At 65.5% G+C, this 55442-nt stretch carries 48 protein-coding genes and 8 pseudogenes (1 of these 56 cut by a window edge); 26 read left to right on the forward strand and 30 right to left on the reverse strand.

All coding sequences use genetic code 11. From position 1 onward, the window contains the following. Window positions 1-845 carry the final stretch of a DNA mismatch repair endonuclease MutL gene (mutL, locus tag ACVWW1_RS23905; protein ID WP_456657636.1) on the forward strand. 973 nt of this gene lie to the left of the window's left edge, so only the last 845 of its 1818 coding nucleotides appear in the window; its start codon lies off the left edge, out of view; the stop codon is at window positions 843-845. A 50-nt stretch (window positions 846-895) separates the two neighbouring features. Here the strand turns inward: mutL and ACVWW1_RS23910 are convergent, their stop codons facing one another. The 4 genes from ACVWW1_RS23910 to ACVWW1_RS23925 form a co-directional block, all read right to left on the reverse strand. Then, window positions 896-1837: an IS110 family RNA-guided transposase gene (locus ACVWW1_RS23910; protein WP_456657637.1), complete on the reverse strand. Its 942-nt coding sequence runs from the start codon at window positions 1835-1837 to the stop codon at window positions 896-898. Window positions 1838-2134: 297 nt separating this feature from the next. Next, window positions 2135-2752 carry a hypothetical protein gene (locus ACVWW1_RS23915; protein ID WP_456657638.1) on the reverse strand — a complete coding sequence of 206 codons (618 nt, stop codon included), beginning with the start codon at window positions 2750-2752 and terminating at the stop codon, window positions 2135-2137. Window positions 2753-2845: 93 nt separating this feature from the next. Then, window positions 2846-3403, reverse strand: coding sequence for a 16S rRNA (guanine(966)-N(2))-methyltransferase RsmD (gene rsmD / locus ACVWW1_RS23920; RefSeq protein ID WP_456657639.1), 558 nt, complete (start codon window positions 3401-3403; stop codon window positions 2846-2848). A gap of 200 nt (window positions 3404-3603) precedes the next feature. Continuing rightward, window positions 3604-5772 (reverse strand): pseudouridine synthase, encoded by a 2169-nt coding sequence (locus ACVWW1_RS23925; protein ID WP_456657640.1) that lies wholly within the window; start codon window positions 5770-5772, stop codon window positions 3604-3606. A 129-nt stretch (window positions 5773-5901) separates the two neighbouring features. On the opposite strand from ACVWW1_RS23925, the gene ACVWW1_RS23930 reads away from it, so the two are divergent. Beyond that, the gene (locus tag ACVWW1_RS23930; protein WP_173638554.1) at window positions 5902-6360 is read left to right on the forward strand and encodes a nucleoside deaminase; all 459 of its coding nucleotides are present in this window, start codon (window positions 5902-5904) and stop codon (window positions 6358-6360) included. Window positions 6361-6497: 137 nt separating this feature from the next. Here ACVWW1_RS23930 and ACVWW1_RS23935 read toward each other — a convergent pair whose 3' ends face one another. Beyond that, on the reverse strand, window positions 6498-7403 hold the full coding sequence (locus ACVWW1_RS23935; protein ID WP_456657641.1) for an alpha/beta fold hydrolase: 906 nt from the start codon (window positions 7401-7403) through the stop codon (window positions 6498-6500). A 118-nt stretch (window positions 7404-7521) separates the two neighbouring features. On the opposite strand from ACVWW1_RS23935, the gene ACVWW1_RS23940 reads away from it, so the two are divergent. After that, a complete protein-coding gene (locus ACVWW1_RS23940; protein WP_097671618.1) occupies window positions 7522-8754 on the forward strand; it encodes an acyl-CoA dehydrogenase family protein in 1233 nt (410 codons plus the stop codon). Window positions 8755-8888: 134 nt separating this feature from the next. Here ACVWW1_RS23940 and purD read toward each other — a convergent pair whose 3' ends face one another. Further along, window positions 8889-10172 carry a phosphoribosylamine--glycine ligase gene (gene purD, locus ACVWW1_RS23945; protein ID WP_456657642.1) on the reverse strand — a complete coding sequence of 428 codons (1284 nt, stop codon included), beginning with the start codon at window positions 10170-10172 and terminating at the stop codon, window positions 8889-8891. Window positions 10173-10337: 165 nt separating this feature from the next. Between purD and xseA the strand changes: the two are divergent. Both xseA and ACVWW1_RS23955 read left to right on the forward strand, forming a co-directional pair. Next, window positions 10338-11961: pseudogene (gene xseA / locus ACVWW1_RS23950) on the forward strand (exodeoxyribonuclease VII large subunit). Between the two features lie 86 nt (window positions 11962-12047). Continuing rightward, a protein-coding gene (locus ACVWW1_RS23955; protein WP_456655323.1) for an IS630 family transposase occupies window positions 12048-12990 on the forward strand; the annotation gives its coding sequence in 2 pieces (ribosomal slippage) (window positions 12048-12383 and window positions 12385-12990; 942 coding nt in all). A gap of 17 nt (window positions 12991-13007) precedes the next feature. On the opposite strand, the gene ACVWW1_RS23960 is transcribed toward ACVWW1_RS23955, so the two are convergent. Continuing rightward, the gene (locus ACVWW1_RS23960; RefSeq protein ID WP_456657643.1) at window positions 13008-13841 is read right to left on the reverse strand and encodes a dienelactone hydrolase family protein; all 834 of its coding nucleotides are present in this window, start codon (window positions 13839-13841) and stop codon (window positions 13008-13010) included. Between the two features lie 186 nt (window positions 13842-14027). Between ACVWW1_RS23960 and ACVWW1_RS23965 the strand changes: the two genes are divergently transcribed. Next, complete coding sequence (locus ACVWW1_RS23965) at window positions 14028-14255, forward strand: DUF2093 domain-containing protein (RefSeq protein ID WP_016848019.1); 228 nt, start codon at window positions 14028-14030, stop codon at window positions 14253-14255. A gap of 14 nt (window positions 14256-14269) precedes the next feature. On the opposite strand, the gene lpxK is transcribed toward ACVWW1_RS23965, so the two are convergent. The 6 genes from lpxK to ACVWW1_RS23995 form a co-directional block, all read right to left on the reverse strand. After that, complete coding sequence (gene lpxK, locus ACVWW1_RS23970) at window positions 14270-15292, reverse strand: tetraacyldisaccharide 4'-kinase (RefSeq protein WP_456657644.1); 1023 nt, start codon at window positions 15290-15292, stop codon at window positions 14270-14272. After that, on the reverse strand, window positions 15285-16619 hold the full coding sequence (locus tag ACVWW1_RS23975; RefSeq protein WP_456657645.1) for a 3-deoxy-D-manno-octulosonic acid transferase: 1335 nt from the start codon (window positions 16617-16619) through the stop codon (window positions 15285-15287). The genes lpxK and ACVWW1_RS23975 overlap by 8 nt, the downstream gene beginning before the upstream one ends. Beyond that, complete coding sequence (locus ACVWW1_RS23980; RefSeq protein ID WP_176529255.1) at window positions 16582-17295, reverse strand: lysophospholipid acyltransferase family protein; 714 nt, start codon at window positions 17293-17295, stop codon at window positions 16582-16584. Before ACVWW1_RS23980 ends, ACVWW1_RS23975 begins: the two co-directional genes overlap by 38 nt. After that, window positions 17292-17540 (reverse strand): DUF4170 domain-containing protein, encoded by a 249-nt coding sequence (locus ACVWW1_RS23985; RefSeq protein ID WP_456657646.1) that lies wholly within the window; start codon window positions 17538-17540, stop codon window positions 17292-17294. Before ACVWW1_RS23985 ends, ACVWW1_RS23980 begins: the two co-directional genes overlap by 4 nt. A gap of 142 nt (window positions 17541-17682) precedes the next feature. After that, window positions 17683-18492: an inositol monophosphatase family protein gene (locus tag ACVWW1_RS23990; protein WP_456657647.1), complete on the reverse strand. Its 810-nt coding sequence runs from the start codon at window positions 18490-18492 to the stop codon at window positions 17683-17685. Beyond that, a complete protein-coding gene (locus ACVWW1_RS23995; protein ID WP_212313537.1) occupies window positions 18479-19867 on the reverse strand; it encodes a TldD/PmbA family protein in 1389 nt (462 codons plus the stop codon). Before ACVWW1_RS23995 ends, ACVWW1_RS23990 begins: the two co-directional genes overlap by 14 nt. A gap of 276 nt (window positions 19868-20143) precedes the next feature. Between ACVWW1_RS23995 and ACVWW1_RS24000 the strand changes: the two genes are divergently transcribed. Then, window positions 20144-20668 (forward strand): DUF6101 family protein, encoded by a 525-nt coding sequence (locus ACVWW1_RS24000; RefSeq protein ID WP_456657648.1) that lies wholly within the window; start codon window positions 20144-20146, stop codon window positions 20666-20668. Between the two features lie 349 nt (window positions 20669-21017). On the opposite strand, the gene ubiA is transcribed toward ACVWW1_RS24000, so the two are convergent. Then, window positions 21018-21950 carry a 4-hydroxybenzoate octaprenyltransferase gene (gene ubiA, locus ACVWW1_RS24005; protein ID WP_456657649.1) on the reverse strand — a complete coding sequence of 311 codons (933 nt, stop codon included), beginning with the start codon at window positions 21948-21950 and terminating at the stop codon, window positions 21018-21020. Between the two features lie 25 nt (window positions 21951-21975). Beyond that, window positions 21976-22710, reverse strand: coding sequence for a hypothetical protein (locus tag ACVWW1_RS24010; protein ID WP_456657650.1), 735 nt, complete (start codon window positions 22708-22710; stop codon window positions 21976-21978). A gap of 557 nt (window positions 22711-23267) precedes the next feature. Between ACVWW1_RS24010 and ACVWW1_RS24015 the strand changes: the two genes are divergently transcribed. From ACVWW1_RS24015 to ACVWW1_RS24040, 6 genes and pseudogenes are all read left to right on the forward strand, one after another. Then, window positions 23268-24068 (forward strand): 16S rRNA (uracil(1498)-N(3))-methyltransferase, encoded by an 801-nt coding sequence (locus ACVWW1_RS24015; protein ID WP_456657651.1) that lies wholly within the window; start codon window positions 23268-23270, stop codon window positions 24066-24068. A 196-nt stretch (window positions 24069-24264) separates the two neighbouring features. Further along, on the forward strand, window positions 24265-25443 hold the full coding sequence (locus ACVWW1_RS24020) for an ATP phosphoribosyltransferase regulatory subunit (RefSeq protein ID WP_456657652.1): 1179 nt from the start codon (window positions 24265-24267) through the stop codon (window positions 25441-25443). Further along, window positions 25440-26418 (forward strand): annotated as a pseudogene (hisG, locus tag ACVWW1_RS24025) (ATP phosphoribosyltransferase). Before ACVWW1_RS24020 ends, hisG begins: the two are co-directional and overlap by 4 nt. A 140-nt stretch (window positions 26419-26558) precedes the next feature. Then, window positions 26559-27609, forward strand: a pseudogene (locus ACVWW1_RS24030) (glycosyltransferase family 2 protein). After that, window positions 27606-28450 (forward strand): annotated as a pseudogene (locus ACVWW1_RS24035) (ChbG/HpnK family deacetylase). The pseudogenes ACVWW1_RS24030 and ACVWW1_RS24035 overlap by 4 nt, the downstream one beginning before the upstream one ends. A 211-nt stretch (window positions 28451-28661) precedes the next feature. After that, a complete protein-coding gene (locus tag ACVWW1_RS24040) occupies window positions 28662-29495 on the forward strand; it encodes a DUF2076 domain-containing protein (protein WP_207832776.1) in 834 nt (277 codons plus the stop codon). Between the two features lie 112 nt (window positions 29496-29607). Here the strand turns inward: ACVWW1_RS24040 and ACVWW1_RS24045 are convergent. Then, window positions 29608-30418 (reverse strand): annotated as a pseudogene (locus ACVWW1_RS24045) (L,D-transpeptidase family protein). On the opposite strand from ACVWW1_RS24045, the gene ACVWW1_RS24050 reads away from it, so the two are divergent. The 4 genes from ACVWW1_RS24050 (at window position 30402) to ACVWW1_RS24065 (ending at window position 32988) form a co-directional block, all read left to right on the forward strand. Further along, complete coding sequence (locus ACVWW1_RS24050) at window positions 30402-30668, forward strand: hypothetical protein (protein ID WP_456660847.1); 267 nt, start codon at window positions 30402-30404, stop codon at window positions 30666-30668. The pseudogene ACVWW1_RS24045 and the gene ACVWW1_RS24050 sit on opposite strands and share 17 nt — an antisense overlap. A gap of 60 nt (window positions 30669-30728) precedes the next feature. Then, window positions 30729-31505: a protein phosphatase CheZ gene (locus ACVWW1_RS24055; protein ID WP_456657653.1), complete on the forward strand. Its 777-nt coding sequence runs from the start codon at window positions 30729-30731 to the stop codon at window positions 31503-31505. Window positions 31506-32048: 543 nt separating this feature from the next. Beyond that, window positions 32049-32528, forward strand: coding sequence for a hypothetical protein (locus ACVWW1_RS24060; RefSeq protein ID WP_456657654.1), 480 nt, complete (start codon window positions 32049-32051; stop codon window positions 32526-32528). 196 nt (window positions 32529-32724) lie between these two features. Beyond that, window positions 32725-32988 carry a hypothetical protein gene (locus ACVWW1_RS24065; protein ID WP_224924897.1) on the forward strand — a complete coding sequence of 88 codons (264 nt, stop codon included), beginning with the start codon at window positions 32725-32727 and terminating at the stop codon, window positions 32986-32988. 199 nt (window positions 32989-33187) lie between these two features. Here the strand turns inward: ACVWW1_RS24065 and ACVWW1_RS24070 are convergent, their stop codons facing one another. Next, window positions 33188-33706: a hypothetical protein gene (locus ACVWW1_RS24070; RefSeq protein ID WP_173638579.1), complete on the reverse strand. Its 519-nt coding sequence runs from the start codon at window positions 33704-33706 to the stop codon at window positions 33188-33190. A gap of 319 nt (window positions 33707-34025) precedes the next feature. On the opposite strand from ACVWW1_RS24070, the gene ACVWW1_RS24075 reads away from it, so the two are divergent. The 3 genes and pseudogenes from ACVWW1_RS24075 (at window position 34026) to ACVWW1_RS24085 (ending at window position 36555) form a co-directional block, all read left to right on the forward strand. Then, window positions 34026-34322, forward strand: a complete 297-nt coding sequence (locus tag ACVWW1_RS24075) for a co-chaperone GroES (protein WP_018269780.1) — start codon at window positions 34026-34028, stop codon at window positions 34320-34322. A gap of 205 nt (window positions 34323-34527) precedes the next feature. Then, a pseudogene (groL, locus tag ACVWW1_RS24080) lies at window positions 34528-36172 on the forward strand (chaperonin GroEL). 95 nt (window positions 36173-36267) lie between these two features. Beyond that, complete coding sequence (locus tag ACVWW1_RS24085) at window positions 36268-36555, forward strand: hypothetical protein (protein ID WP_456657655.1); 288 nt, start codon at window positions 36268-36270, stop codon at window positions 36553-36555. A 188-nt stretch (window positions 36556-36743) separates the two neighbouring features. Here the strand turns inward: ACVWW1_RS24085 and ACVWW1_RS24090 are convergent, their stop codons facing one another. Further along, window positions 36744-37112, reverse strand: a complete 369-nt coding sequence (locus ACVWW1_RS24090; RefSeq protein WP_456657656.1) for an antibiotic biosynthesis monooxygenase family protein — start codon at window positions 37110-37112, stop codon at window positions 36744-36746. A 96-nt stretch (window positions 37113-37208) separates the two neighbouring features. Here ACVWW1_RS24090 and ACVWW1_RS24095 point away from each other — a divergent pair, with 96 nt between their 5' ends. Continuing rightward, window positions 37209-37685, forward strand: a complete 477-nt coding sequence (locus tag ACVWW1_RS24095; RefSeq protein ID WP_456657657.1) for a MarR family winged helix-turn-helix transcriptional regulator — start codon at window positions 37209-37211, stop codon at window positions 37683-37685. A gap of 106 nt (window positions 37686-37791) precedes the next feature. Next, window positions 37792-38991, forward strand: a complete 1200-nt coding sequence (locus tag ACVWW1_RS24100) for a hypothetical protein (protein ID WP_456657658.1) — start codon at window positions 37792-37794, stop codon at window positions 38989-38991. 18 nt (window positions 38992-39009) lie between these two features. Here the strand turns inward: ACVWW1_RS24100 and ACVWW1_RS24105 are convergent, their stop codons facing one another. Further along, on the reverse strand, window positions 39010-39207 hold the full coding sequence (locus tag ACVWW1_RS24105) for a hypothetical protein (protein WP_456657659.1): 198 nt from the start codon (window positions 39205-39207) through the stop codon (window positions 39010-39012). 368 nt (window positions 39208-39575) lie between these two features. Here ACVWW1_RS24105 and ACVWW1_RS24110 point away from each other — a divergent pair, with 368 nt between their 5' ends. Next, the gene (locus ACVWW1_RS24110) at window positions 39576-39923 is read left to right on the forward strand and encodes an ester cyclase (RefSeq protein WP_456657660.1); all 348 of its coding nucleotides are present in this window, start codon (window positions 39576-39578) and stop codon (window positions 39921-39923) included. Between the two features lie 165 nt (window positions 39924-40088). Here the strand turns inward: ACVWW1_RS24110 and ACVWW1_RS24115 are convergent, their stop codons facing one another. The 3 genes from ACVWW1_RS24115 to ACVWW1_RS24125 form a co-directional block, all read right to left on the reverse strand. Continuing rightward, entirely contained in the window at window positions 40089-40556 is a 468-nt protein-coding gene (locus ACVWW1_RS24115) for a PaaI family thioesterase (RefSeq protein ID WP_456657661.1), read from the reverse strand. A 12-nt stretch (window positions 40557-40568) separates the two neighbouring features. Next, window positions 40569-41147, reverse strand: coding sequence for a bifunctional transcriptional activator/DNA repair enzyme AdaA (locus ACVWW1_RS24120; RefSeq protein ID WP_456660662.1), 579 nt, complete (start codon window positions 41145-41147; stop codon window positions 40569-40571). Between the two features lie 76 nt (window positions 41148-41223). Continuing rightward, window positions 41224-41688, reverse strand: a complete 465-nt coding sequence (locus tag ACVWW1_RS24125; RefSeq protein ID WP_456657662.1) for a GNAT family N-acetyltransferase — start codon at window positions 41686-41688, stop codon at window positions 41224-41226. Between the two features lie 219 nt (window positions 41689-41907). Here ACVWW1_RS24125 and ACVWW1_RS24130 point away from each other — a divergent pair, with 219 nt between their 5' ends. Continuing rightward, window positions 41908-42540, forward strand: coding sequence for a hypothetical protein (locus tag ACVWW1_RS24130; protein WP_456657663.1), 633 nt, complete (start codon window positions 41908-41910; stop codon window positions 42538-42540). Between the two features lie 95 nt (window positions 42541-42635). On the opposite strand, the gene ACVWW1_RS24135 is transcribed toward ACVWW1_RS24130, so the two are convergent. Both ACVWW1_RS24135 and ACVWW1_RS24140 read right to left on the reverse strand, forming a co-directional pair. Then, on the reverse strand, window positions 42636-43019 hold the full coding sequence (locus ACVWW1_RS24135; protein ID WP_456660663.1) for an META domain-containing protein: 384 nt from the start codon (window positions 43017-43019) through the stop codon (window positions 42636-42638). Between the two features lie 179 nt (window positions 43020-43198). Then, window positions 43199-44869: an L-lactate permease gene (locus tag ACVWW1_RS24140; protein WP_176529229.1), complete on the reverse strand. Its 1671-nt coding sequence runs from the start codon at window positions 44867-44869 to the stop codon at window positions 43199-43201. Between the two features lie 309 nt (window positions 44870-45178). Between ACVWW1_RS24140 and ACVWW1_RS24145 the strand changes: the two are divergent. Further along, window positions 45179-46922 (forward strand): annotated as a pseudogene (locus tag ACVWW1_RS24145) (ABC transporter ATP-binding protein/permease). 152 nt (window positions 46923-47074) lie between these two features. On the opposite strand, the gene ACVWW1_RS24150 reads toward ACVWW1_RS24145, so the two are convergent. The 4 genes and pseudogenes from ACVWW1_RS24150 to ACVWW1_RS24165 all read right to left on the reverse strand — a co-directional run bounded on the left by ACVWW1_RS24150 (window position 47075) and on the right by ACVWW1_RS24165 (window position 51615). Further along, window positions 47075-48064 carry a TorF family putative porin gene (locus ACVWW1_RS24150; RefSeq protein ID WP_456657664.1) on the reverse strand — a complete coding sequence of 330 codons (990 nt, stop codon included), beginning with the start codon at window positions 48062-48064 and terminating at the stop codon, window positions 47075-47077. Between the two features lie 382 nt (window positions 48065-48446). Further along, complete coding sequence (locus ACVWW1_RS24155; protein WP_456657665.1) at window positions 48447-48848, reverse strand: histone; 402 nt, start codon at window positions 48846-48848, stop codon at window positions 48447-48449. A gap of 213 nt (window positions 48849-49061) precedes the next feature. Further along, a pseudogene (glcF, locus tag ACVWW1_RS24160) lies at window positions 49062-50380 on the reverse strand (glycolate oxidase subunit GlcF). Continuing rightward, the gene (locus tag ACVWW1_RS24165; RefSeq protein WP_456657666.1) at window positions 50377-51615 is read right to left on the reverse strand and encodes an FAD-binding protein; all 1239 of its coding nucleotides are present in this window, start codon (window positions 51613-51615) and stop codon (window positions 50377-50379) included. Before ACVWW1_RS24165 ends, glcF begins: the two are co-directional and overlap by 4 nt. Window positions 51616-51929: 314 nt before the next feature. On the opposite strand from ACVWW1_RS24165, the gene ACVWW1_RS24170 reads away from it, so the two are divergent. Continuing rightward, window positions 51930-52415, forward strand: coding sequence for a putative quinol monooxygenase (locus ACVWW1_RS24170; RefSeq protein WP_224924592.1), 486 nt, complete (start codon window positions 51930-51932; stop codon window positions 52413-52415). A 46-nt stretch (window positions 52416-52461) separates the two neighbouring features. Here the strand turns inward: ACVWW1_RS24170 and ACVWW1_RS24175 are convergent, their stop codons facing one another. After that, window positions 52462-53607, reverse strand: a complete 1146-nt coding sequence (locus ACVWW1_RS24175; protein WP_456657667.1) for an acyltransferase family protein — start codon at window positions 53605-53607, stop codon at window positions 52462-52464. A gap of 289 nt (window positions 53608-53896) precedes the next feature. Then, complete coding sequence (locus tag ACVWW1_RS24180) at window positions 53897-55390, reverse strand: FAD-linked oxidase C-terminal domain-containing protein (protein WP_176529223.1); 1494 nt, start codon at window positions 55388-55390, stop codon at window positions 53897-53899. Window positions 55391-55442 lie beyond the last annotated feature (52 nt).

Consider the following 55442-nt stretch of genomic DNA (forward strand, 5'->3'; position numbering starts at 1 on the left):
AGGATGGCCTTGCGCGCGAGGGCAAGCGCACCGCGGCCAACACCGCCGATGGCGCCGCGCTCTCGGCGTTCCGACCCGCCTTCACGCCGGCGCGCCCAAGCAATTGGGACTGGCGCAGCTCGCCGTCCTATCCGGTCAATCCGCTGCGCGCGTTCGAAGGCGCGGCGGCGCCGGCCTTCGCCGAGCCCGGGCAGGCCGCCTTCGACGTCGGCACGCCGACCGCCGATGTCCGCTTCGAGGCGGCGGCCGCGCCCGATCTGCTCGACCGGCCGCTCGGCGCTGCGCGCACCCAGATCCACGAGACCTACATCGTCTCGCAGACCCGCGACGGCCTGATCGTGGTGGACCAGCACGCGGCGCATGAGCGCATCGTCTACGAGAGACTGAAGGCCTCGCTGGCGAAGAACGGCGTGCAGCGGCAGATCCTCTTGATCCCGGAGATCGTCGAGCTCGATGAGGCGACTGTCGAAAAGCTGCTCGATCGCGCCGAGGAACTGGCATCGTTCGGGCTCGCGATCGAGTCCTTCGGTCCCGGTGCGGTCGCCGTGCGCGAGACGCCCTCTCTGCTCGGCAAGGCCAATGCGGCCGGGCTGCTGCGCGACCTCGCAGAACATATGGCCGAGTGGGACGAGGCGCTGCCGCTGGAGCGCCGGCTGATGCATGTCGCCGCCACCATGGCCTGCCACGGCTCGGTCCGCGCCGGGAGACGCCTCAAGCCGGAAGAAATGAACGCGCTGCTCCGCGAGATGGAAGACACGCCGAACTCCGGCCAGTGCAACCACGGCCGCCCGACCTATGTCGAATTGAAGCTGAGCGATATCGAGAAGCTGTTCGGGCGGAGATAACCGCCGCACATTCCGTCGTCCCGGGCAAGCGAAGCGCGACCCGGCAACTGTTATGTTGATGGAGCGATCTTGTAGGGTTTTCGGTCGCGCATCATGGCATTGAGGATGGTCAGCAGCTTCCTGGCGACAGCAATGAGGGCGAGCTTGGCCGGTTTGCCGGCCTGGCGCAGCCGGTCGTAAAAGACCTTGAAGCGACCAGCGCGGCGAACGGCGTTGAGGGCGGCCATGTAGAGGGCGTCACGGACGCGCTTTCGTCCGCCGCCGATCCTGCGCTTGCCACGATAAGCCCCGCTATCAACGTTGAAGGGAGCTAGGCCCGCAAGAGCGGCCACCTCCTTTGGCCCGACATGTCCGAGTTCCGGCATCTGGGTGATGAGTTGCATGCAGGCGACGGGTCCCACACCGGGCAGGGAGCGCATCAGCTGTGCATCGTCCGCGAGCTCCGGCTCGGCTTTGACGAGCGCGCTGATCTCGGCTTCGATCTCGACGATCTCATCATTGAGGACCTCGATGAGGCGGCCGATGCGTTCGGCCATGGCGAGGTCCTCGGCCTCGCTGCGGCGGTTCTTTTCCTGGGCTCGCATGGCGACCAGTTGGTCCCGCCGTTTTGCGAGCCTCGCCAATGCGTTGCGGGCGGCCGTCGCGGCCTGCTCGGTGGCAGGCTGCATGGCACGCCCAAAGGCCGCCAGCATTCGCGCGTCAATCGGATCGGTCTTGGCGAGCTGGCCGCCGGCACGGGCAAAGTCGCGGGCACGAGCCGGATTGATCCGGGCAAAGCAGATGCCGGCCTGACGCAGCGCCTCGCGAAGCGCGAGGTCGTAGACACCCGTGGCCTCAAAGACCACCAGCGCATCGCATCGCCAACGCGCCACCAGCTGTGTGATGGCCTGTGTCGCGTTGGCGATGCGCTCCGGCACGCCTACGGCTTCATCAAAAATATCGAGATGGTGTTTGGAGACGTCGATTCCGACGCAACGAAGAGCTAGGATCACGGTGCCTGTCCCTGTGATGCGAGGTCTGTTGGCGCAGCCTCGTGCAACTGTTCAGGTTGATAGATGGAACGGGCGGGGGACCGAGCCGCGGCTCACGGCGTCAAGCGCCAAGGACCCAACGGCTTCCCGCCCACCGCCATCATGGCAGACTTTCCAGACACAGGGACCCATAAGCTCCGATGTCTGGGTCGAGAGAAGTTGGGGCCACAACGCGCTTCCAAAATGCACATTTGTGGTTATGGGTCCCTGCTCCCGTGCGCAATTGCGCACTAGGCAGGGACGACAGATCAGGGCATCCTACGAAACCGATCGCGCGAACACCTCCAGCGCGGTGCGCAACTGCGCGATCCATTCATCGCCGTCCTCGAACCCGCCTGCCGCGATCCGCTTATACACCTGATCGAGATCGTCACCATCGGCTGCGTGCTTGCCGACCTGCCGCGCAATCGCAGCATAGCCCTCCGTCAGCAGCACCAGACCCGGCGCATTCGCGGCAACATATTGCTCGTGCGCCTCGCGGAAGAGCTGCGAGGCCTCGTCGTATCGGCCGAGCGCCAGATCGAACGCCCCCACCATCCAGACGCCCGTTGCCTCGCGCAGAGGTCCGAGCTCCAGGGTCCGCACCAGCCCGAGCGAGCGTTCTGCAAGCTCGCGCGCGGCCAGCAGATTGTCGGGGCTGATCGGCTTGTCGGAAACGCTCCAGCCCGGCCAGCAATCGGCAGCCGCGTTGAACGTCCACCGCTGAACCATCATGAGCGCTTCACGCGCGTCACCATGCTGCGCGCCGCGATGGCGCTCGATCTGGTCGGCGGCGTCGCGTGCGGCTGCGAGCAGCGCTGCGTCATCACCCGTACCGCGCAACGCCTTGACCTGCGTCTCCAGCTGATCGGCCAGCCCGGCAAGAGTGTCGGCCATGGTGCGCGCTCCGCAAGCGATGTTGAATCAGTCTCGGGGTGAAGAAGGCGCAACCAGCATAAAGTCAGCGGATGACGCTGACACCAACGGGCTCTACACTTTTTCGCGAAGGAACACGAACTCGGTGTCGTCATACGCACGCCGCTCGAGCTCCTCGAACCCCGCGGGCGCCGCGAACGCCGCGGCCTTCGCCTCCTCCACCACGAGCAGCGCGCCCGGCGTCAGCCAGCCGCCGTCGCGCAGCGAGGCGAGCGCCTTGTCGGCGAGCCCCTTGCCATAGGGCGGATCGAGAAACACCAGCGAGAACGGTTCGACCGGATGCGCCGGTCCGAGATCGGTGGCATCGCGGCGATAGACTTTGGTCGTCCCGCCAAGGCCGAGCGACTCGACATTGTTGCGCAGCAGCGCCCGCGCCTCGGCGCCATTGTCGACGAACAGCGTGAACTTGGCGCCGCGCGAGGACGCCTCGATGCCGAGCGCACCGGTGCCGGCAAACAGGTCGAGCACGCGCGCATCCTCAATCGGATTGTCGTAGGCGTGGATCAGGATGTTGAACACGGACTCGCGCAGGCGGTCCGCGGTCGGACGGATCTCGCGGCCCGACGGCGACGCGAGATTGCGGCCCTTCAGCCTGCCCCCGACGACGCGCATCAGAATGCCCTCACTGCTTCGGCACGGGTAGTCGGCTCCCCTCCCCCTTGTGGGGAGGGGTTGGGGAAGGGGGTGCCCCACGGGCAGACTGCCCGTGTGGCACCCCCTCCCTGCCCCTCCCCCACAAGGGGGGAGGGAACGGAGAGAGCGTTGATCGCGTCGTAGCGAACGAACACGACTTATCCATCGTCGCGACGCCCCTACTCATCCTTCGGCGTGAGATCGCGCTTGCCGTGATAGCCGCGCTTGGGGCGGCGCGGCGGGCCGTAGCCGTTGGCCTCGTCCTCGTTGCGGGCGCGGGCTTCCTCGCTGCCGGTGCGCTGCACCAGCACGCGGCGGCCCTTGCGGTCATTGATCGTTTCGCGCTTGCTGGGCTTCGGCTTCCTGGCGGGCGCATCGTCGCCGTCGGCGGCGTCACGCTGCTCCGGCCGCGTGAAGTCCGCACCTGCGACCTTGGCGATCTTCTCGCCGAGCTGCTCGCGCAGCACCCGCGTCTTGACCTCCTCGACCTTGCCCTCCTCGAGCTCGCCGAGCTGGAACGGGCCGTAGGAGATCCGGATCAGCCGGTTCACCTCGAGCCCGAGATGCGCCATCACGTTGCGCACCTCGCGGTTCTTGCCCTCGCGGATCGCGAACACCACCCAGACGTTGGCGCTCTGGTCGCGCTCCAGCGTCGCGTCGATCGGTCCGTATTTGACGCCGTCGACCTCGACGCCGTCCTTGAGCTGGTCGAGCTGGCCCTGCGTCACCTCGCCATGCGCGCGCACGCGGTAGCGCCGCAGCCATCCGGTGTCGGGATGCTCCAGCGTCCGCGCCAGGCCGCCGTCATTGGTGAGCAGCAGCAGGCCCTCGGTGTTGAAATCGAGCCGGCCGATCGAGATCAGCCGCGGCAGGCCCTCGGGCAGATTGTCGAACACGGTCGGCCGTCCCTCGGGGTCGGCATGCGTCGTCATCAGCCCGCGCGGCTTGTGATACATGAACAGCCGCGTCCGCTCGCGCGGCGGCAGCGGCTTGCCGTCGACCGCCACGACATCGTTCTCGGTGATGTCGAGCGCCGGCGAGTTGATCACGCGTCCGTTGACGGTGACGCGGCCCTGGGTGACGATCTCCTCGGCATCACGGCGCGAGGCGAGGCCGGCGCGCGCCAGCACCTTGGCAATGCGTTCGCCCGCCTTCTTCGGCTTCGGCTCGGGACGCTCGCGGCGGTCATCAAAGGCACGTTCGCGATAGGCACCGCGGCCACCGAACGCCGGGCGCTTGGCAAAGACCTTGCTGTCGTCCTCATTCTCGCGGCGCGGCCGATCTCCGAAACGGCCTTCGCTGCGCGGATGCTCCTGCCAGTCGGTACGGCCTTCGGGGCGCTCGCGGTGGCGATCGCCGGCTTCGTCGTCACGACCCCAGCGCGGCCGGCTGAACTTCGGCCGATCATGGCGATCGCCCTGCTCGCGATCGTCGCGGGAGCGCGAGAACCGCGGCCGCTCGCCGCCGCCGCGATCGTCGCGCGGCCTGTCGTAGCGCGGCTTGTCGAAATTGCGCGGGCCGTCGCGGAACGGACGCGAACCACGCTCCGGACGATCGGAGCCGCCCTCGCGCTTCTGCCACGGCTTGGATTCGCCGCGCGGCGGCCGGTCGCCAAAGTCCTTGCGCGGGCCCCGATCGCCGCGATCCCCCGCACCGCGCTTGAACTTGCTGTCGCCACCGAATTTCCGTGCGGGCCGGTCGCCATCGCGCGAAGGACGGTCGCCGAACGATCGCTCGCCACGCGGCGTATAGGGCCGCTTCTCGCCGTCACGTTCGCGCGGCGCGTAAGGCTTCCTGTCGCCGAACTTCCGATCGGAAGACCGCCCCGCCGGGCGCGCATCATCGCGATCGCGCCGCGGCGGGCGATCGTCGCGATTGAAGTTCGGACGGTCGCCGCGGGGCGTGTAGGACCGCTTTTCGCCCCCGCGGTCTTCGCGCGGCTTGAACGAACGCTTTTCGCCATCCCCGCCGCGATCAAATCTCGGCCGGTCGCCGCGCGGCTTGAACGTGCGCTTCTCGCCATCGCCGTCTCGGGCCGGACGATCGCGGAATGGCCGATCGCCACGGGCATCATCGCGATTGAACCTCGGCTTGTCGCCGAACTCGCGGCGCGGCGGACGGTCCTCGCGATCGCCGCGATAGGGCCGCTTCTCGCCATCGGCCTTGCCGGCAAACTTCTTGTCGTCAAAGCCGCGCTTGGCGAATTTCTTGTCCGGTCCACGGGCGGCGCCGGAGCGGCCCTTGCCACCGCCGGCGCGGCCTTTTCCGTCGCCGGCGCGGCCCTGGCCACCGCCGGGCCGATCACGCCGGCCGCGGGAATCGTTGTTTTTGTCGCTGTCGCGGGGCATGAATAATCTCGCTGGACGTTCAATTGGGGTGCAAGGGCAGCCGGGCGTACGCGCCCTGTTGGCAGCGCATTTGACGCAAAACCGGCATCCACTTTTGCTGAAGGCGAAGCTACTAGCAGGTTTCTTCCGATGATACGAGGCATGTCAGCCCCTTCTTTCATGGATTTGGCGCTGAAAACGGCCGAAAATGCCGGAAAAGCCGGCGAAGTTCCGATCGGATGCGTGATTGTCCGGGGTTACGAGATCATCGCCACCGCCAGCAATCGCACCCTCACCGATCGCGATCCGACCGCCCATGCCGAAGTCCTGGCGATCCGGCAGGCCGCCGAGGCCATCGGCACCGAGCGGCTGGTCGATTGCGACCTCTACGTGACGCTGGAGCCCTGCACCATGTGCGCCGGCGCGATATCCTTGGCCCGCATCCGCCGGCTGTATTACGGCGCCGCCGACCCCAAGGGCGGCGCCGTCGAGTCAGGCGTGCGGTTCTTCGCACAGCCGACCTGCCACCACGTCCCGGAGGTCTACGGCGCCGTCGGCGAGACCGAGTCCGCGCGCCTCCTGCGCGAGTTTTTCCGGGAGCGGCGGTAGACATCCTGCGAATGTAGATCCGTCATCCTGAGGAGCGCGGAACGCGCGCCTCGAAGGATGAATCGGCCCGGCCGGTGGCCGTCGATCCTTCGAGACGCGCGTTCCGCGCTCCTCAGGATGACGGGACAAAAACTACATCACCCCGCCAGGAAAAACTCCCGCAGCAACTTCGCCGTCGCGTCCGGCGCCTCCTCGGGCAGGAAATGCCCCGACGCCACCGGCGCGCCGCTGACATTGGTCGCCCAGTTCTTCCAGGTGTCGAGCGGCGTGGTTGCCGCGCTGGCAACGCCGGCATCGCCCCACAATGCCAGCATCGGGATCGTGATCTTCCTGCCGGCATCGACGTCGGCCTTGTCGATCTCGTAGTCGGCATAGGCGCCGGCGCGGTAGTCCTCGCACATCGCATGAATGCGGGCGGGATCGCGGAACGGCGCAAGGTAATGCGCGAGCGCGCGCGGATCGATCGCCTCCAGCGTCTTGGTCCTGGTCTGGCTCGCCATCTTCTCCTTGAGGAAGAATTCGCCATTGTTGGAGATCAGCGTCTCCGGCAGCGGATAGGGCTGCGCCAGGAACGCCCAGTGGTAGATCTTGAGCGCCGAAAGCCGATTGAGCTTCTGCCAGTAGTCATAGGTCGGCGCGATATCGAGCACGGCGAGCTTCGACAGCCGGCCGGGATGATCGAGCGCGAGCCGGTATGAGACGCGGCCGCCGCGGTCATGACCGGCGAGTGCGAAATGCACATGGCCGAGCTGCTCCATCGCCTCGACCATGGTCTTCGCCCAGGCCCGCTTGGTGTACGGCGTATGGTCCTTGTCGCTGTCGGGCATGTCGGACCAGCCGTAGCCCGGCAGGTCGGCGATGATCAGCGTGAATGTGTCGTCAAGCTTCGGCGCGACCGTGTGCCACATCACATGCGTCGAGGAAAACCCGTGCAGCAACAGCAGCGGCGGCCCCTTGCCGCCGACGCGGGCGAAGATGCGGCCCTGCGAGGTGTTGATCCATTTGGATTCATAGCCGGGAAAAAGATCAGCGAGATCAGGCATCGGTGGCTCCCCCGGTCGCGTGCGCCGTGCTTCAAACTTTGTTCGGCGTTGCCGCTGGCAGGCGAGGTTTATGCCATCCTCGAGCCCAACCAACAACAACACGAAACGAGGAAGTGCCATGTCGATCGATTTCGAGATTCCCGCTGAAGCCAAGGCGATCCGCGAGAAGGTCCGCAAATTCGTGCACGACGAGTGCATTCCGGCAGAAAAGGAACTCGACACCAAGCCGCTTGCCGAGGTGCTGGCGCCGCTGCGCAAGAAGGCCCGCGCGCAGGGCCTGTGGTGCCCCTTCGTGCCGAAGGAGTATGGCGGTATGGGCCTCGGCCCGCTCGCGAATGCGCTGGTGCAAATGGAGCTCGGTGAGAGCATGCTCGGCGCGCTCTCGATGAACACGCAGGGGCCGGACGACGCCTCGATGATGACGATCCTGGCGCACGGCACCGAGTACCAGAAGGAGAAATTCCTCAAGCCCCTGCTGAACGGCGAGAAGCGGATCTGCTTCTCGATGACCGAGAAGGCCGCCGGCGCCGACGCCACCGGCATGCAGACCACGGCCGTCAAGGACGGCAACGAGAACTACATCCTCAACGGCGAGAAATGGTTCTCCTCGTCGGCCAGCGTCGCCGACATGGCGCTTGTCATGGCGAAGACCGATCCGAACGCGCCGCGCCACAAGCAGTATTCGACCTTCATCGTCGAGCTGCCCAACCCCGGCTACCGCATCAAGCGCAACGTCGCCAACATGGCGATCGAGGGCCCGCACGATGACGTGATCCACGGCGGCCACTCCGAGATCGAGATCAAGGATCTGAAGGTGCCGGCCGACAATTTGCTCGGCGGCGAGGGCAACGGCTTCAACATGGGCCAGCACCGCCTCGCCTACGGCCGGCTGCGCCACGGCATGCACAACGTCGCCAAGGCACAGCGCGCGCTCGACATGGCGGCCGCTCACGTCACCAAGCGCTCGACCTTCGGCCAGTTGCTGGCCGACCGCCAGGCGGTGCAGTTCATGCTCGCCGATTGCGCGAGCGAGCTCTATATCGGCCGGCTGATGCTGCTGCACATCGCCTACAAGGCGGAGAAGGGCCTCGACATCCGCCAGGAGAACTCGATCGCCAAGATCTTCCACGCCCACATGGTGCACAAGGTGATCGACACCGCGATCCAGCTCCATGGCGCGCTCGGCTTCAGCCAGGATACGCCGCTGGCGAAATGGTACACCCAGGTGCGCTCGCAGCGGCTGGTCGATGGTCCCGACGAAGTGCACAAATGGAAGATCGGCAAGAACGTCATCAAGGCGTTCCGCGAGCACGGCACCACCGCGAGCGCGGCGGGTGGGGATTTGCTGTAGTCGGCAGCGGCGTCCCACACACCCATCGTCATTGCCGGGCTTGACCCGGCAATCCATCTCACGAAGGGACTTTCTCGAAGGCGATGGATGCGCGGATCAAGCCCGCGCATGACGAGCGAAAAGTGCGGCGCGAGCTAGCCCGTCGGCTTTTCCGCCTCCACCGCCTGCCAGGCGATGTCGCGCCGGCAGAATCCCTCCGGCCATTTGATGCGATCGACGGCCTGATAGGCGCGGTCGCGCGCCTCGGTGACCGTCTTGCCCATCGCGCAGACGTTCAGCACCCGACCGCCGTTGGCAAGGATTGCGCCATCCTTCGCTACGGTGCCGGCGTGGAAGATCTCGACGCCGTCGACCTTGGCGGCGTCATCGAGGCCATCGATGCGCGTGCCCTTGATGTAGTCGCCGGGATAGCCCTTGGCCGCCATCACCACCGTCAGCGCCGGGTCCGGGTACCAGCGCAGATCGAAATTCCTCAGTTGGCCGTCGCAGGAGGCAAGGAAGGCCGGCACGATGTCCGACATCATCCGCAGCATCAGCACCTGGCACTCGGGATCGCCGAAGCGGACATTGTATTCGAACAGCTTTGGGCCCTGCGCGGTCAGCATCACGCCGGCATAAAGCACACCCTTGAACGGCGTGCCGCGGCGCTTCATCCCGGCCACCGTCGGCAGGATGATCCGCGCCATGATCTGGTCGTGCACCTCAGGCGTCACGAACGGCGTCGGCGAATAGGCGCCCATGCCGCCGGTGTTCGGGCCCTTGTCGTGATCGAACACCCGCTTGTGGTCCTGCGCTGAGGCCAGCGGAATTGCGGTCTCGCCATCGCACAGCGCGAAGAAGCTGATCTCGCGGCCCGACAAAAATTCCTCGATCACGACCTCGGCGCCGGCCGAGCCGAATGCGCCCTCGAACATCATCGCAACAGCGGCTTCCGCCTCGAGCAAGGTCTGCGCCACCACGACACCCTTGCCGGCGGCGAGCCCATCGGCCTTGACCACGATCGGTGCGCCCTGGGCGCGGACATAGGCCACCGCGTCCTTCGCATTGTCGAAGCGGCGATAGGCGCCGGTCGGAATGTTGAACTCGCTGCAGAGGTCCTTCGTAAAGCCCTTGGAGCCCTCGAGCTGCGCGGCCTGCTTGCTCGGCCCGAACGCCTTGATGCCGACGGCGGCGAGATCATCGACGATGCCGGCGGCGAGCGGCGTCTCCGGACCGACCACCACCAGATCGACCGTATTGCGCCGGCAGAATTCGATCACCGCGGCATGGTCGGCGACATCGAGCGCGATGCACTCGGCCTCGCGCGCGATCCCGGCATTGCCCGGCGCGCACCAGAGTTTCGTCACCAGCGGAGATGCGGCGATCTTCCACGCCAGCGCATGTTCGCGGCCGCCGGAACCGAGCAGGAGGATGTTCATCTGTGTCGCCGATTAGAGGGGTTGTAACGCCGTTTCGTCCGGTTTAGCACGCTCCCGGACCGCAGCAACCAGCGGTTCGATCAGATGTGGATATGTGATTCGACGCTTGAAACGAGGCGTCCGGACCTTGCACACGGGGTCGAAAACCCCGATTCTATAGGCCAGATGACCGCTGCTCCGAATCTCGTCAACGCGCCCGAATTCACCGTCTCGGAACTCTCCTCCGCCCTGAAGCGGACGGTGGAGGACCGCTTCGGCCATGTCCGCGTCCGCGGCGAGATCTCCGGCTTCCGCGGGCCGCACTCCTCCGGCCACTGCTATTTCGCCCTGAAGGACGAGAGCGCCAAGATCGAGGCGGTGATCTGGAAGTTTGCCCACGCCCGGATGCGCTTCAAGCCCCAGGAAGGGCTCGAGGTCATCGCCACCGGCAAGCTGACCACCTATCCGAACTCCTCGAAGTACCAGATCGTCATCGATTCGCTGGAGCCGGCCGGCGTCGGCGCGCTGATGGCGCTGATGGAGGAGCGCAAGAAGAAGCTCGCGGCCGAGGGCCTGTTCGACGAGGCCCGCAAGCAGCTGTTGCCCTGGCTGCCCGAAGTGATCGGTGTCGTCACCTCGCCGACCGGCGCCGTGATCCGCGACATCCTGCATCGCCTCGAGGATCGCTTTCCCCGCCGGGTGCTGGTCTGGCCGGTCAAGGTGCAGGGCGACGGCTCGGCCGAGCAGGTCGCGGCCGCGATCCGCGGCTTCAACGCGCTGCCGGAGGGCGGCCGGATCCCGCGGCCCGATCTGTTGATCGTTGCGCGCGGCGGCGGCTCGCTGGAGGACCTGTGGTCGTTCAACGAGGAGATCGTGGTCCGCGCCGCGGCCGAGAGCCATATTCCGCTGATCTCGGCAGTGGGGCACGAGACCGACATCACGCTGATCGACTTCGTCGCCGACAAGCGCGCGCCGACGCCGACCGCCGCAGCCGAAATGGCGGTGCCCGTACGCAGCGAGCTGTTCGTCGAGGTCACAGCGCTCGCCCGCCGCACCATGGTGTGCTGGCAGCGCGGCCAGGAGGCGCGCCGCAACGAGCTGCGTGCCGCGGCGCGTGCGCTGCCGGCGGCGAACGAACTGCTGGCGATCCCGCGGCAGCGGCTCGATCATCTCGCAGCCGGGCTGCCGCGCGGGCTGAAGGCCAATACGCACGCACATTTCCGCCGTTTCGCCGCGTCGAGCTCGCGCCTCACCATCGGCGTGCTGCGCGGCCAGGTCGCGCATGCAAGGCAGAGGCTGACCGTCTCGGGCGAACGCATCGCGCTGTCGGCGCGCTCGCTGCTGCATCACCGGCGCGAACGCTTCAGCGGGGCTCGAGATCCGGCTCAAGGCCTCCAAGCTCGCCAACGCGAAGGCCCAGCGCAACGCGATCGCGCGCGATCTCGAGCGCACCCACCGCCTCGCCGAGCGCGCCCGCCGCGCGCTGGTGACGACGCTGCAGCGGCTCGAGGCGCGCGTCGCCCATCGCAGCCAGCTGCTGTCGGCGCTGTCCTATCGCGGCGTGCTGGCGCGCGGCTTTGCGCTGGTGCGTGATACGCAGGGACACGCGATCCATTCGGCCGCGGCGGTCGGCCCGAACGCCGGCCTGTCGATCGAGTTCGCCGACGGCCGCGTCGCTGCCACCACGAATCCTGATCAGCCCGCGGCGACGGCGACGCCCGAGAGCCAGCCGAAGCCGCAGCCGCGCGAGGTGAAACCAGCGGCGCCGAAGCGCGTCACCAAGCCGGTCGATCAGGGCCGCCTGTTCTAGAGCATGTTGTTTTTTGCCGGAATCGGGATTCCCAGAAGGGACAATTTCTGATTCAAACTCCATTGCTGGAACGGGGGCCAGCATGGATGACGCGACCCTATTCGGAAGATCTTCGTGAACTCGCTCTGGCGCGGGCTGACGCGGGCGAGACCGTGCGTTCGATTGCAGAAGCGCTTCAGATCAGTCCTTCCTGTGTGACAAAGTGGAAGAATCTGCGGCGGGAGACCGGAGGCGTTTCTCCCGGCAAGATCGGCGGTCACAAGAAGCCGGTTCTGTCCGGCACCAATGCCGACTGGCTGCGCAAACGCATTCGCTCCGGCCCATTCACTTTGCGGAAGCTGACGCAGGAACTGGCTGCGCGCGGGATCAAGACCGACGTGCGGGCAGTGTGGACGTTCGTCCATGCCGAAGGGCTGAGCTTCAAAAAAAACGATCCTGCCGGCCGAACAAGATCGTCCCGATATCGCGCGTAAACGGACGCGCTGGAAGACCCATCAGGGCAGGATCGACGCCTCGCGCCTGGTCTTTATCGACGAGACCTGGATCAAAACCAACATGGCGCCGCTGCGAGGCTGGGGACCGAGTGGGCAACGTCTCCAGGCGTCTGCGCCTTTCGGCCATTGGAAGACCATGACCTTCATCGCGGCGCTGCGCCACGACCGGATCAGCGCGCCATGGGTCATCGACGGCCCCATCAATGGCGAGCTCTTCACCCTCTATGTCGAGCAGGTGCTGGCGCCGACCCTCGCAAAGGGTGAACTCGTCATTCTCGACAATCTCGGCAGTCACAAGGGCAAGGCGGCGCGCAACGCCATCCGCGCCACAGGAGCCCATCTGCTCTTCCTGCCGCCCTATAGCCCCGACCTCAATCCGATCGAGCAGGTCTTCGCCAAGCTCAAACACCTGATGCGAGCCGCGCAGCCGCGTGATGTCGAAGCGACTTGGCGCAAGGTCGGCGAACTCCTCGACGTCTTCTCCAAGGAGGAGTGCGCCAACTATCTCAAAAATTCAGGGTACGTTTCCGTATAAACACATCATGCTCTAGTCTAGCGCGCCAGCCACTCGGCGACTTGCTTCTGCGCGTCCTTGCGCGCGCTCGCATCGGTGCCGATGTGACCGGGCTCCGTGATGTCGACATCGGACGAGGCCGCGACCGCATGCAGCGGCAGGTTGGCGCGGTCGAAATCGTGATAGGCCTCGGGATAGACCACGATCCGCGCCAGCGCGCTGCGGCCGCGCGCGCCGTCGACCATCTGGTGGCAGGCCGACGATGACGTCACATCGTCGCGCGCGCCGATCAGCACCAGCGTCGGCACCCGCGCGCTCCAGCCAAGGCCGGACGAGGTGCGGCAGTCCGGATAGAACGCGACCGCCGAGCGGAAGTCCGGCTCGACATTGCGCGACCACATCTGCGGCCGCACGGCCCACAGCAAGGCGGCCGCGCCGTTGCCCCAGCCGATCAGGCTGATGCGGCTCTTCGCCACCCATTTCTGCTGCACCAGCCATTGCCGCGCCGCGTTGATGTCGGCAACCCGCGCACGGCGGGTCTGGACCTGGTGCTCCTTGATGCGGCACTGGGGTCCGAGCTCGCGCGAGCCGTAGCTGTCGGGCAGCAGCACTGCATGGCCTGATGTGAGCAGTTGCTCGGCCCAGTCGCGATAGCGCGGTGCTACCTGCTCGGAACGGCCGGCAAGACCGCCGCAGCCGTGCAGCGCGATGACCGTCGGGAACGGGCCATCGCCGTCGGGCCGGTAGAGCTGCGCGTGCAGCGTGACATTGCCTTCGGGAATTTCGACCTGATGCGGGGCCGGAAGCGGCGCCGCCGCCGCGGCCGGCACGGCAAGCATGGCGAGGCACATGAAAACTGACTTGAGGCGCATCCGATCCGGCCGGCTCGTTATGGCGCCGCAAACACAGCGGACCACACCTGCAACGCTACCATGCGCGTCTGCCGCCAAATCATCACAAGTCGGTGGTTTAACGGGCGGACATGACCCCCTATCTGTGATAGATGGCTTGGTAAATATCCAGGTGGCCTCGTGCGAGGCAAGGCGGAGAGCTCAAACGTGCTGAACAAGTTCGGTCCCTCGGGCCATGGCGAAGCGCAGGTGCAATATCTCGACGGCGATTTCCGCGTGATCTCGCCTGGCACCTTTGTGCGTTGTGCCATCACCGACGTCCGGATTCCGCTCGACGAGCTGAAGTACTGGAGCGTCGACCTGCAGGAGGCCTACGCCACCCCGACCGCCGTGCTGCAGCGCCACCATCCCGGCGTGCTCAAGCCGCAGGCCTGAGCTCAACTCCAGGCTCATTTGCGCAGCCTCCTGTCCCGCGCCTTGAACAGCTGATCGGTCACCAGGCGCCGCAGCGCGGCAGCATCCTCGAATTGCAGCGTCACCGCGAACGGCACGATCGCCTGCGCCCAGGCCGGCATCCCGGCCGGACCACGCAAGCGCGCCAGATCCTTTTCCGTCGTCACCAGCGTCAGGGCGTCGCTTCGCCCGTCGGCGACGAGCTGTTCGATCTCATCCTTCGTGAAGGCATGATGATCGGGGAAGGCTCTGTTGCGCACGACGTCGACGCCGCTTGCGCGCAGCGTGTTGAAGAAGCGCGCGGGATCGCCGATGCCGGCGAAGGCGAGTACGCGCTGACCGCGCAATGCGCTCCATGAGGCCTCATCGGGCCTCAGATGCGCCGGCAATATCGGCTTGCCACGGGACGCGAGATCGGCCGCAATCTTCTGCGCCGCGCTCCCCTCGCCGACCACGATCAGCGCGTCGGTCCGCTCCAGCTGCGGCGACAGCGGTGCGCGCAACGGTCCTGCCGGAATGACGCGGCCATTGCCGACGCCGCGCGTGCCGTCGATCACGATCAAGCAGCTGTCCTTGAGCACGGATGGATTCTGGAAGCCGTCATCCATCAGGATCACGCTTGCGTCCTGCGCGCGCGCCAGCGGCAGGCCTGAGGCACGGTCGCGCGAGACGACGACCGGCAGTGTTGCCGCCATCATCAGCGGCTCGTCGCCGACATCGGCCGCCGTGTGGCGGTCACGATCGACCTTGACCGGGCCGGCAAGCCTGCCGCCATAGCCGCGGCTGAGCACCACCGGCCGCTCGTCGAGCTCGCGCAGCAGTTTTGCCAGCGCCAGCACGGTCGGCGTCTTGCCGGCCCCGCCGACATGGTAATTGCCGACGCAGATCACGGGAATGCCGGCATCGATGCCGGAGCCCTGCATCCGCCGCGCGGCCACCGCGCCGTAGAGCGCGGCAAGCGGTCTCAACAATTGCGATGTCCAAGACGATGGCCGGTGCCAGAAGGCCGGCTCACGCATTGGCGGCTCCCATCTCGAGCTGCAGCTGCAACAGATACGGCTCGAGAGCGGTCACCGTGCGCTCCAGCGCGCCACCGAGCTGTTCGACGACGCGCTCGGAGGCCGCAAGCGAGGCATCGCGTGCCGCGGGATCGGCGAGGAACTGGCCAAGCTGCTTGACCAGCGCTTCCAGATCGTCGGCGCGCCGCGCACCGCCGGCACGATCGAGCGCGTCGTAGACCTCGGTGAAGTTGAAGACGTGCGGGCCGTGCACGATCGCAGCGCCGAGCTTGATCGCCTCGATCGGGTTCTGGCCGCCATGCGCGACCAGCGAACCGCCCATGAACACGATCGGCGCCAGCCGGTAGAACAGGCCGAGCTCGCCCATCGTGTCGGCGACATAGATATCGGTGGTCGCGACCGGCAGGTCCTCATGCGAGCGCAGCCCGGGACGCAGGCCTGCTTCCGTCACGAGCCGCGCCACGGCCGCGCCGCGCGCGGCATGCCGCGGCACGATCACCGTGAGCAACCCGGGGAAGAATCCGGCGAGCGATTTGTGCGCCTGGATCAGGAGCTCTTCCTCGCCGGGATGGGTGGACGCGGCAACCACGATTGCGCGGCCGCGCGTCACCGACATCAGCCGCTCCAGCTTGGCGGGATCGGCCGGCGGCGCCGCGACGTCGAGCTTGAGGTTGCCGGTGACCATGACGTTTGGGCTGCCGAGCGCGGCAAAGCGTTCGGCATCGGTCTTCGACTGCGCGAGGCAGATGTCGAACCGTCCGAGCAGCGCCCCGATGGTGTTGGAGACCCGGCGCCAGCGCGGGAACGAGCGCTGCGACATCCGCCCGTTGATCAAGACCATCGGCAGCCGCCGCGCGGCGCTCGACAGGATCAGGTTCGGCCACAGGTCGGACTCGATGAACAGCGCCAGCGACGGATGCCAGTGATCGAGGAAGCGCGCGACATAGCGCGGCGAGTCATACGGCACGTATTGATGGATCACATCGGGCGGAAAGCGCTTGGCCACGATCGCGGCCGAGGTCACCGTGCCGGACGTGAGCAGGATGCGCAGATTGAGCGCGCGCAGCCGCTCGATGAGCCCGACCGCCGCCAGCACCTCGCCGACGCTCGCGCCGTGAATCCACACCAGCGGCCCCTGCGGCCGGACATCGCCGCTCATGCCGCGCCGCTCGCCGACGCGTTCGGGATCTTCCTTGCCGAGCTTGAGCCGCCGCTTGATCAGCGCAGGCGCGAGCGGCACCATCGCGGACGACAGCTTGCGGTAGACGCGCAACGTCATCGGTAGCGAGCTAGCCAAGCGTTGCCTCCGGCCGCCCGACGGCTGCATAGGCGCGCCGGGTCGCTTCGTTGAGAAGATTCTCCACGTGCTGCCGAAGCTTTTCCATCGTCGCGGCATCGGCATCGGGCGGCACATAGACCGGCTCAATACCTACCACTGCGCCGCGTCCGAATGGCAAATTGATGGTCGTGGAATCCCAGTTTTTCAACCGGATGAATCGGCTGGTGACCATCGCAAAGGGGATGATCGGCCGGCCGGTTTCCCGCGCCAGCATGATGGCCCCGAGACCCGCCACCCGCGCCCGCTTCGGCACGTCGGCCGTGGTGGCCATGTTGCAGCCGCCTTCCAGCGTCCGAACCATCTCCAGGAAGGCGCCGACGCCGCCCTTGCGATGGAACGCGCCGGAATGGTCGCCGGAACCCCTGATCGTGCCGATGCCGAGCCGCTCGACCGCGAGGGCGTTGAACTCGCCGTCGCGGTGGCGGGAGATCAGAACCTTGGCGCGGTAGCTGTCCTTGGTCTTGATGAACGGCGTCATGAAGTGCTGGCCGTGCCAGAACACGAAGATCGCCGGCATCAAGGGCTCGACGATCCCGTATACGTCATGCGGCTGATAGATGAAGCGGTTGGTGTACCACACCAGCCGCAGATACTCGGCCGCAAGCACACCCAGCACGCGCTGCACGAAGCCGCTGCGCAGCAGATCGCGAAGAAGTCGTTTCAATGGGAGTGCTTTGTGTCCTGCTCAGGATCGAGCAACCGGTGGAGGTGAACAACGAAATAGCGCATCTGGGCGTTGTCCACGGTCGCTTGCGCCTTCGCCTTCCAGGCCGCATAGGCGGTCGCATAGTTCGGGTAAACGCCGACGATCTCGACTTCGTCCAGGTTCTTGAAGGTGTTGTGCTCGAGATCGGTCAACTCACCGCCGATCACGAGGTGAAGCAGCTGTTGCTGGGCATTGTCTGACATGATGGTTTTCCTAACGAGATGCCCGGCAAGCAAATGAAGTCGTGGTCGTCACAAGTCTGGTCGTCACGAGTCTGGTCGTCACAGGTTTGTCGTAACAAGTCTGGTCGTCACAATCGGAAACGCGGTGCGGATCGGCGAGGCCTCACGGCAATGGACGGTTGCGAAAATGCTCGACAATGCGTGCATGACGTTCGCGTCCCGCTGCCACCAGCACCCCATGCGTCACCTCCCGGCGATTGTACTCAATCGCATCCCCCGAGAGCGCGGTCATCTTACCACCCGCTTCCTGCACGATCAAATTCGCGGCGGCAAGATCCCAGTCGCGGCTTTGCCCGCCTGCAAAGGCGGCGTCAAGTCGACCTTGTGCTACGCGGCACAACCGCAGGGCCAGCGATCCGATCCGCGGAAACAGCGTGATCTCGTCCGATGTCGGGCTGAGCCGCTGCACCAGCGGTTTCGGTCCGGCCATGCGGGGAAATTCGAAATCGGTGCCCGCGGTCGCGTGCACGCCGCTGTCGTTCAGGGTCGCGCCCTGGCCGCGGGCGGCAAAGAAGAATTCTTCGGTCACCGGCGCATACACCGCCGCGAGCACCGGCGATGCATTTTCAACCAGCGCCACACTGACGCACCAGTCCTCGCGGCCGGCGAGATAGGCGCGGGTGCCATCGATCGGATCGACGATCCAGGTGAAGCGCCGGTCGAGCCGGGTCGCGTTGTCGGCGCTCTCCTCCGACAGCCAGCCGTAACCCGGCGTCGCCGAACGCAGCTGCTGCTCCAGGAGGTCGTTGACGGCGATGTCGGCCTCCGAGACCGGCGAGGACGCGCCCTTGATCCAGTTCTTCAATTCGGTGCGGAACAGCGACGATGCGAGCCGGCCCGCCTCCTGCACCGATCTGGTCAGCAAGGCGGCGTCGCGCGCCTTGGTCCAGTCGTCCGTATCAGCGTCCGCCAAGCGTCAGGCCCTCGATGCGCAGCGTCGGCGAATTGACGCCGTAACGGAATTCCAGATCGTTGGCGGCGACCAGCGACTTGAACATCGGCAGCAGGTGGCCGGCGATGGTCACTTCGCTGACCGGATAGGTGATCTCGCCATTCTCGATCCAGAAGCCGGACGCGCCGCGGCTGTAGTCGCCGGTCACGCCGTTGACGCCGGAGCCGATAAGGTCGGTGACATAGAAGCCCTGCTTGATGTCCGAGATCAGCTCCTTCGGCGTCACCGCACCCGGCTCGAGATGCAGATTATATGTTCCGGGCGACGGCGAGGACGACACGCCGCGATGCGCATGCCCGGTCGTGACCAGACCGAGCTCGCGCGCAGTCGCGGAGTCCAGCACCCAGGTGGTCAGCACGCCTTCGTCGATCAACGCGATCTTCTTCACCTTGACGCCCTCGGCGTCGAAGGTCTGCGAGCGCAGGCCGCGCACGCGCAAGGGATCGTCGATGATACGGATATCCCTGGAGAACAGTTGCTCGCCGAGCTTGTCCTTCAGGAAGCTGGTCTTGCGCGCGATCGAGGCGCCGTTGATGGCGCCGACCAGATGGCCGACGATCGAGCCCGCAACCCGCGGATCGAACACCACAGGCACCTTGCAGGTCTCGACCTTGCGCGGATTCGACCGCGCCACCGCGCGCTCGCCGGCCTTGCGGCCAACGGCCGTGGGTGAATCGAGATCGGACGCGTGTGGCGCGCTGGTGAAATCATAGTCGCGCTCCATGCCGGTGCCCTCACCGGAAATCGCCGTCGTCGAGATGCCGTGGCTGGAGCGCAGGTAAGAGCCGTGGAAGCCGGTCGACGTCACCAGCACCATGCCGCCGATCCCGGTCGAGGCCGATGCACCGCCGGATTTCGTGACGCCCTTGACCGCGAGTGCCGCAGCCTCCGCTTCGATGGCGCGCTGCTCGAGCTCGGCCGTGGTTGGGACGGTGCGGTCGAGCAGATCGAGATCGGGGAAATCATGCGCATGGAGCGCGGGATCGGCCAGACCGACATATTTGTCGTCAGGCGCCACGCGCGCCATCGCGACCGCGCGCTCGGCGAGCTTTGCGATCCCGTCGCCGCTGACGTCGTTGGTCGACACCACCGCCTGGCGCTGGCCGACAAACACCCGAAGTCCGACATCATCGCCCTCGGAGCGCTCGGTTTCCTCGACGCGGCCGTCGCGGACTTCGACGCCTTGCGAGACGCCGCGCACCGCGATGGCATCGGCCGCATCGGCGCCGGCGCGCTTTGCGGCTTCGACCAGACGCTGCGCAAGGTCGCTCAGGCCGGACTGGTCGAACAGATCGGAGGTATCGCCGTGTCGCGATGCAGATGGTGAAGAGTTCACGAACGAATTCCTGCGGATTGAGGGGGGCCCGGAATGGCGTCGACAGACCTAACCAGATGTGCCGGATTCACAGGGAATTCAAGCACTTTGCACCGGCGGGCAACAAAGATTTGAGTAATCGGCGCAAGGCTTCGTCAATCATGCGGGCCAACCTCTTGTCAATCATGGCGCCAGGTGAGGAGCGGTTAACCAGGCTTTTTAAGCCGAAACGGCCATCGCTCGGCTAGGCTCTCACACATCGACCGGGAACATAATCCCGGCGGGGAGACTAAGGCTTTGAGGCGTCAAATACCAACAAGCGGAATCAATTCCGCCGGGTCGAGCCGCGCATTGCGGCTCGACCCACTTTCCCTTCCGCTCAGCTTCCACGCGCAGGATGCGCGCGCGGATGGCGGCATGCGGCAGGTCGAGCTTCATCGCGAACATGTCGTGCTGCGCCGCGCCGTTCTCGGCATGCGGATGGCGGTCAATGTTCGTGTCAGCGATTTTCTCGGCGTCGCACTGCGCGGCATCGACGACGCGCAGATGCTGGTGCTGGTTCACCGCGATCCCGCGCTGTCCGTTCCGCTCGGCACCAGTGCGGATGCCGAAGAGATCAGCTCCGCCTGGCAGATGTGGAGCGACATCTTCCATCTCCCGCAACTGACCGAGCCGGCGCCGCGCCAGCCTGCCCCGCGCCGCCGTCGCCGCAACGCAATCCGCGCGCGCCGCCCGAAATTCCTGGTCCGCCGCCGCGCCGGCGTCAGCCTCAACGGCACCAGCGTGCATCGCGACGAGCGCGAGATCATCGCGCGGGATTGAGTTCGTTTCGCTGCGCTCCACGCCTCTCACCTCTTTCGTCGTCCTGGCGAAAGCCAGGACCCATAACCACCGCTTTCGGTGACGGGCGTGATCGCGGCCCCAGCGTCGCACAACAATTGAGATTTGGGGTAATGGGTCCTGGCTTTCGCCAGGACGACGCTGAGTAGGTGACATTACCGACATCCTCAAGTGTCGTCCCTGCTTTCGCAGGGACGACACCGATTTTGTTGATCGGCTGGCGGGGCATACTCTCGCGTTCTCGCGACATGAATCGTCCGAGTCTTGCTCTTCTCGCTTCGCGAGCCCTCAGGTGCGCAATTGCGCTCCGGGGAATGGCGAGAGCGCGCCGCTACGCTGCGCGCAGCATCGCATCGACGACCAGGCTTGCGAACAGGATGAAGCCGGCGTCGCGGTTGGATTTGAAGATGCGCAGACAGAGTGCGGGATCGCTGGTGTCGAGCCGGCGGACCTGCCAGGCGAGATGCAGCGCGAACGCCGCTAGCCCAATCCAGGCCGGCCAGCGCGCGCCTGCGAGCGCGAAGGCCACGCCGATCAAGAGCACGGCGAGACCATAAAAGATCACGAGCGCGCGATGGGTGCGTGCCCCGAACAGGCGCGCGGTGGATTTGACGCCGATCAGTGCATCATCCTCGGCGTCCTGATGGGCGTAGATGGTGTCGTAGGCGATCACCCAGGCGATCGATCCGGCGTAAAGCGCGATCGCGGCCGCATCGATGCGCTCGAGCGTCACCGCAAATCCCATCAGCGCGCCGTAGGAAAAGGCGAGGCCGAGCACGACCTGCGGCCACCAGGTGATCCGCTTCATGAACGGATAGATCGCGACGATCACGAGCGAGGCGATGCCGGTCATCACCGCGAAGCGGTTGAACTGCAGCAGCACGAGAAGCCCGATCAGCGCCTGCAGGACCATGAAGACCACCGCCTGCGTCACCGTGACCTGCCCGGCCGGGATCGGCCGCGACCGCGTACGCTCGACCTTGGCGTCGAGATCGCGATCGGTGATGTCGTTCCAGGTGCAGCCCGCGCCGCGCATCACGAAGGCGCCGATGAAGAACAACAGGACGACGAGCGGGAGCGAGCGCACATCGTGCGCGACGCCGGCGGCGAGCGCCGCCGACCACCAGCACGGCATCAACAACAGCCAGGAGCCGATCGGCCGGTCGTAGCGCGCAAGCCGCAGATAGGGCCGCGACCAGACCGGCGCATGGGTGTCCACCCAGTTGCCTGTGGAGTCGGCAACGCGGGCGGAGACCTCGCTCATGGCCGGTCAATCATCGGGCGCCCAATCATCGGGTGAGAACGTTGCCGTTCAGCGTGTCGAAGGTGCTGCCGCCCTTCTTGGTCGGCGTCGCTTCCGGCAGCGAGGCGGACGAGCCGAGCACGTCGCTCAGCGACGGCCCCGCGGGCCCGCGCGGCTGTGCCGCCGCCTGCTCCGCGACGTTGCAGACCTTCTTCAGCAAGGCCTCGGTATTCTTGTGACCGTCCTTGAGCTGGTTGGAGATCTGCGGCGGGATCCCGCACTTCGACGCGTTGGTGTCGACGTACTTGATCATCTTGACTTCGGCCTGGCTGTAATTGCCGATCAGCTTGCAGGCCTCCTGCGGGCTGGCGTGCCGGTCGCTCGCCGCCTTGATCGCCTTGCCGCGCCTCTCGGTCTCCTCGCGTAGCGGGACGAAATCCTTCATGCAGGCGTCACCGGCGGCGCCACCACCGGCGCCGGGCGGGGGCGGCGGAGACGACAGACCGCCGCCGGCGATGGGAGCCGCACCACTGCTCGGAAATGGCGACGGCGCGCCGCCGACCCTGGCCGCGGGGGCGCCGTTGACCGGCGGAAACGCAGGATCCGGTGCGGTGCTCGCCCGGCTCGGGCGCGCGCCGTTCACCGGCGGGAACGCGGGATCCGAGGCGGTGCCGGCCTGGCCTTGATTGGGCAACGGCGCGGGAAAGGCGCTCTGGGCCGCGGCGTGCCCCGCGGACAGGGCGGTCGCGGCAACGGTCAGCACGATCAGTCGGCGGATCATCGAGGGTGTTTCTCCGGCAAAAGGTCCAGGCAACCCCAGCGCAACAAAACGAAGCAACGAAATTTGGGGGCGTTTTACGATTCCTGTGAGCCCTTAACAACCCGTGGATTTGGGCGACAGCGCGGCGTAGGGCCACACCGGCCACATTAAATTGTTCCCCGATTTGAAGCCTTTAGGCCGCGAACGGCGGTAAAACCGGACCATCACATGTGCCTGAACGGGATTTTCGGTGATGCATCAGCTCGAATATGCGGCCCCACACCGACCGAAAAACAAAAGGGGCCGCGTGCAAGCGACCCCTCGGACTTCAAAAATGACTTGGTGACAGAAGCAATATATCGACACCACTGTAGTAGTTGGCCGGAGCGTTCCTGACGAGTCCGCGGGACTACGGTGTCGCCCGGCTTGGTTAACTTGCCTCGCCGCATGGAAGCGGCCTTAGCGCCGGCGCCCGACGCCAATTACGGAATCTGCCGATCCTCTCCGATCGCAATCAACAGCAGCGGGCGATACTTGGCAGCACCGTTGGGCTAGAACGCGGCTCAGGAATCCAGGACATGCCTGAACTCGATTTTCGCAGCCCCCGCCTGTTTGTCGATGCCCCGCTCGGTGCCGGCACATCCGTTTCGCTCGAACGCGACCAGAGCAACTATCTCGGCAACGTGCTGCGGCTTGGCGCCGGCGATACCGTGCTGGTGTTCAACGGGCGTGATGGCGAATGGCGCGCCGAGATTTCCGGCCGCAAGCGGGCCGACACGCTGACGATCACGACGCAGACCCGGGCGCAGGACCGCCTGCCCGACGTGACCTATGTGTTCGCGCCGCTGAAACATGCGCGGCTCGACTACATGGTGCAGAAGGCGGTCGAGATGGGCGCGGCACGGCTGGTGCCGGTGCTGACGCGCTTCACCCAGGTGTCGCGGGTCAACAGCGAACGGATGCGCGCCAATGTGGTCGAAGCCGCCGAGCAATGCGGGATTATCTCGCTCGCCGAGGTCGCCGATCCCCTCCCGCTCGAACGTTTCCTGGCGGGGCGCGATTCGGCGCGGCTTCTGGTGTTCTGCGACGAGGCGGCAGAAGTCGCGAATCCGGTGCAGGCGTTGCAGGCGGCGACCGCCGCAAATGGCGGGATCGACGTGCTGATCGGCCCCGAGGGCGGCTTTGCCGAGGAAGAGCGCGCGCTGCTGCTGCGCCAGCCCAACATCCTCCGTCTCGCACTCGGCCCGCGCATCCTGCGCGCCGACACCGCCGCCGTCGCCGCGCTGGCGCTGGTGCAGGCGGCACTGGGGGACTGGGGAGGTAGTGATCGACGGACCGGCGGAAGGGTTCCCTCCCCCGCAAGGGGGGAGGGAGCCTGAGAGGCGTGGTCACATCACTCGCAATTCGGCGTGCCCTGCCCCTAGCCAAGCCGTCGCAAAATCGTTAACGAACCCAATCATTAAGCCACTTGGCTGATCCCTGTCGAAACCCTGATACGGCCATGCTAAGGGCTTCGCCAACACCACCCATGGAACCCACTCCGAAACGCGAGTTCGGAGCGAATTGGACGTCGAGATGAGCGAAGCTGCCGCACCACGACCCGCCGCCGGATCCGCCCCAGGAGCGGCTTCCTGGGCGGATGCGTTGCTGGCCTCGTTCGCGCAGGCCGGTTATCTCAGGTCCGAACCCGCCATCCTGCAGCCGGCCGAGCCGTTCCTCGACCTGTCCGGCGAGGACATCCGCAAGAGCCTGTATCTGACGACCGACCCGAGCGGCGAGGAGCTCTGCCTGCGCCCGGATCTCACGATCCCGGTGGCGCGCGACTACCTCGCCTCGCCCCGCGCCGGCCAGCCGGCCGGCTTCAGCTATCTCGGCCCGGTGTTCCGCTATCGCGACGGCCAGCCGAGCCAGTTCCTGCAGGCCGGCATCGAATCCTTTGGGCGGCAGGATCGCGCCGCAGCCGACGCCGAGATGCTGGCGCTGGCGCTGGAGGCGACCACGGCCTTTGGGTTGAAGGATGTCGAGATCCGCACCGGCGACGTCGCGCTGTTCAACGCGCTGATCGATGCGCTCGAGCTCTATCCGGTGTGGCGGCGCCGGTTGATCAAGGATTTCAACCGCAAGGTTTCGCTGACCGACGACATCGAGCAGCTGACATTGGCGACTGCGCCGGGCCGGAACGAATATGAGGGCGTGCTCGCAGCGCTGGCCGGCTCCGACCGCAAGGCGGCGCTGGCGCTGGTCACCGATCTGATGTCGATCGCCGGCACCACCAATGTCGGCGGACGGACGGTCGCCGAGATCGCCGACCGCTTCCTCGAGCAATCGACGCTGAAGGGCGGCGCGCTGCCGCGCGATGCGCTCGCCACCATCAAGCGCTTCCTCGCGATATCGGGCGATCCCGACGACGCAGTCGCGCAGCTGCGCGCGCTCGCCGCCGACGCCGGGCTCGACCTTGCCGCGGCGATCGACCAGTTCGAAAGCCGGGTCGGCTTCATGGCCGCGCGCGGCATCGACATCCGGAAAACGCGGTTCGCGACCGCGTTCGGCCGCGGCCTCGACTACTACACCGGCTTCGAGTTCGAGCTGCACGCCAAGGGCAACGGCGCCGAGCCGCTGGTCGCGGGCGGTCGCTATGACGGGCTGATGACGCAGCTCGGCTCGGCCAGTCCGATCCCGGCGGTCGGCTTCTCGGTCTGGATCGAGGCGATGACCCGGCATGGCAAGGCCGGCGCCTCCGGAGGCGCCCGATGAGCACGCCGTTCGTCGTCGCCGTTCCCTCCAAGGGGCGCTTGCAGGAAAACGCGGAGAGCTTCTTCGCCCGCGCCGGGGCTGACCTTGTCGAAGGCCGGCGGCGCGCGCGACTATCGCGGCACCATCGCCGGCGTCGACAATGTCGAGATCGCCTATCTGTCGGCGAGCGAGATCGCGGCCAATCTGGCGCGCGGCTCGGTGCATCTCGGCGTCACCGGCGAGGATCTGGTGCGCGAGAGCATTCCGGATGCCGACAAGCGCGTGCTGATGATCGAAGGCCTCGGCTTCGGCTATGCCAATGTCGTGGTCGCGGTGCCGCAGGCCTGGATCGACGTCCGCACCATGGCCGATCTCGACGACGTCGCGAGCGGCTTCCGCGAGCAGCACAATCACCGCATGCGGGTCGCGACCAAATACATCAATCTGACGCGCGGCTTCTTTGCGAAGCACGGCGTCGGCGACTACCGCATCGTGGAGAGCGCCGGCGCCACCGAGGGCGCGCCCGCGGCCGGCACCGCCGAGTTGATCGTCGACATTACGACTACGGGCGCGACGCTTGCCGCCAACGGGCTCAAGGTGCTCGACGACGGCGTGATGCTGCGCAGCCAGGCCAACCTCGTCGCCTCCCGCGATGCCGACTGGTCGAATAGCGCCCGCGAGACCGCGCGCGTCATCCTCGACCACATCGCCGCGCGCGCCCGCGCAGCCAAGTATCGCGAGGTCCGCACCCGCTTTGCCGGCTGCAACGATGCGCTGCTGTCCGAAGCGCATACCCGTTTCGGCGTGGTCGCCCCGTTCGGCAGCCCGACCTCGTCGGGCATGCTGACGCTGCACTGCCCACCGGGCAAGCTTTACGCGCTCGGCAGCTTCCTGCGCGAGCACGGCGCCGAGACGGTGTCGGTGGTGTCGCTGGACTATGTGTTCGACCGCGAGAACCCGCTGTTCGCCAAGCTCGAGGCGTTCCTGCGACAATGAGCGGGCGGGGCCGTTCATGTTGGCGACAGCCGGCCGTCGGTACCATATTGAGTTCATGATCTCTCGTTGTGACGCGTTTTCTTTCACGCGAACCGGAACCCGATTTCGGTGGAAAACGCTCTAGTTCTGGAACCTGACCGATGATGCTGGGCTCTGACGTTTCCAGCCTGACGGCAACCGCCAAGACCGCCCCCGCGCAGGGTCTGTCCATCGTCGTGCCCGTCTACAACGAGGCCGCCGGGCTTGTGGCGCTGCACCAACGTCTGATCGACCTCGCCAGCTCACTGCGCGCCCGTTACGGGCTCACTTGCGAAGTGGTCTATGTCGACGACGGCAGCGCGGACAACACGCTGGCGATCGCGCGTGGCCTGCCCGCCGACGGGCTCGACCTGCAGGTGGTGTCGCTGTCGCGCAATTTCGGCAAGGAGGCGGCGCTGATGGCCGGCCTCGACCATGCCCGCCGCGGCGCGGTGCTGTTCATGGATGGCGACGGCCAGCATCCGCCGACGCTGGTCGAGCAGCTGGTCGCGCACTGGATCGATGACGGCTACGACGTAGTCTACACGGCGAAGGCGAACCGCGACAATGAATCGGCGTTGCGGCGGCTTTCCGTGCGCGGCTTCTACGCGCTGATCAATTGGGGGGCGCGGCAGAAGATCCCCGAGGATGCCGGCGACTTCCGCCTGCTGTCGCCGCGCGCGGCGCTGGCGCTGCGGCAATTGCCGGAGCGCAACCGTTTCTTCAAGGGCCTCGCGAGCTGGATCGGCTTCAGGCAGATCCGCGTCGACTACGAACCGGCACCGCGCGCGCATGGCGTCACCACCTTCAACGCCGGCCGGCTGATCGGCCTGTCGATCGAGGGCCTGACCTCGTTCTCGGTGGCGCCGCTGCGCTTCGCCAGCCTGCTCGGCGCGCTGCTCGCCGGCGCGGCGTTCCTGTTCGGCCTCTCGATCCTGTGGGAAGTGCTGACGACCGGCAAGCAGGTCCCCGGTTATCCGTCACTGATGATCGGCGTGATGACGATCGGCGGCGTGCAGCTGATCATGATCGGCATCGTCGGCGAATATATCGGCAAGATCCTCTCCGAACTGAAGGCACGGCGGAACGATCTACTTCGTCGCCGAGCATACCGAGAAGCACGCCGACGGCGGCGCGGCGCAGGGCGCCACCGAGCGGACCGCCGCCGAATGAACGAAAATTCGCCGCGCCGGATCTGGCTGTGTGCTGACGATTATGGCTTGAGCGATGGCGTCAACCGCGCGATCCGCGACCTGATCGAGCGCGGCCGCCTCAATGCGACGTCGGTGATGATGGTGACGCCGGCGATCGGCCGCGAGGCAGCGGCCGCGCTACAGGCTTCGGTCGCGAAAGGCCCGCGCTGCGCGATCGGGCTGCATGTGACGCTGACCGCGCCGTTCCGGCCGCTGACGATGCATTTCCGTCCGCTCGACGGCGACATGTTCCTGCCGTTCCCGCGGCTGTTGCGCGCCGGGCTGATGCATCGGCTCGATGCCGATCTGGTCCATGCCGAGGTGCTGGCGCAGCTCGACGCCTTCCACGATCTGTTCGGCCGTGCGCCCGATTTCGTCGACGGCCATCAGCACGCGCGCAGCTGTTCCCGCAGGTGCGCGACGGCTTCCTGCGTGCCGTGAAGGAGCGCGCGCCGGGCGCCTGGGTGCGGCAGTGCGGACGCGAAGGTCCGCTGGCGCGCCAGCTCGCGGCGCCGAAGGCTTTGGTGCTGAACGTGCTCAGCACGCAATTCCGGATCAAGGCCCAGCGATCGGGCCTGCACTTCAACCCGGCCTTCGCCGGCGCCTACGACTTTACGCGCGGCAGCGAATTCGCAGGCCTGATGCAGGGCTTCCTCGACGGCCTGCCGGAAGACGGGCTCGTGATGTGCCATCCCGGTTTCGTCGATGAAACCCTGAAGACCCTCGACCCGCTGACCACGCAGCGCGAAACCGAGCATGCCTATCTCGCGGGCGAGGATTTCCCCGCTTTGCTGGCCCTGAATAAAGTTACACTGACCTGAGACCCTTGTTTTGACGCGTTTTCTTCACGCGAACCGGGATCCACCCCGCATCAAGTGCGGGGCAGGCTTCGCTCGAAAACGCTTCAGGTTCACGAAAACCGCCGGTCGTATTGTCGCATACAGAAATTTAATTCTGGCCCCCACTCCTTGCGCCACAAAGCCCGTCCTACATGAGCCGCGCGCCGATTCGATCGACGCGATGGAGAACGCCATGACACCGCAAGAACGCCAACTGATTGACGATCTCTTCGACCGGCTCGCCAAGCTGGAGAATGCCCCACGCGACAACGAGGCCATGTCCGCGATCATGCAGGGCCTGCGCAGCGCGCCGAATGCGGTTTACACGCTGGTGCAGACCGCGCTGGTTCAGGACGAGGCGCTGAAGCGCGCCCATGACCGGATCCAGGAGCTCGAGGCCGCGGTCGGCCAGCAGCAGGGAGCACAGCAGCAGGGCGGCGGTTTCCTCGATTCGATGCGCGATGCGATCTTCGGACAGGGCCAGCAGCAACCGCACGGCTCGGTGCCGCCGGTGCGCCCGCCGGATGTTGGCGGCAGCCGCCCGGTCTGGAACTCGGGCCAGGCGATGCAGCAGGCGGGCGGCTATGGCCAGCCGCCGCAGCAATACGGCCAGCCCCAATACGGCCAGCCCTACGGCGGCCAGCAGCCCCCGCCCTTCGGCGGCGGCGCGCCCGGCGGCGGTGGCGGCTCGTTCCTCGGCACTGCGGCGGCGGCCGCGGCCGGCGTGGTCGGCGGCGGACTGCTGCTCTCCAGCATTCGCGGCATGATGGGTGGCGGCAGCCATCAATCACTGGCCGACGCCGGCGGCCTCGGCGGTGGTTCGCGTCCCTGGGGCGGCGACCAGTCGTCGAGCAACCTTGCCCGTGACGCCGGGATCAACGATGTCAGTTCGTCCGGTCGCGACAGTGATTCCGGCTCGCGCGCCGGCGCGTTCGACCAGGCGCAGGCCGACCAGGACAGCGACGATGATCAAGACGCCGACGACTTCGACGACAACGGCGGCGACGACAACAGCGATTACGCGTAAACGCGATCGCTGAAACGACGACGGCCGCTCCAATCGAGCGGCCGTTTTGATTCCGTCGTCCCGGCGAAAGCCGGGACGACACCATCTTTAGGGCAGCTGCTTCAAAACCACCTCACATCACGACGACCTTGGCGCCGACATTGACGCGGCCGTAGAGGTCGATCACGTCCTCGTTGCGCATCCGGATGCAGCCGGACGAGACGTTGGTGCCGATCGTCCAAGGCTCGTTGGAGCCATGGATACGATAGAGCGAGGAGCCGAGATACATCGCACGGGCGCCGAGCGGATTCTCCGGGCCGCCTTCCATGTGCCGCGGCAGATCGGGACGGCGCGCCAGCATTTCCGGCGGCGGCGTCCAGGCCGGCCATTCCTTCTTCGCCGAGATCGTCTTGACGCCGGCCCAGGTGAAGCCGGGCCGCCCAACGCCGATGCCGTAGCGCAGCGCGCGGCCGTCGCCCTGCACCAGATAGAGGAACTTGTTCGGCGTATCGACGACGATGGTGCCGACGCCTTCCTTGCCGCTGTAATCGGACCAGCTGCTTCTCATATCTGGGATCGAACGGACGCTGCGCCGGATCGCCCGCGGCTTCTTCCTGCTGGCGGATCATCTGCTGCTGCGGATCCATCGGCGGCAGCCCCTGGCGGTTGCCGTAATAGCCAGGCTGCTGCTGATACATCGGCTGCGGCGAATACCCCTGCGACGACGGCGCATCGCCGAACAGGAATTCGATGAAGCCGCCGCCCATGTTGGAGCGCTGCGGCTGCGCGTAGGCGGTGCGCATCGGCGGCTGCGGTGCGCCCTGGTTGGCGTAGATCACGGTGGGCTCGGGCTGAGCCGATGCGTCGATCGCCATGGCATGTTGGGGAATTGCGATAAGCGAAGAAGCGCCGGCGAGCAGCGCAAGCGTGGTTTTCCTGAACATCGACGTACTCTGTACTGGTTTCGTCGTGACGTGTGACGTGGACGGAGCGCACATGCGCCGTTGCACGTGGTCAATAAGCAATGAAAACCGCATCGGTTTGGTAAACGGATCGGCCGTTTCGATTCACCATCTCGACAATGCCGCGCGGTTTTGCCTGACAGCGTTTATTTTGCGTGAACGCCGCAGCGACATGGTTAATCGCCGGTATCGCAGCGGTTGCGCGCACTCGGCGCAAACTGTTCCCGCGTGAACCTGACGTTAAATCACCTCTCGCTAGAACGGACTGCAGTGAAGGGGCGGGAATGAAATCATGTCAGTGAAGCGTAAGCGTTTTCGTGTCGAGCAGGCCATGGGCGAAGTCGTGATGCCGGAGCCGGAAATTGCCGGCGGCGCCGAACTCGGTCCGATGCATAGTGAGATCATGGCGGAGCTTCGCTCGATCCGCGCCCAGATGGCCGCGGCACCGGCGCAGCGCACCGGCGACAGCGTCGATGCCGCCGTCGCCCGCGAAGTCGCCGAGACGCACGCGCTGCTCGAGACCTACCGCGCGCAGGTCGAACAGTGCGAGAAGCTCAAGGTCGAGCTCGACCTAATCCACGACGCGATCAGCCGCACCAAGCGCGAGATCGCCGTGCTGCACGGCAAGAGCTTCAACGGCGAGGAGATGGCCAAGGTCAATGGCGAACTCGGCGCCGTGGTCGGCGGCACCGAACAGGCCACCCAGCAGATCCTCGAAGCGGTGGAAGCGATCGACCAAGCCGCGACCGCGCTCGCCAACAACGTCACGCCCGACCAGCAGAAGCGGCTCAGCGAAGATATTCAGGAGCGCGTGGTCTCGATCTTCGAGGCCTGCAACTTCCAGGACCTCACCGGCCAGCGCATCAGCAAGGTGATGCAGACGATGAAGTTCATCGAACAGCACATCAACGAGATGATGAACATCTGGGGCGGTGTAGACGCGATCAAGACCCACTCCCCGCCGATCGTCGACACCCGCGAGGGCGATGCCCGCCTGCTCAACGGCCCGAAGCTCGACGGCGACGCCGGCCACGCCTCGCAGGACGACATCGACGCGATGTTCAACTGAGATTTGTCGGATCGAAACGAAAAGCGCCGGCCTTCGGGCCGGCATTTTTGTTTGGGCGATGGTCCAGCCTCGTGAGGGATCACCCGACAGAGTTGTGAGATTATCGCGGTCGCCGCTTCGTGAGTGACCTTGCGCGGCAGCTTTCCTTGCATGCACGTCAAGTGACACCTCTGTCTCGACCGCATGCAGTTTGTGCCAATTGTGACATCTGCAAATTTGCTGGCAGGTCCGCTATCGCAGGCGCATACTGTGTGTGAGGGAATTGTCATGCGTGCGCCGGGAGCCAACGTTGGGTGCCCGTTGCATCGGACTTCCGGAGTGAATCCGGTCGCCCCGAGCGGGGCTTCGTACTTCCACACAGCACAGGTTTGCGGGCCACTCGTTACGCGCATCCGGCGAGGGCAAGCCGGCTTCGCTCGGGCGCAGCCGTCATTGAAACTGTGACGATGCGCGGCGGGTTGCTTCCGCGCTGATACCTGCGCCTTGTTAAGGGATCACCGATTGGGGGGAGCCACTGAAAGTACTCAACACTGGAGATAGAACATGACGCGAAGAATTGTCAGAAATACTGCAATTGCGCTCTCGACTTTCGCTTGTGCGACACTATTCTCCATCACCTGGTCCGAGCAGGGTGGCATTTCGGCTTCGGTCGAAAGCGCCCAAGCGCGCGTGGGCCGACCGCTGACGCCCATGAGCGCCGCGGGCGTTGCGCGTCGTCACACTCGGCGCGCCGCGTACGGGTACGGGGTCGGCGCGGGGATCGCCGCCACGGCCGCGGTCGCCACGGCAGCCGCCACTGCGCCGGCCTATGCTGGCTGGGGCACGAATAACTGGACCGATGCATACGCCGCCCAGACGGATCCCCACTTTGGCCAGCCCTACTATCCGGCACGAGCCTACTATGGTGGCAGCCCGTATTACGGTTATGCCGGATGGGCAGACTACAAGGCAGCCAATGGCATCACCTGCGAACCTGGCACGATGACGAAGATGGCCGACGGCCACACTTACGTCTGTCAGTGAGATCCGCGCAACGACACGGAAAGAGGGCGGATCAATGAGCCGCCCTCTTTCATTTGAAGCAGATCGATCTCGCATAGTGGCGGCCCGCGCCCAGCGTTGATCTACGTCAACATCGCCTGTCCCTTGCCACTCATGTTCAGCCGTACCTGAACCGGCGCCATCATCTGTCGGTTCGCCTGCGATGAAAGGGATCACCATGCATCGGACGAACATTCTTTCGACCAAGTCGGTGACGGTTACGGGGATCGTGGCCAGCCTCTTGTTGGGTACAGCAGGTGTCGCGCTCAATTCGGCACCGGCCAAGGCGGTCGTCTACTGTCAGTATGTCGGCTATCCGCATGGTTGCGTGGCGAGGGCAGGCGTCGTGCTAAGGCCTCGACCGGTGGCGCGGGCTACGGTTCGTCATCACGCGGGCGGCAACCTGAATGGTGGCGTCAATCGGGTCGGAGTCCGGCGATAAGGCAGTTCTTTGCGAGTCATGACCCGGGGGCGCACGGCAAGGTTCGAGCGCTGGGGTTCGTTCAGGAACAGACGAAATCGCCGGCCCTCGGGGCCGGCGGTTTTTGTTCTTGACCTGCTTCAAGGCCAATTCCTCGGTGCGCAATTGCGCACCTAAGGTTTGATGCCTCGCATCGCCCTCGAATGACGTGCCAGCCGCGTTACGCCCGCGGCGCGCAGCGGACGTAGACCATGTTGCCGTAGCGGGTGGCGGCGTCCTTGTCGACGAAGCGGGTGATCAACACCCGGCCGTCGAACGAGATGATCTCGCGGTCCTGCTCGCCGGGCACAGGTCCGGGCGGGCCGATATAATTCTTGCCGCTCGGGGAACCCTTCAGCCGCAGTTCCTGCGGGGTGGCCTGGTCGGCCAGATGCATGATGACGCCGCCGTTCTGGCCGGCGCCGATCACGTAAGGCTGCTTGCACTGGCCGCGTGCGGCGGCCTCGGTGCGGGCGCGGTCGGCGGGATTCTGGAACGAGGCGAGGCCCCAGCGGCCGACGATCTCGTCGGGGCGGATGCTCGCCGGCATCTCCGGGGCCACCCCCGGTTCGACCGGCCCCGGCTCGGGGTTCGACGACAACGACGGCAGGCTCATGCTGCCGCACGCCCCCAAAAGTGTCGTCAGCGCCGAAACAGCCGCGAACCGTGCGACCAATCGCGCGTTGAGTGACCTGATCATATGCATCCCCCGAACTATCTCCCGGCCGCACCCGTCATGCAGCCAAGCGTAAAACTTAAGGCGGAGCAATGACGTCTGACAAAATTACGTCATCGCTACGATTTGGTTTCCGGTCCACCATCCTATATTGGCCTCACCAAGGCCTTAACCCGTTTGCTTGACAGAAACTGCGCCAAGCCATATTTCCCGGCGCACAATTAGCACTCTCGCACCACGATTGCTAAATGCGCCGGGCGTCCTGCCTGGCGCCGACCGGACCGGCATTCAACGCCGGTCTCGATGAACCGGACCTGAAACCGAGCCTCCAAGAGGGAACGTCATGGCTAAATCCACCTTCCGCCCACTGCATGACCGCGTCGTGGTCAAGCGTATCGATGCCGAGGAGAAGTCCAAGGGCGGCATCATCATTCCGGACTCGGCCAAGGAGAAGCCGTCGCAGGGCGAGATCGTCGCCGTCGGCCCGGGTGGCCGCGACGAGGCCGGCAAGCTGATCCCGATCGACCTCAAGGTCGGCGACCGCGTGCTGTTCGGCAAGTGGTCGGGCACCGAGGTCAAGCTCGACAACCAGGAGCTCCTCATCATGAAGGAGTCCGACATCATGGGCGTGCTGGCGTAAGGCCACGACCAATTCGAGAAACGCGACGCTCGCTCCGCTGTCATGCCCGGGCTTGACCCGGGCATCCATCACGCTTCCCAAGACTCTCACGAGGGCGATGGATTGCCGGGTCACCTAGCACGAAGACGCACTTCGTGCTTTTGCCCGGCAATGACGCGCAAAGCGAGCGGCAAGCAATTCACAGACATTCCAGGAGTTCAAATCAATGGCTGCCAAGGACGTAAAATTCGCCGGAGACGCCCGCGACCGCATGCTGCGCGGTGTCGACGTGCTCGCCAATGCCGTGAAGGTGACGCTCGGCCCGAAGGGCCGCAACGTCGTCATCGAGAAGAGCTTTGGCGCTCCCCGCATCACCAAGGACGGCGTCACCGTCGCCAAGGAGATCGAGCTCGAGGACAAGTTCGAGAACATGGGCGCGCAGATGCTGCGCGAGGTCGCCTCCAAGACCAACGACACCGCCGGTGACGGCACCACCACCGCGACCGTGCTGGCGCAGGCCATCGTCCGCGAGGGCGCCAAGGCGGTCGCCGCCGGCATGAACCCGATGGACCTGAAGCGCGGAATCGACACCGCGGTCGCCGCCGTCATCAAGGACATCGAGAAGCGCGCCAAGCCGGTCGCTTCCTCCTCGGAAGTCGCCCAGGTCGGCACCATCTCGGCCAATGGCGATGCCGCGATCGGCAAGATGATCGCGCAGGCGATGCAGAAGGTCGGCAACGAGGGCGTCATCACCGTCGAGGAAAACAAGTCGCTCGATACCGAGGTCGACATCGTCGAGGGCATGAAGTTCGACCGCGGCTATCTGTCGCCCTACTTCATCACCAACGCCGAGAAGATGACCGCCGAGCTCGAGGATGCCTACATCCTGCTGCACGAGAAGAAGCTGACCGGCCTGCAGTCCATGCTGCCGGTGCTGGAAGCCGTGGTGCAGTCGGGCCGTCCGCTCCTGATCCTCGCCGAGGACGTCGAGGGCGAGGCGCTGGCGACGCTGGTGGTCAACCGCCTGCGCGGCGGCCTCAAGGTCGCCGCCGTCAAGGCGCCGGGCTTCGGCGATCGCCGCAAGGCGATGCTGGAGGACATCGCGATCCTGACCGGCGGTCAGCTGATCTCCGACGACCTCGGCATGAAGCTCGAGAACGTCACGATCAACATGCTCGGCCGCGCCGGCAAGATCGTGATCGACAAGGAGAACACCACGATCGTTCAAGGGCGCCGGCAAGAAGAAGGACATCGACGCCCGCGTCGGCCAGATCAAGGCGCAGATCGAGGAGACCACCTCGGACTACGACCGTGAGAAGCTGCAGGAGCGCCTTGCCAAGCTCGCCGGCGGCGTTGCGGTGATCAAGGTCGGCGGTGCGACCGAGGTCGAGGTCAAGGAGAAGAAGGACCGTGTCGAGGACGCGCTGAATGCGACCCGCGCCGCAGTGCAGGAAGGCATCGTGCCCGGTGGCGGCGTCGCGCTGCTGCGCGCCAAGAAGGCGGTCGGCCGTCTCACCAACCCGAATGCCGACGTCCAGGCCGGCATCAACATCGTGCTCAAGGCGCTCGAAGCTCCGGTCCGCCAGATCTCGGAGAACGCCGGTGTCGAGGGCTCGATCGTGGTCGGCAAGATCCTCGAGAACAAGTCGGAGACCTTCGGCTTCGACGCCCAGACCGAGGAGTATGTCGACATGGTCGACAAGGGCATCATCGACCCCGCCAAGGTGGTGCGCACCGCGCTGCAGGACGCCTCCTCCGTGGCCGGCCTCTTGGTGACCACCGAAGCCATGGTCGCCGAGCTGCCGAAGGACGCGGCACCGGCGATGCCGGGCGGCGGCATGGGTGGAATGGGTGGCATGGGCGGCTTCTAAGCCCCGTCTGCACATCCGCGTCGAGATCGAAGGCCGCCTCCGGGCGGCCTTCTTTTTTGGCAGTTTGATTACGATCAAGACCTAAGGATCATCTCATGTCGCGCGACGCCAAATCGCTGACGTCAACGCTGGTGCTGTTCTACGCGATCGGCGCCGTGCTCGCGTTGGGCGCCTATGCCCTGGACAGCATCGATGATCTTGCGGTCGTCCTGACGTTCTGGATCAGGCAAACGATAACGTTCGCCGTCCTCGGCGCTGGTTATGGCCTCTACTACGTGATCTCCGGTTCTACCGGTCATCGTCCAAACGCGCCGCTGCGATTTCTGGACATATCGTTTCTGGCTGCTGCCGCCCACGCTCGGGGTTGGCATGCTTGTGCATAGCTGAGCGATTTTTGAGGGCGACATCCAAACCTCCCTTTTTTCCTTCGCGGACGGGCTGTGATGCTTGGCACCACTGTCATTGCGAGGAGCGATAGCGACGAAGCAATCCATTTTTCCGCTTGCGGCCCGATGGATTGCTTCGCTTCGCTCGCAATGACGTGGATAGGCCGGGATAGGCGGGTACGAATTTAAGCCACGCAGATGTCAGCCACCGCCACCTTCTGGAACAGATGCGGCGACGCCACGGCCGAGGCCGGGTAGGCGGCGAGCTTGGCCCTGAACTCGGGATTGGCGAAGGCGGACCGGAAAGCCGCGGTCGACTCCCACACCGCGTAGTTCAGATAGGCCGGGCTGTCGCCGAGCGCGCGGTGCAGCTGGGTCGAGATGAAGCCGGGCTGCCGCTTCATGATGGCGGCGTCGGCCTGCCAGGCTTTCAGAAAGATCTCCTCGTCGGCCTGGTCGAGCGTGAAGACGTTGACGAGCACGATATTGCTGGCATCGACCGCGAGCTGACGGTCGATCGGGAATGCGGGGTCGAGGGGACGCATCTGCGGCATGGTTGGCTCCGTCGATTTGGTGCTATGATGTCATTCCGCTACGATGGATACATATCGTTTTGACATCATGATGTCAACATCAACTTATGGTGACAAATGCCACAGACCAAGCGAACGCCGGCCGGCGAAGCCCTGAGCAGCCTGATTCTCGACCTGTTCAGGCTCAACAGCCTGCTGTTCACCGCCGGCGACCGGCTGGTGGCCGGGCTTGGCCTGACCAGCGCGCGCTGGCAGATCCTCGGCGCCATCGTCACCGCCGAGCGCCCGCAACCGGTCGCGTGGCTGGCGCGCGACCTCGGCGCTGCCAGACAAAACGTGCAGCGGATCGTCAACGACCTGCAACGGGACGGGCTCGTCACATTCGAGACCAATCCGCATCATCGCCGCGCCCAGCTCGTTGTGCTGACCGAGAAGGGACGGCACGCCTTCGAGGCGGCCATGCGCCTGCAGCTGCCCTGGGTGAACGGCCTCGCCGACGGATTGTCGATCAAGGACCTCGAATCCACCAGCCGCGTCGTGAGTACGCTGCGCGGCAGGTTGGAGAGCGGCCAGGAACCGGACGACCGCGCATGACAGCGATTCTGGAAGCGCCGCCGTTAGGCGGCCTTCTTTTTTGGCCAATGACACGGAGGTTTGCTAGTTACGGCGGAACCGATTCTGCCCTTCGAGGACTTATCGTATGCGCGCGCTCCCGCTCCTGCTGCTCGGTCTTGCCGTCGTCTCGGCACCTGCCCTCGCCCAGATGAAGCTGCAAACGAAGCCGGCACCGTCGAACGGCCCCGAGACGCGCTATTTCACTTCGATCGACGGCCTGATGGACGGCAATGCCGACGTCGTGCTGAAGGAAACCCGCCAGGGCAAGACCGTGACCGCGGCCGTGCTCGACGTCTGCTATCCCGCCGACAAGAGTTCGGACCGCAAGGACCGCTTCGTCGCCAACCTGACCGTCAACGGCCAGACGCTGTCCGGCACCACCCAGAGCGTCGCCGACAAGCAGCCGATCACGGTCAAGCTGAACCGCAAGCAGACCGGCGACAGCTTTGAGTTCCGCGGCCAGATCACGATCGGCCAGACCGTGACGGAGGTCGCCTCGACGGACAATTCCGATCTCAGCGAGAAGGAATTCCAGGACAACCAGGCCACCGAGGACGGCATCACGCCGCAGCCGAAGGACTTCACCGACGTCTCGCCGGAAGCGATCGGGGTGCGGGTGAAGCTCGATGCGGCAGCCGATTTCCTCAAGAGCCTGAAGGGCGAGGCCGCCGAGATCGGCACCTCCAGCCTCGCGGTGACCTGCGATGCGATGCGCTCCGGCGAGCAGACCATCAACCTCACCGTCGATCCCGAGCACGCCAGCGCGCTGCTCGCCAAGGCGAAATCAGCGCCCGGCGTGACGGCGGCCGGCTGGACCAGCGGCGTGGTCGAGATGGACCGCACCATCCGCTTCGCCGCCGCCGACTGGCGTGATGGCGACAAGATCAACAAGGACAAGCTCGCATCCGCGATCGCGGGCGTGCTGGCGAAGACGCTTTCCGCAAAGCCAGCCTCGGCGACTTGGAACGCGAATACCGGCAAGCTCAAGCTGGTGCTGAAGCGGCCGAGCGCGATCTACCCTGCGCTCGGCCTCACCCAGAATTACGAGGTCACCGCCGTCGTCTCGCCCGACAAGCCCGGCAGCTCGGACAAACTGATGCTGTGGGTCTCGAGCCCCACCGTCTCGACGTCGGACGACAGCGCCGGCGCCAAGCTCAATCTGTCCGACGATTCCAGCAGCGACGAGGAAGGCAGCGAGGCCAAGGACGACAACGGCGCGATCGACGCGCTGGTCAAGGAGCTCAAAGGCCAGCGCTGGGACGCCGACAAGTCGGTGTGGCGGTAAGGCCGGCGCTCGCCTGATTCACGCCGCCCTCGTCTTCAGCGGCACGACGTTGTTGCGCACCGCCTTCGGAGCGGCGTCCGGACCGGACTGAAGCATCCCGTCGCTTCTGACGAACAATTCGGAACCAGGCTCGACCGCAGCGCGATCGAGCAGCGCCCATAGCTCGGGACGAAGTCCGTCGCCGCGCGGCGCAGCGATCGCATCGAAGTTGCGCATGATGTTTTCTCCTGTGTGACGGCGAAGACGTTCTCGCCCGCGCGTTGCGCGAACCACCCGCTTTCCGATTGCGCGACAGCGTTCGAGAAACGGCGTTAAGCGCCATGTCGACAAAGCGGAATCTCGCCTCCAACGCGCTCGCGCGCCCGATCCGGAATCGGGTGGCTCGACACACGTCTTCGAATGCCTATTGCGCCCATCGAGACAACGCCGGTCGCGATACCGGCAACGCGCAAATGGAGACGATCCGATGTCAGAGGAAAACAAGACCATCGTAGGCCGGTGGTTCAAGGAGTTCTGGGGAAACCCATGGAATCCGGCGCATCATCGACGAGCTCGCGACACCAGACATTGTCGTGCACTACCCGATGCACGAACCGAAGAAGGGCCGCGCCGCGGTCACGCAATTCATCACCGAGTTTCGCGAAGCGTTTCCGGATCTCAATTTCTGGGGCGTCGGCGATCTCGTCGCGGAAGGTGATCTCGTCGTCGGCCGCTGGGAAGGTGGCGGCACGCACACCGGGCCCGCCTTCAGCGACTTCCGGCTCGGCTCGCTGCCTGCGGCCTCCGGCCGCAAGATGACGTTCGCCGGCACGACCGTGCTGCGCGTGCGGGACGGACGGATCGCCGAGGAGCTCGGACAGGAAGATGCGCTGACCGCCATGCTGCAGCTCGGCCTCATTCGCTTGCCTGAACAGAGTGGCTACGCCGGGTGAACCGGCGTTTCATCGACGATCGCATCGCGGCTACCCGAACGCACCTCCCTGCGCTCGGGTAGCGGCTCTAATCCGCAGGCTCGCTGGACGCATTCCAATGTTGCCTGCGCCGGCATCGCATCTCCTGATGCGGTGCCGGCGCAGGCTCTCCGCAGCGGCTCTTCATCAAGCCGGAAAGATCAGGCACGTCGTCGTGCCATGCGCGAGCAGCCGCCCCTTCTCGTCGGTGACCCTGCCTTCCGCGGTGCCGATGCGGCGGCCGCAATTGAGCACCTGGCCCTCGGCCCGGATCGGGCCGGTGTCCGGCGTGATCGGCCGCACCAGCGAGATCTTGAATTCGAGCGTGGTCTGGCTCGTTCCGGCATCGAGCGTCGACTGCACGGCAAGGCCCATGCAGCTGTCGAGCAGTGTCGCGGTGAGCCCGCCATGCACGGTGCCTGCCGGATTGAGATGCGCATCCGTCGGCAGCAGCGCGACGACGACGCGGCCGTGCTCGGCTTCAGTGACGTCATAGCCGAGCGTCCGCGCGATGGTGTTGAGCGGCAACGCGCCGCTGGCGAGCCCCTGGACGAATTCGAGGCCGCTCATCCTGAGTTTCTGTTCGGCACTGACGGTGCCGTAGCTCTTGGCCATTGCTGATCTCCATTATTGCATCGTGATGTTTGGCAGCCGCTTCCGTCGCAGCGAGACGGGCGAGCGGCCGTAGAGCTTTGCGAATGCGGCGTTCATGCGCCTTGCGCTGGAGAAGCCGGCGCGCTGCGCCACCCGACAGATCGGGAGATCGCTGCCGTCGATCAGTCGCTTGGCGCGCTGCACGCGCAGCGAGAGCGCGACCTGCAGCGGCGAGGCATCGAGATGCTCGGCGAACAGACGCGACATATGCCGCGTGCCGATGCCGAGCCGATCGGCCAGCGCAGCGACATTTCCGCGGTCGAGGGCGCCCGCTTCGATCAGCGCCAGCGCGCGCTCGACCGTCGTCCTGGTGCCTTTCCATGCCGGGCAGAACGGCGCCGCCTCGGGACGGCAGCGCAGACAGGGCCGGAAGCCGGCGCGCTCGGCCGACGCGGCGCTGCCGTAGAACCGCACATTGCGGGCGAGCGGCGTGCGCGCCCGGCACACCGGACGGCAATACACGCCCGTCGTCCTGACCGCGACGAACACGATGCCGTCCCAGGCCGGGTCGCGGCGCTGAAAGGCTGCATACTGGGCGGCGAAATCGAGCATGCCACCGCTATAGCGGCGCCTAAGCGCCACGACGACCCGCTTTGCGGTGACGGCGTCCGGAAACGACCGCTTGGAGTTAGAGGCGCTTGGTCAGGAACAGGCTGAGTGGATCGGGCGCGTAGTCCCCGAACGGCGGGCACTCCTGGTAGCCGGCGGCGCGATAGAGCCCGATCGCCTCCGGCTGCCGGATTCCGGTCTCCAGGCTGATGCGCGCGATCCGCCGGTCGCGCGCGGCGTCCTCCAGCGCGTCGAGCAGGCGGCGGCCGAGCCCGTGCCCGCGCGCGTCGGCACGCACGAACATTCGCTTCATCTCGGCATGACCGGGCGCGATAGGGCGGAAGGCGATCGACCCGAGCACCTCGCCATCACGCCGCGCGACGAGGAAGACCGTATCCGGGACGGCAAGCGTCTCGACGGCGGCGAGGTGATTGCTATCAGGCGGATATAGCGCCTGCATGTGGGCGTCCGATAGATCGATCAGCTGCCGCACGTCGGGCTGCCGCGGGTCTTCGGGGGCGATGCTGATTTCAGGCTTGTGCATCTCTGGCCCAATGCAGGGTCGTCGTCGCGATTGTCGGCCGCCCTCACCGCCCCGTCAATTTGCGGGGACTGCGACCAAAAGACTTCGTGCTGCCGCAGTTCGGTCACCGAAAATTAAGGCTCGATTTAGTTTCGAGGATCATCCTTTGCGTCACCGAACACGGGTCACGCCATGCAAGACCGCGAGCCGATCAGTCCTGGGAGCATCTGGCCAACGGATGTGACGGAGGGTCATTCGCCGGCGCAGACGGCGGACCTCTGGGACGTCTCAGGCGAGAACCACGACGCCGCCCTGCTGCTGCGGGAGCCGTTCGCCGACCGGATCGGCACCGCGCTGCTGGCAGCGACCGCACTGGCCGCAAGCTTCGTGCTGGGATGGACCGGCGGCGCCAATTGGCACGATTTTGCGGCTCCCGCCCCGGTCCCGGTGGCCCAGAAGGAAGCGCCGGTCCCGCACGTTGCCGAGACCCGGCCGAGCCCAAGAAGCGAATCGAGGGGCGAGCGCCGGACCGCGTCCAACGCCGACCCCGCCGTCACCGGCAGCATTCCGAAGAACACCCCTGCCAGCCTGCGCCCGCTCGCTCTCGGCGCCGCGCCCACCACCCTGAACGCGCAGGCCGCGGCGCTCGGGACGAAGCCGCCCGTGGCGGCGGCGGAGACCCGGCCAAGCACGATTCCCGGATGGTCGGTGGTCGAAGTCCGCGACGGCACCGCCGTGCTCGAGGGGCCGGAGGGTGTCAAGATGGCCGCACGCGGCGACGTCGTCCCAGGCCTCGGCCGGGTCGATTCCATCGTGCGCTGGGGCAATCGCTGGATCGTTGCCACCGCGAGCGGATTGGTCGCAACGCCCTGAGCGCGCGTTCGACGCAGTAGCGCGATGAGTTCGTCACTTTTTTGCTTGGGCATGATCTTTTCGGAAAACCGCTTCGCACTTTTCCGGATCATGCTCTAGTTGCTGTTGATCACGAAACGCAGCGACTTGCTTCCGATGAACGTGACCTGATCACCCTGCCGCCGCCAACTCGTCATCTCTCCGAGCGCGGTGAGCAGATCCTTGTCGGCCTGCGCCCGGTCCGGCGTGCAGTTGCGGTTCTCCATCGCGCCGGGAACGAACACGATGGTGTTGCCGGCAACCGAGAACTGGCCCTTGCCGCCGTCGCACCACAGCTCGAGGATCACCTCGCCATCGTCGCCGACCTCGATCGAGGGAATCCGCTTGGAGCCCGGCATGCGCGCGGCATCGAGCGTCATCACGAAGCCGAACGGGAATTCTTCCTGGGCCTGGACCGGCCCCGCGCCAAGCGCCGCTGCAACGACCACCAACGCGGCCATGCCGCCGTTCAGAATCCGCCTCATCGACATCACGCCATTCCCAGCAATTGCGACGCCGCCCTTGTATGGGACGAGGCTGCGATTGGCCAGAATGGCGGCGCGAGAAAAAGCACTTGTAAAGCAAAATCCCCGCAGGCTCGCACCCGCGGGGATCTTCGTTTGGGCGACGCCTCGCCGCGCTATTTCAGCACCAGCGTCGTGAACGGATAGACATAGGCCTGCAAGGTCACGAACAGACCGACCAGGCACGCCAGCACGATCGAGTGCAGGAACACGTAGCGCAGGATCGATCCTTCGTGGCCGTACCAGTTGGTCGCGGTGGAGGCGACCACGATCGATTGCGCGTCGATCATCTTGCCCATCACGCCGCCCGAGGAGTTCGCCGCCGCCATCAGTATCGGCGACAGGCCAAGCTGCTCGGAGGTGATCTTCTGCAGATTGCCGAACAGCACGTTCGATGCGGTATCCGATCCGGTCAGCGCCACGCCCAGCCAGCCGAGTAAGGTGCCGAAGAACGGGTACAGCACGCCGGTCGCCGCGAAGGCGAGGCCGAGCGTGGCGTCGACGCCGGAGAGGCGGGTCAGCGTGCCGATCGCCAGCATCGCGGAGATCGTGATCAGCGAGATCGCGCAGAGACGGATGGTGCGGCCGTACTCGGCGATCAGCTTGAGCGGCGAGAAGCCCATCAGGAGGCCGGAGATGATCGCCGCGATCAGCATGCCGGTGCCGGTGAACGACAGATAGGTGAAGCTGAACACGGCGCCTTCCGGCGTCGGCTTGGCGGCTACCGGCGGCACCTTGAAGATCAGCTTGTCGAGCTCGGGCACCGCATAGTTCCAGGTGAAGTTGGCGTTCGCCCAGGTCTTGAAGGCGCCGTTGCCCCAGATCAGCATCAGGATGCAGACGATGATCCACGGCAGCAGCGCGCTCCACAATTCGCCCTGGGTCAACGGCGTCTTGTCGAGCGGCTTGGCTGCCGCCATCGTCGCCGCCGATTCATCGCGGCCGCGCAGCGCGGGCGACAGCCAGAGCTGACGCGGCTGCCAAACCTTCAGGAACAGGATCAGCGCGCCCATCGAGATCAGCGAGGCGCCGATGTCGACGATCCAGGGGTTGATGTAATTCGAGATCACGAATTGCGGGACCGCGAACGACACGCCGGTGACCAGGATGGCCGGCCAGATTTCCTTCATGCCGCGCCAGCCCGCGAACGCCCACACCACCCAGAACGGCACGATCAGCGAGAACAGCGGCAGCTGCCGGCCGACCATGGCGCCCAGGATGTAGGGGTCGAGCCCCGTGACCGAGGCAAGCCCCTGGATCGGCGTGCCGAGCGCGCCGTAGGCCACCGGGGCGGTGTTGGCGATCAGCGACAGGCCGGAGGCCGCGAGCGGCGAGAAGCCGAGCCCGATCAGCACCGCGCCGGTGATCGCGACCGGCGTGCCGAAGCCCGAAGCGCCCTCGAAGAAGGCGCCGAACGAGAACGCGATCAGGAGCAGCTGCAGGCGGCGATCCTCGGTGACGCCGCCGACCGCGCGCTTGAGCAGCTCGAACTTCCCGCATCTCACCGTGACCTGGTAGAGGAAGATGACGTTGAGCACGATCCAGCCGATCGGAAAGAATCCGGTGACGATGCCGAGGATCGATGCGCGGATCGACATGCCGGCCGGCATCGTGAACACGAAGATCGTGATCAGGTTGGTCACGATCACGGCGACGATGGCGGCGATATGCGCCTTCACCTTGCCGCTGGCGATCAGCACCAGCAGCGTGACCACGGGAATGGCGGCCGCGATCGTCGACAGCCCGGCATTGCCGAGCGGATTGTAGATTTGATTCCAGGTGCTCATCTCGGGGTCCTTCCCACATTCTTGTGCAGCGCCCCGGCCTCGGTGCAGGCTGGCGCGCTGGTGCGATTGCGGGAGTCCGTCGGAAGAATTGCAGCCCCGGCTCGCGAATGAACGATCGGTAAGGATCGCTCACATCCTCGCGAAAAATCGAAGGTCCCCCGCCCCTCGCCGTTGTCGTCATGCTAGGGTTGACTCGATCGCCGGGACAAGCCAACGCTTGCATGCCAGACCTACGACTTTAGTCGAGGACCACGCCGATTGTCCCGATTCTTCAGGCCGTTGCGGCCACTTCCCCGGAGACGATAATCTGTGAACAACATTCGCTCGACGCTCGCGACGGTGTGGCGCATCGCCTCGCCCTATTTCAACTCCGACGACAAATGGGCAGGCCGCGGACTGTTGGCCGCGGTGGTGATCATCGAGCTCGCCAGCGTGTTTCTGACCGTGCTGTTCAACCGCTGGAACAATGTTTTCTACAACGCGCTGCAGGAGCGCGATCAGGCGGTCTTCACCTATCAGATCGGCTATTTCTGCGTGCTTGCGGCGTTCTGGATCGGCCTGAAAGTCTACCAGCTCTATCTCAATCAATGGCTGCAGATCCGCTGGCGGCGCTGGATGACCACGCGTTATCTCGGCGGCTGGCTGCACGACGCCAACCCACTATCGCATGCAACTGCTCGGCGACGCCGCTGATAACCCGGACCAGCGTATCGCCGACGACACCCAGCGCTTCGTCGAACAGACCCTGACGCTCGGGATCGGACTATTGAGCGCCGTGGTGACGCTTGCTTCCTTCGTCTTCATCCTGTGGGGCCTTTCCAATCAGGCGCCGCTGCATCTGTTCGGCAAGGACCTCGCGATTCCCGGCTATCTGGTGCTGGGCGCGCTGGTCTACGCGATCCTCGGAACGGTCTTGACCCATGTGATCGGCAGGCCGCTGGTCGACCTCAACTTCCGGCAGCAGCGGTTCGAGGCCGATTTTCGCTTCAACCTGGTACGGACCCGTGAGAACGCCGAGCAGATTGCACTGCTCCACGGTGAACCGGCCGAGCGCACGCGATTGCTCGATCGCTTCGGCTTCGTGGTCGGGAACTGGCTCGACATCATGCAACGAACCAAGAAGCTGACCGCGTTCACCGCGACCTATTCGCAAGCCGCCGTGATCTTCCCCTATGTGTTGATCGCACCGGCTTATTTCGCCAACAAGATCCAGCTCGGCGGCATGATGCAGACCGCGTCCGCCTTCAGCAGCGTGCAGGATTCACTGTCCTTCTTCATCTCGGCCTACCGGACGCTGGCCGAATGGCAATCGGTGGTCGCGCGTCTCGATGGCTTCGAGAACTCGGTCCGCGGTGGCGATGCGCTCGCGCAGCGGCAGGACATCATCCACGTCAAGCCCACAGCCGGCGACACGATCGATCTCGACGATCTCCTGGTCACCCTGCCGGACGGCAAGCCGCTGCTCGCGGCTGACGGCTTCAGCCTTCGCGACAATGAACGCACCCTGGTCACCGGTCCCTCCGGCGCCGGCAAGTCCACGCTGTTCCGCGCGGTCGCCGGCATCTGGCCGTTCGGCCGCGGCGCCGTCCATATCCCCGCCAATGCCAGCCTGATGATGCTGCCGCAACGTCCCTATCTGCCGATCGGCTCGCTGCATGGCGCGGTGGTCTATCCGGGCCAGGCTGCAAGCTACGATGCGGGACGGGTCCGCGAGGTCCTCACCGCCGTCGGACTGCCGCAGCTCGCGGCGCGGCTCGAGGAAGAAGCGCACTGGAACCGGATGCTGTCGCTCGGCGAGCAGCAGCGGCTCGGCATCGCCCGGGCGCTGTTGCATGCGCCGCAATTCCTGTTCCTCGACGAGGCGACGGCCTCGCTCGACGAGCCGTCGGAGGCCGCGCTGTACCGATTGATGGCGGAGAAGCTGCCCGACACCACGGTGGTCTCGATCGGCCACCGTTCGACGCTCGACGCCTTCCACCAGCGCAACATTTCGCTGGTTCGCGACGGCGACCGCTTCACCTTGCGTGACAAGGTCGAGGCCGCCGCGTCGTAGCTGTGTGACCGGGTCGGCCGCGGCCTGCGGCTGCCCCTCGCGACGCCGGCCATAGGCGATGGCGGCCAGCCAAGCACCACCACCGGTACCCCGCAAAGCAAAAAGGGGGGCGGCAGATTGCTCTGCCGCCCCCCGATCCTCAGAAGAGGAAATTACTTTAGGTTGGACATCGCGGTCAAGTCGACCGAGAGCTTGGCGATACCGGCCGCGCCGCACCAGTTGGAGCCCGTGCCGAGCGGGTTGATCGGGGTGACGTTGGTGGTTCCGCCCGCGGTGAAGTCGCTGGTGAAGGCGCTGCAATTGCCCTTCGACAGGTCGGTGTCGGAGTAGCGCAGATCGAGCGTGAACACCTTGTAGGTGAAGCCGATGCCGATGTTCCAGGTGTTGTAGTCGGCATACTTGATGCCGTTCGGGAACGCCGGAACGCCGTAGAAGCTGTCGGAGGTGCCGAGCCACTGCCGGCCGAACTCACCCGACACATACATGCCGACGCCGCTGGTGCCGAACACGGTGCTCGGCGCAGTGTACTTGCCGATGATCGAGGAGTAGTTGCCCCAGGCGCCGGTGTTGAGGAAGTTGGGCGAGTAGTACTCGTTGATGGTGAACGCCCAGTTGTCGTTGATGGTCCAGGTCGCCTTGCCGTAGACTTCGAAGAATGAGACGTCCTTCTTCATCACGTTGCCGTTCAGCAGGGCGTTGGCTGCGCACTCCGGGCTGAGCAGCTTGCCGGCAGTGTCGGTCGGCGCGCCGAAGTAGCAGGTTCCACCCGGATACAGGTAACCCCAGACACCGATGTCGAAGGCGAAGGCGCCGAAGGTCGGACGGATACCGCCATAGACGTCGACCTCAGCCGCAGCGCGGTTGGCGAAGGAGATGCTTTCGGTCGAGGTGCCGATGTAGAGCTGCAGGTCCTTGTTGACGTTGTAGCGCGGCTCGAAATAGGCGGTGACCGACGGATTGTGGTTGGACTGGGTGACGCCGCGGAAGATGTAGTCGCTCATGATGCCGGCGCCAAAGGCGACGTCCCAGGGATCGAACGGAGCCGGCGGCGGCGCCTTGACGGCCTTCACCGCCATGTCAGCTGCCATTGCCGAGCTCGAAATCATTGCTAGCGCCGTTGCTAACAAAGCCAGTTTCTTCATGACGATCCCCATCTACTTTTCCAGACAGCCCAGCTCCGGTGGCCCCCAGGGCGCGCGATAACGGACTGCGACTAAATCGCGTGGGTTCAATCTGAAGCCCATGCACGGGACCGTGAAGCCAAAAAGACATGCATGTGCCGACTTTTTAGGCGTTCCAGCACTCTCGCCACACGTTGGTTGACGGGTGTTGCATTTGCACCACAAGACTCATGGCTCCCGCCCCGGTTGAGCGGCACGCAAAATCGGATTCGAGCAACAGTTCGACATACTGCGGTCGGTATCGACGCGAATCGCGCCTCCGCAAAACTACGGACGGCCGATACGGAAAAAGCCGCAGCGGCGTCCGCTGCGGCTTCGATCAGGTGAACCGGTGCAGGTTCGGCTAGTGGTGCTCGCTGTCGGACGTGCCCCAGCTCGGCGCCGGCTCGTGGCTCGGCGTGGCCCAGCTCGGGGCCGGCTGCGGCGCGGGCTCGGACGCCGGGGGCGCTGCAACCGGGGCAGCCGGCTTCGGCGCGGCGGCCTTCCTCGGAGCGCTCTTCTTGGCGGCCTTCTTCGCAGCCGGCTTCGCGGCCTTCTTGGGCGCGGCCTTCTTCGGAGCAGCCTTCTTCGCAGCTTTCTTAGCGGTCTTCTTGGCTGACTTCTTCGCCGATTTCTTTGCAGACTTCTTCGCGGCCTTCTTCGCAGTCTTCTTGGCCGACTTCTTCGCGGACTTCTTCTTCGCCGCTACCGCCTTCTTGGCCTTTTTGGCCTTCTTGCTTTTCTTCGCCTTCTTCGACTTCGCCATCGTGGTCCTCCTGTTGCCGCTGATTTGAGTCCACCGCGTATTGAAGTGATCGCTTGCCGGTCAGCAGTTGCACCTCGAGGAGAGGCACCTTCCACTTCGCTTGTCGGGCATGATGGCCGCGCGATCGCTTCGCGTCTGTGGCAGGGAAGCGCCGGTCCTTCAGTTTGCGTCAGGGCAAGGCTGGGGTCCGGATCATGCTCGAATGGCAGTCGATCAATTCAATCCTGGCCGGGGACCTCCTGTCGCCCAATCGAGAAGCTCAATCGTGTGCACCACAGGAACTGACGTACCGCCGGCAATCTGAACCATGCAACCAATATTGCCCGCAGCGATCATGTCCGGTTTGACAAGCGCAATATTGGCGACCTTGCGATCGCGCAATCTGCTCGCAATGTCGGGCTGGAGAATGTTGTAGGTCCCCGCCGAACCGCAACACAAATGGCTCTCGGGCACATCTTTCACCACGAATCCATTCTTGGAAAGCAATTCTTTCGGAAGTTGAGTGATTTTCTGTCCATGCTGCAACGAACAAGCCGAGTGATAGGCGACGGTGATGTCGCCTTTCTGCGTTGAAGGCGCGAGCTCGAGGCCAGCGAGATACTCGGTGATATCCTTTGCCAGCGCCGAGATTCGCTCGGCCGCTTCCGCGAATGTTTTGTCCTCGCGCAACAGGTAGCCGTTTAGTCCTTGACGACTGTCCCACAGCCCGAGGTCGTCACCAGAATGGCGTCGAGCCCGTTCTGGTCCGCTTCCCTTTGCCACACCGTGACGTTGGCCCGTGCGCGCGCCAGCGCGTCGGCGTCCTGTCCCATGTGATGGGTCAACGCGCCGCAGCATTGCTCGTCCTTGACCAGCACCACCTCGACGCCGTGCCGGGTCAGCACGTTGATCGCAGCCTGATTGATGCGTGGCGCCAGCACCTGCTGGGCGCAGCCCTGCAGCAGCGCGACCCGCCCACGCCGACGGCCGGTCGCCGCAAACACGGTTCCCGCAGCCGGGCCCGGCGGCGGCAGGCCGCGCGGCGCCAACGCCAGCATGGCCTTGATCCGCCGCAGCAGGCCCGGGCTCGCCGCACCGACCGACGGCGTTGGCAGCAGAGCTGTGAACGGACGGGCGAGCCCGGCCAGGATCATGCTGATCCGGAACAGGCCCGGCCGCGGCAGCACGAAAGCGAGCACCGACCGCAGCAGCCGCTCGGTCAGCGGCCGCTCGTAATCCCGCTCGATCCGGACCCGGGCCTGGTCGACGAGGTGCATGTAGTTCACGCCCGACGGACAGGTGGTCATGCAGGCGAGGCACGACAGGCAGCGGTCGATATGCTTGACCACGTCCGCCGTCGGCGGCTTGTCCTTCTCCAGCATCTCCTTGATCAGGTAGATGCGGCCGCGCGGGCTATCGAGTTCGTCGCCGAGCAGCACATAGGTCGGACAGGTCGCGGTACAGAAGCCGCAATGCACGCAGGCGCGCAGGATCTTGTCGGCTTCCTTGATGTCGGGATCGGCGAGCTGCGCCAGGGTAAACTCGGTCTTCATGCCCCCCCGCCTCGAATCATCCGGCCGCGGTTGAGGACCGACCTCGGATCGAAACTCGCCCGGACCCGTTCGCCGAGTGCGGCAAGCCCGGCCGGCTGCGGCTGGAACACGTCGACCGCACGGCGAACATCCTCGGTAGCGCGGATCAGGGTGGCGTGCCCGCCGACCGCCTCGACCTGGCCGCGGACCAGCGCGGCCTGCGCGTCGGCATTGGGCGGCACCGCGGCCCAGATCAGCCCGCCACCCCAATCGTAGATCACGTCGCCGCCGGTGGCGCGCGACAACGCCTGACCGAGCGCGCCGCCTGAGGCCGGCGGGCAAACGATGCGCCACACCGGCCAGGCCCCGAGCGCGCCGTTCGCCGCGAACGGCACCACGTCGCGCAGCGCACTCCAGATCAAGGCCGAGGCGTCGTCAGCCAGGCCGTCGACCGTTCCATAGGAGGAGAGTGTCTGGCTGAGCGAGGCCGCCCGGTGCGCCGCCGACGCCGAAATGCCCTCAAGCCGCACCAGCGTGACCGGCTGGCCGGAGGCTGCGAGGCCGGCGAGCGCGCCGGTCCCGGACCGCAGCGCCGAACCAGGCAAATGCGCCGCGCCCGACACGTCGAAGGGCGAGCCCAGCGCTGCCGTCATCGCCTTGTTGGCGGTGACGTCGTCGAGCCCGCGCAGCACCAGCGTCCGCTCGGCTTCCGGCTTCGGCATCACCTTGAGCGTCACTTCGGTCATGACCGCCAGCGTGCCCCAGGAACCGGTGAGCAGCTTGCAGAGATCGTAGCCGGTGACGTTCTTCACCACCCGCCCGCCGGTCTTGAAACTGTCGCCGAATCCGGACACCGCGTGCGCCCCGAGCAGATGATCCCGGGCGCCGCCGGCCTTGATGCGGCGCGGCCCGGCAAGGCCGGCGCCGATCATGCCGCCGATCGTGCCGGCTCCCCCGCTGCCGAGCAGCACGGACATGTCCATCGGCTCGAAGGCGAATTGCTGGTTCTTGGCGTCGATCAGGGATTGCACGTCGGCGAGCGGCGCGCCGGCCTGCACGGTGATGATCAGCTCGTTCGGCTCATAGGAGCTGACCGCGTTCAGCACCGAGACGTCGAGCACCGCATTGGTCGCCATCGGATGGCCGATGGCGCGTTTCGATCCATGACCAATGACCTCAAGCGGCTGCTCGCTGGCGACAGCGGCGCGCACCACTTCTTCGACGTCCTGGACGTCTCTGACTTTCAGCGTTTCCACACGCTAGTCGGTAACGAAGTTTGGCTCCGAGATCAAATGCGACGAGCCCCACCCTCGCAATGCCGACGGAATGGTCCGGGAGCGGGGCTTGCCACCCAACAAAGGTGGGAACGGCGGTCGGGCCACCCAGCTCGAGGTTTTGGCCACATCGCGCGTCCTGCGCAGGCGGAGACGTAACACTTCGACCGATGTCGAACCATTTTCACGACATCGACATTTCGACCGTCGCCTAACCGAGTGCGCAGCACGATCCACTATCTCTCGCGGGCGGTTCGGCCGGCACGACGGTTGGCGCACTTCATCTGGAGGCGATCATGAAACGTTCGGACGTCACGACCACGACGATGATGCTCACCCGACGATCGGCCATCGGCTCGTTCGCCGCGATCATGACGATCGCCGGCGTCTCGCCCTGGACCGGATCGCAAGCTCGATCGGAGCAAAGCAACGGAGGAATGCAAATGAAGCACTATGCGATGAGCACGAGAACCATCAGCGATGCGATCAACACATCAGGCCTGCTGGTCGTGGCGCAATGGGAAGCAAAGGAAGGCCAGGCCGACAAGGTCGCGGCAATCCTCGATGGCTTCCTGCCCGAGGCGCAGAAGGACCCCGGCACCAAGCTGTTCCTGATCGGCCGCGGCAAGGACAATCCGGCGCAATTCCTGTTCTACGAATTGTTCCAGGACGAAGCGGCGTTCAAGGCGCATGCGGAGAGCGCCTACTTCAAGACCTACATCGCGGAACAGGCGCTGCCGCTGCTCGCCAAGCGCGAACGGACGCAATACGTGCTGCTGTGATCGACGGCGCCGCGGGGAGGATACCAATCCTTCCCGCGCGCGCAGATCAGATCGATGCGCTGCTGTTGCCGAGCCTTGCGCGCAAGCCGACCCGCTCGGACGACCTGCGCCAGAAGCCGATGATCGAAATCCGCGACAGCGCCGCGGCCTCGAACGTCTCGACATGGCCGCGGAGCCGCAGCGCATGTTTTTCGACGAGATGCCAGGACGCGACGGCGACGCCGAAGGCAAGCGGCAGGCTGATCAGGATATTCAGATACCAGTGCTGTACCGGCGGGCCGAACGCGGCAACGCACTGCTGGATGACGAACCCATAGAGATAGAGCCCGTAGGAGTAATCGCCTGACGACACGATCCAGCTCCGCCGTGGATTCATCAGGCCGAGATAGCACACGACATAGGCGGCCGGCACCGGGGCCAACGCGTCGCCGCGTCCCGTGGCCATGCCGGCGGTGCACAGCAGCAGCGCGATCAGGCAGGCCGTGCGGTTGTACGGCACCTTGTCGCGCCAGAGGTAGAAGCCGACACCGGCAAGGAAGCAGAACACCAGAAGGTGCGGGCGAAGCTGGATCGGCACCTCCTCCCAGCGGTAGACGTCGTAGCTCACCAGCGCGACCTGAACGATCACCAGGAACACAAGGTACGCCACCCTGTTGAAGCAGATCGTGGTCACCGCGAGCAGCGCCAGGATGACGTAGCACCACAATTCATACGGCACCGTCCAGAGCTGGGCATTCACCACGTCCGGCAGCGGATTGTGCAGGAAGACGCCCGGCAGCTCGTAATGGATGTCGCCGACCATGTTGAGAAAATAGGCGTGGAATGTCGGGTCCGCGACATACTGCGCCAACGGCAGTTCGGTAAAGACCGAGCCGATGATGACGGCCGACAGCGTCGTCTCGACCGCGAGCGCGGGTCCGATCCGAAGCACGCGCAGGCCGAGGAAGGAGATCAGGCTCTTGCACCGCTGCAGGCTCGCCGTCACCAGGAAGCCGCTGAGCGCAAAGAACAGCGCGAGGATCATCGCGATGCCGATGCGGAACGAGCCCAATATTTCCAGCGCCCGGCCGAGCCCGAGCGTCACGTTCAGGCTGTGCAGGCAGATGATCGATACCGCCAGCACAATCCGCATGTAGTCGAAACCTGCGGGCCGATTGCGCGAAAGAGCCAGCTGATCAGCCAGGCTGGGCATCGATGTGCTCCCGAAGACATGCATCTTGGGAAAATACCGAGGAACAGTTGAAGGCCGTGTAAACGGTGGCCGCCCGCAATTGCAGCGACGCGCAACGGCAGCCGTCACGACCTGCCACGGCCATCGCGGCAAGCATCGGTTAAGGTTATCGGCTGGCTAGCGCGATCGATCGAAATGTACCGATCGCCCTAAAGCGCGATGAGATCAGGTTGAATCGTCATCGCGCTTTAGCTCCTTGTTTGAGCATGATCTTTTCGGAAAACCGCTTCGCGCTTTTCCGGATCATGCTTTAGAACCGCGGGATATCCGGGAAGGCCAGCTTGCCGGCGTGCACATGGACGCGGCCGAGCTCGGCGCAGCGGTGCAGCGTGGGAAACACCTTGCCGGGGTTGAGCAGACCCTCCGCATCGAAGGCGCATTTCAGCCGCTGCTGCTGGTTGAGGTCGATCTCGGTGAACATTTCCGGCATCAGGTCGCGCTTCTCGATGCCGACGCCGTGCTCGCCTGTAAGCACGCCGCCGAGCTCGACGCAGCAACGCAGGATATCGGCACCGAACGCTTCGGCTTTCTCGATCTCGCCCGGCTTGTTGGCATCGTAGAGGATCAAGGGGTGCAGATTGCCGTCGCCGGCGTGGAACACATTGGCGACGCCGAGGCCGTATTTCTCCGAGAGTTCGCGGATCCGCGCCAACGCCTTCGGCAGCGCGCCGCGCGGGATGGTGCCGTCCATGCAGAGATAGTCCGGCGAGATCCGCCCGACCGCGGGGAAAGCCGCCTTGCGACCGGCCCAGAACAGATTGCGCTCGGCCTCCGAGGTCGAGATCTGGCACGAGGTCGAGCCGCAGCCCTGCGCGATCGCCTCGACCCGCTTGATCAGCTCGTCGACCTCGACCTGGGGCCCGTCGAGCTCGATGATCAGGAGCGCCTCGACGTCGAGCGGATAGCCGGCATGGACGAAGGCTTCCGCGGCGTGGATCGCCGGCTTGTCCATCATCTCCATGCCGCCGGGGATGATGCCGGCGCCGATGATGGCGGCCACGCATTCGCCGGCCGCCTCGACCTCGGCGAAACCGACCATCAGCGCGCGCGCCGTCTCGGGCTTCTGCAAGATGCGCACCGTGATCTCGGTGATGACGCCGAGCAGCCCCTCCGAGCCGGTGATGATCCCCATCAGATCGTAGCCGGCGTTCTCGGCCGACTTGCCGCCGATGCGCAGGATCTCGCCACTCATCAGCACGATCTCGCAGCCCAGCACATTGTTGGTGGTCATGCCGTATTTCAGGCAGTGCACGCCGCCGGAATTCTCCGCGACATTGCCGCCGATCGAGCAGGCGATCTGCGACGACGGATCGGGCGCGTAGTAGAAACCGGCATGGGCGACCGCCTGGCTGATCGCAAGGTTGGTGACGCCCGGTTCGGTGACGACAACGCGGTTGTCGAAGTCGATCTCGCGAATGCGCTTGAACTTGCCGAGCCCGAGCAAGACGCCGTCGGCAAGCGGCAGCGCGCCGCCGGACAACGAGGTGCCGGAGCCGCGCGGCACCACCTTGATGCCCTGCTCCTGGCAATATTTGAGGACCTTCGCGACCTGCTCGGTGGTATCGGGCAGCACCACGACCATCGGCGGCTGCCGATAAGCGGTCAGGCCGTCGGATTCATAGGCCAGCATTTCGGCGGCACTGTCGATCACGCCCTCGCCCGGGACGATTGCGCGCAAGGCGGCAACGATTTCGGCGCGGCGGGCAAGGACGGCCTGATCGGCCGCCGGCATCATGATGGACATCGGTGTTCCCTCGGAGCGCTGTGCGCTTTGCCGATTTGTTACGACAAATCAA

The organism is Bradyrhizobium sp. JR3.5 (assembly GCF_054057015.1).

Bases quoted from the DNA above. Each gene is read 5' to 3' on its own strand.
- ACVWW1_RS24095 (WP_456657657.1), top strand. From the start codon at position 37,209: ATGCCACAGACCAAGCGAACGCCGGCCGGCGAAGCCCTGAGCAGCCTG.
- ACVWW1_RS24020 (WP_456657652.1), top strand. From the start codon at position 24,265: ATGAGCGAAGCTGCCGCACCACGACCCGCCGCCGGATCCGCCCCAGGA.
- ACVWW1_RS24055 (WP_456657653.1), top strand. From the start codon at position 30,729: ATGTCAGTGAAGCGTAAGCGTTTTCGTGTCGAGCAGGCCATGGGCGAA.
- ACVWW1_RS24120 (WP_456660662.1), bottom strand. From the start codon at position 41,147: ATGCTCGATTTCGCCGCCCAGTATGCAGCCTTTCAGCGCCGCGACCCG.
- ACVWW1_RS24040 (WP_207832776.1), top strand. From the start codon at position 28,662: ATGACACCGCAAGAACGCCAACTGATTGACGATCTCTTCGACCGGCTC.
- ACVWW1_RS24125 (WP_456657662.1), bottom strand. From the start codon at position 41,688: ATGCACAAGCCTGAAATCAGCATCGCCCCCGAAGACCCGCGGCAGCCC.
- ACVWW1_RS24115 (WP_456657661.1), bottom strand. From the start codon at position 40,556: ATGGCCAAGAGCTACGGCACCGTCAGTGCCGAACAGAAACTCAGGATG.
- ACVWW1_RS23915 (WP_456657638.1), bottom strand. From the start codon at position 2,752: ATGGCCGACACTCTTGCCGGGCTGGCCGATCAGCTGGAGACGCAGGTC.
- ACVWW1_RS24150 (WP_456657664.1), bottom strand. From the start codon at position 48,064: ATGAAGAAACTGGCTTTGTTAGCAACGGCGCTAGCAATGATTTCGAGC.
- ACVWW1_RS24060 (WP_456657654.1), top strand. From the start codon at position 32,049: ATGACGCGAAGAATTGTCAGAAATACTGCAATTGCGCTCTCGACTTTC.
- ACVWW1_RS23925 (WP_456657640.1), bottom strand. From the start codon at position 5,772: ATGCCCCGCGACAGCGACAAAAACAACGATTCCCGCGGCCGGCGTGAT.
- ACVWW1_RS23935 (WP_456657641.1), bottom strand. From the start codon at position 7,403: ATGCCTGATCTCGCTGATCTTTTTCCCGGCTATGAATCCAAATGGATC.
- ACVWW1_RS24010 (WP_456657650.1), bottom strand. From the start codon at position 22,710: ATGATCCGCCGACTGATCGTGCTGACCGTTGCCGCGACCGCCCTGTCC.
- rsmD (WP_456657639.1), bottom strand. From the start codon at position 3,403: ATGCGCGTCGTCGGGGGCAGGCTGAAGGGCCGCAATCTCGCGTCGCCG.
- ubiA (WP_456657649.1), bottom strand. From the start codon at position 21,950: ATGAGCGAGGTCTCCGCCCGCGTTGCCGACTCCACAGGCAACTGGGTG.
- ACVWW1_RS24140 (WP_176529229.1), bottom strand. From the start codon at position 44,869: ATGAGCACCTGGAATCAAATCTACAATCCGCTCGGCAATGCCGGGCTG.
- ACVWW1_RS23960 (WP_456657643.1), bottom strand. From the start codon at position 13,841: ATGCGCCTCAAGTCAGTTTTCATGTGCCTCGCCATGCTTGCCGTGCCG.
- purD (WP_456657642.1), bottom strand. From the start codon at position 10,172: ATGAACATCCTCCTGCTCGGTTCCGGCGGCCGCGAACATGCGCTGGCG.
- ACVWW1_RS24135 (WP_456660663.1), bottom strand. From the start codon at position 43,019: ATGGCCGCGTTGGTGGTCGTTGCAGCGGCGCTTGGCGCGGGGCCGGTC.
- ACVWW1_RS23975 (WP_456657645.1), bottom strand. From the start codon at position 16,619: ATGCAGCCGTCGGGCGGCCGGAGGCAACGCTTGGCTAGCTCGCTACCG.
- ACVWW1_RS24100 (WP_456657658.1), top strand. From the start codon at position 37,792: ATGCGCGCGCTCCCGCTCCTGCTGCTCGGTCTTGCCGTCGTCTCGGCA.
- lpxK (WP_456657644.1), bottom strand. From the start codon at position 15,292: ATGCGTGAGCCGGCCTTCTGGCACCGGCCATCGTCTTGGACATCGCAA.
- ACVWW1_RS24075 (WP_018269780.1), top strand. From the start codon at position 34,026: ATGGCTAAATCCACCTTCCGCCCACTGCATGACCGCGTCGTGGTCAAG.
- ACVWW1_RS23940 (WP_097671618.1), top strand. From the start codon at position 7,522: ATGTCGATCGATTTCGAGATTCCCGCTGAAGCCAAGGCGATCCGCGAG.
- ACVWW1_RS24175 (WP_456657667.1), bottom strand. From the start codon at position 53,607: ATGCCCAGCCTGGCTGATCAGCTGGCTCTTTCGCGCAATCGGCCCGCA.
- ACVWW1_RS24155 (WP_456657665.1), bottom strand. From the start codon at position 48,848: ATGGCGAAGTCGAAGAAGGCGAAGAAAAGCAAGAAGGCCAAAAAGGCC.
- ACVWW1_RS24170 (WP_224924592.1), top strand. From the start codon at position 51,930: ATGAAACGTTCGGACGTCACGACCACGACGATGATGCTCACCCGACGA.
- ACVWW1_RS24070 (WP_173638579.1), bottom strand. From the start codon at position 33,706: ATGATCAGGTCACTCAACGCGCGATTGGTCGCACGGTTCGCGGCTGTT.
- ACVWW1_RS24180 (WP_176529223.1), bottom strand. From the start codon at position 55,390: ATGTCCATCATGATGCCGGCGGCCGATCAGGCCGTCCTTGCCCGCCGC.
- ACVWW1_RS24110 (WP_456657660.1), top strand. From the start codon at position 39,576: ATGCACGAACCGAAGAAGGGCCGCGCCGCGGTCACGCAATTCATCACC.
- ACVWW1_RS24065 (WP_224924897.1), top strand. From the start codon at position 32,725: ATGCATCGGACGAACATTCTTTCGACCAAGTCGGTGACGGTTACGGGG.
- ACVWW1_RS24105 (WP_456657659.1), bottom strand. From the start codon at position 39,207: ATGCGCAACTTCGATGCGATCGCTGCGCCGCGCGGCGACGGACTTCGT.
- ACVWW1_RS23930 (WP_173638554.1), top strand. From the start codon at position 5,902: ATGATACGAGGCATGTCAGCCCCTTCTTTCATGGATTTGGCGCTGAAA.
- ACVWW1_RS24085 (WP_456657655.1), top strand. From the start codon at position 36,268: ATGTCGCGCGACGCCAAATCGCTGACGTCAACGCTGGTGCTGTTCTAC.
- ACVWW1_RS24015 (WP_456657651.1), top strand. From the start codon at position 23,268: ATGCCTGAACTCGATTTTCGCAGCCCCCGCCTGTTTGTCGATGCCCCG.
- ACVWW1_RS24090 (WP_456657656.1), bottom strand. From the start codon at position 37,112: ATGCCGCAGATGCGTCCCCTCGACCCCGCATTCCCGATCGACCGTCAG.
- ACVWW1_RS23985 (WP_456657646.1), bottom strand. From the start codon at position 17,540: ATGTCAGACAATGCCCAGCAACAGCTGCTTCACCTCGTGATCGGCGGT.